General features: G+C 65.6%; 42 protein-coding genes (2 of these 42 running past the window's edge). 17 read left to right on the top strand and 25 right to left on the bottom strand.

Going from position 1 to position 57,671, the window contains the following annotated elements:
* A protein-coding gene (locus ACQP1G_RS01290; protein WP_433197540.1) for a hypothetical protein crosses the window boundary here: on the top strand, positions 1–373 show its 3' portion. 329 nt of this gene lie to the left of the window's left edge; the window shows 373 of its 702 coding nt (coding positions 330–702); its start codon lies off the left edge, out of view; the stop codon is at positions 371–373.
* A 299-nt stretch (positions 374–672) separates the two neighbouring features.
* Here ACQP1G_RS01290 and ACQP1G_RS01285 read toward each other — a convergent pair whose 3' ends face one another.
* Positions 673–1,689, bottom strand: a complete 1,017-nt coding sequence (locus tag ACQP1G_RS01285) for an alpha/beta hydrolase (protein WP_433197538.1) — start codon at positions 1,687–1,689, stop codon at positions 673–675.
* 227 nt (positions 1,690–1,916) lie between these two features.
* Between ACQP1G_RS01285 and rfbA the strand changes: the two genes are divergently transcribed.
* Both rfbA and ACQP1G_RS01275 read left to right on the top strand, forming a co-directional pair.
* Positions 1,917–2,789 carry a glucose-1-phosphate thymidylyltransferase RfbA gene (rfbA, locus tag ACQP1G_RS01280; RefSeq protein WP_433197536.1) on the top strand — a complete coding sequence of 291 codons (873 nt, stop codon included), beginning with the start codon at positions 1,917–1,919 and terminating at the stop codon, positions 2,787–2,789.
* On the top strand, positions 2,789–3,337 hold the full coding sequence (locus tag ACQP1G_RS01275) for a dTDP-4-dehydrorhamnose 3,5-epimerase family protein (protein ID WP_433197534.1): 549 nt from the start codon (positions 2,789–2,791) through the stop codon (positions 3,335–3,337). Before rfbA ends, ACQP1G_RS01275 begins: the two co-directional genes overlap by 1 nt.
* An 88-nt stretch (positions 3,338–3,425) precedes the next feature.
* Here the strand turns inward: ACQP1G_RS01275 and ACQP1G_RS01270 are convergent, their stop codons facing one another.
* Positions 3,426–4,883 carry an MFS transporter gene (locus ACQP1G_RS01270; RefSeq protein WP_433197532.1) on the bottom strand — a complete coding sequence of 486 codons (1,458 nt, stop codon included), beginning with the start codon at positions 4,881–4,883 and terminating at the stop codon, positions 3,426–3,428.
* A gap of 85 nt (positions 4,884–4,968) precedes the next feature.
* On the opposite strand from ACQP1G_RS01270, the gene ACQP1G_RS01265 reads away from it, so the two are divergent.
* A complete protein-coding gene (locus ACQP1G_RS01265; RefSeq protein ID WP_433197530.1) occupies positions 4,969–5,391 on the top strand; it encodes a MarR family winged helix-turn-helix transcriptional regulator in 423 nt (140 codons plus the stop codon).
* 9 nt (positions 5,392–5,400) lie between these two features.
* Here ACQP1G_RS01265 and ACQP1G_RS01260 read toward each other — a convergent pair whose 3' ends face one another.
* Positions 5,401–6,273 (bottom strand): helix-turn-helix domain-containing protein, encoded by an 873-nt coding sequence (locus tag ACQP1G_RS01260; protein WP_433197528.1) that lies wholly within the window; start codon positions 6,271–6,273, stop codon positions 5,401–5,403.
* Positions 6,274–6,493: 220 nt separating this feature from the next.
* On the bottom strand, positions 6,494–7,093 hold the full coding sequence (locus ACQP1G_RS01255; RefSeq protein WP_433197526.1) for a DUF4282 domain-containing protein: 600 nt from the start codon (positions 7,091–7,093) through the stop codon (positions 6,494–6,496).
* A gap of 184 nt (positions 7,094–7,277) precedes the next feature.
* Here ACQP1G_RS01255 and ACQP1G_RS01250 point away from each other — a divergent pair, with 184 nt between their 5' ends.
* The 3 genes from ACQP1G_RS01250 (at position 7,278) to ACQP1G_RS01240 (ending at position 11,029) form a co-directional block, all read left to right on the top strand.
* Positions 7,278–7,763, top strand: coding sequence for a hypothetical protein (locus ACQP1G_RS01250; RefSeq protein ID WP_433197524.1), 486 nt, complete (start codon positions 7,278–7,280; stop codon positions 7,761–7,763).
* A 241-nt stretch (positions 7,764–8,004) separates the two neighbouring features.
* Positions 8,005–10,194 carry a molybdopterin-dependent oxidoreductase gene (locus ACQP1G_RS01245; protein ID WP_433197522.1) on the top strand — a complete coding sequence of 730 codons (2,190 nt, stop codon included), beginning with the start codon at positions 8,005–8,007 and terminating at the stop codon, positions 10,192–10,194.
* Positions 10,195–10,408: 214 nt separating this feature from the next.
* The gene (locus ACQP1G_RS01240) at positions 10,409–11,029 is read left to right on the top strand and encodes a pyridoxamine 5'-phosphate oxidase family protein (RefSeq protein ID WP_433197520.1); all 621 of its coding nucleotides are present in this window, start codon (positions 10,409–10,411) and stop codon (positions 11,027–11,029) included.
* Between the two features lie 152 nt (positions 11,030–11,181).
* On the opposite strand, the gene ACQP1G_RS01235 is transcribed toward ACQP1G_RS01240, so the two are convergent.
* Positions 11,182–11,637 (bottom strand): GtrA family protein, encoded by a 456-nt coding sequence (locus ACQP1G_RS01235; RefSeq protein ID WP_433197518.1) that lies wholly within the window; start codon positions 11,635–11,637, stop codon positions 11,182–11,184.
* A 151-nt stretch (positions 11,638–11,788) separates the two neighbouring features.
* Here ACQP1G_RS01235 and ACQP1G_RS01230 point away from each other — a divergent pair, with 151 nt between their 5' ends.
* From ACQP1G_RS01230 to ACQP1G_RS01200, 7 genes are all read left to right on the top strand, one after another.
* A complete protein-coding gene (locus ACQP1G_RS01230; RefSeq protein ID WP_433197516.1) occupies positions 11,789–13,243 on the top strand; it encodes an FAD-binding protein in 1,455 nt (484 codons plus the stop codon).
* Positions 13,240–14,001 (top strand): decaprenylphospho-beta-D-erythro-pentofuranosid-2-ulose 2-reductase, encoded by a 762-nt coding sequence (locus ACQP1G_RS01225; RefSeq protein ID WP_433197514.1) that lies wholly within the window; start codon positions 13,240–13,242, stop codon positions 13,999–14,001. Before ACQP1G_RS01230 ends, ACQP1G_RS01225 begins: the two co-directional genes overlap by 4 nt.
* 673 nt (positions 14,002–14,674) lie before the next feature.
* On the top strand, positions 14,675–16,759 hold the full coding sequence (locus ACQP1G_RS01220; RefSeq protein ID WP_433209507.1) for a galactan 5-O-arabinofuranosyltransferase: 2,085 nt from the start codon (positions 14,675–14,677) through the stop codon (positions 16,757–16,759).
* A 314-nt stretch (positions 16,760–17,073) separates the two neighbouring features.
* Positions 17,074–18,927 carry a glycosyl transferase gene (locus tag ACQP1G_RS01215; protein WP_433209504.1) on the top strand — a complete coding sequence of 618 codons (1,854 nt, stop codon included), beginning with the start codon at positions 17,074–17,076 and terminating at the stop codon, positions 18,925–18,927.
* 405 nt (positions 18,928–19,332) lie between these two features.
* Positions 19,333–22,740, top strand: coding sequence for an arabinosyltransferase domain-containing protein (locus ACQP1G_RS01210; protein ID WP_433197512.1), 3,408 nt, complete (start codon positions 19,333–19,335; stop codon positions 22,738–22,740).
* A gap of 155 nt (positions 22,741–22,895) precedes the next feature.
* On the top strand, positions 22,896–23,153 hold the full coding sequence (locus tag ACQP1G_RS01205) for a winged helix-turn-helix transcriptional regulator (protein WP_433197510.1): 258 nt from the start codon (positions 22,896–22,898) through the stop codon (positions 23,151–23,153).
* A 132-nt stretch (positions 23,154–23,285) separates the two neighbouring features.
* Positions 23,286–23,447: a hypothetical protein gene (locus ACQP1G_RS01200; protein WP_433197508.1), complete on the top strand. Its 162-nt coding sequence runs from the start codon at positions 23,286–23,288 to the stop codon at positions 23,445–23,447.
* Positions 23,448–23,671: 224 nt separating this feature from the next.
* Here the strand turns inward: ACQP1G_RS01200 and ACQP1G_RS01195 are convergent, their stop codons facing one another.
* Positions 23,672–27,040 carry an arabinosyltransferase domain-containing protein gene (locus ACQP1G_RS01195; RefSeq protein WP_433197506.1) on the bottom strand — a complete coding sequence of 1,123 codons (3,369 nt, stop codon included), beginning with the start codon at positions 27,038–27,040 and terminating at the stop codon, positions 23,672–23,674.
* Positions 27,041–27,377: 337 nt separating this feature from the next.
* Between ACQP1G_RS01195 and ACQP1G_RS01190 the strand changes: the two genes are divergently transcribed.
* Complete coding sequence (locus ACQP1G_RS01190) at positions 27,378–27,875, top strand: peptidylprolyl isomerase (protein WP_433197504.1); 498 nt, start codon at positions 27,378–27,380, stop codon at positions 27,873–27,875.
* An 87-nt stretch (positions 27,876–27,962) separates the two neighbouring features.
* Here the strand turns inward: ACQP1G_RS01190 and ACQP1G_RS01185 are convergent, their stop codons facing one another.
* The 17 genes from ACQP1G_RS01185 to glf form a co-directional block, all read right to left on the bottom strand.
* Positions 27,963–29,507 (bottom strand): acyl-CoA carboxylase subunit beta, encoded by a 1,545-nt coding sequence (locus ACQP1G_RS01185; protein WP_433197502.1) that lies wholly within the window; start codon positions 29,505–29,507, stop codon positions 27,963–27,965.
* A gap of 25 nt (positions 29,508–29,532) precedes the next feature.
* Positions 29,533–34,902, bottom strand: a complete 5,370-nt coding sequence (gene pks13 / locus ACQP1G_RS01180; RefSeq protein ID WP_433197500.1) for a polyketide synthase Pks13 — start codon at positions 34,900–34,902, stop codon at positions 29,533–29,535.
* 172 nt (positions 34,903–35,074) lie between these two features.
* The gene (fadD32, locus tag ACQP1G_RS01175) at positions 35,075–36,991 is read right to left on the bottom strand and encodes a long-chain-fatty-acid--AMP ligase FadD32 (protein ID WP_433197498.1); all 1,917 of its coding nucleotides are present in this window, start codon (positions 36,989–36,991) and stop codon (positions 35,075–35,077) included.
* Between the two features lie 191 nt (positions 36,992–37,182).
* On the bottom strand, positions 37,183–38,226 hold the full coding sequence (locus tag ACQP1G_RS01170; RefSeq protein ID WP_433197496.1) for an LLM class F420-dependent oxidoreductase: 1,044 nt from the start codon (positions 38,224–38,226) through the stop codon (positions 37,183–37,185).
* A gap of 192 nt (positions 38,227–38,418) precedes the next feature.
* Positions 38,419–39,390 carry a cutinase family protein gene (locus tag ACQP1G_RS01165; RefSeq protein ID WP_433209501.1) on the bottom strand — a complete coding sequence of 324 codons (972 nt, stop codon included), beginning with the start codon at positions 39,388–39,390 and terminating at the stop codon, positions 38,419–38,421.
* 17 nt (positions 39,391–39,407) lie between these two features.
* Positions 39,408–39,938, bottom strand: a complete 531-nt coding sequence (locus ACQP1G_RS01160; RefSeq protein WP_433197494.1) for a DUF732 domain-containing protein — start codon at positions 39,936–39,938, stop codon at positions 39,408–39,410.
* A gap of 136 nt (positions 39,939–40,074) precedes the next feature.
* A complete protein-coding gene (locus tag ACQP1G_RS01155) occupies positions 40,075–41,952 on the bottom strand; it encodes an alpha/beta hydrolase-fold protein (protein WP_433197492.1) in 1,878 nt (625 codons plus the stop codon).
* Between the two features lie 170 nt (positions 41,953–42,122).
* A complete protein-coding gene (locus ACQP1G_RS01150; RefSeq protein WP_433197490.1) occupies positions 42,123–43,160 on the bottom strand; it encodes an alpha/beta hydrolase in 1,038 nt (345 codons plus the stop codon).
* Positions 43,161–43,493: 333 nt separating this feature from the next.
* Positions 43,494–43,733: a hypothetical protein gene (locus tag ACQP1G_RS01145; protein ID WP_433197488.1), complete on the bottom strand. Its 240-nt coding sequence runs from the start codon at positions 43,731–43,733 to the stop codon at positions 43,494–43,496.
* On the bottom strand, positions 43,711–43,989 hold the full coding sequence (locus ACQP1G_RS01140; protein WP_433197486.1) for an alpha/beta hydrolase-fold protein: 279 nt from the start codon (positions 43,987–43,989) through the stop codon (positions 43,711–43,713). The genes ACQP1G_RS01145 and ACQP1G_RS01140 overlap by 23 nt, the downstream gene beginning before the upstream one ends.
* An 867-nt stretch (positions 43,990–44,856) precedes the next feature.
* Positions 44,857–45,960 (bottom strand): alpha/beta hydrolase, encoded by a 1,104-nt coding sequence (locus ACQP1G_RS01135; protein ID WP_433197484.1) that lies wholly within the window; start codon positions 45,958–45,960, stop codon positions 44,857–44,859.
* Positions 45,961–46,262: 302 nt separating this feature from the next.
* Entirely contained in the window at positions 46,263–47,270 is a 1,008-nt protein-coding gene (locus tag ACQP1G_RS01130) for an alpha/beta hydrolase (RefSeq protein ID WP_433197482.1), read from the bottom strand.
* A 374-nt stretch (positions 47,271–47,644) separates the two neighbouring features.
* Positions 47,645–49,603, bottom strand: a complete 1,959-nt coding sequence (gene zomB / locus ACQP1G_RS01125) for a flagellar motor control protein ZomB (RefSeq protein WP_433209498.1) — start codon at positions 49,601–49,603, stop codon at positions 47,645–47,647.
* Positions 49,604–49,610: 7 nt separating this feature from the next.
* The gene (locus ACQP1G_RS01120) at positions 49,611–50,543 is read right to left on the bottom strand and encodes a decaprenyl-phosphate phosphoribosyltransferase (protein ID WP_433197480.1); all 933 of its coding nucleotides are present in this window, start codon (positions 50,541–50,543) and stop codon (positions 49,611–49,613) included.
* 1 nt (position 50,544) lies between these two features.
* Positions 50,545–51,099 (bottom strand): phosphatase PAP2 family protein, encoded by a 555-nt coding sequence (locus ACQP1G_RS01115; RefSeq protein WP_433209495.1) that lies wholly within the window; start codon positions 51,097–51,099, stop codon positions 50,545–50,547.
* 71 nt (positions 51,100–51,170) lie between these two features.
* Positions 51,171–53,135 carry a glycosyltransferase gene (locus ACQP1G_RS01110; protein WP_433197478.1) on the bottom strand — a complete coding sequence of 655 codons (1,965 nt, stop codon included), beginning with the start codon at positions 53,133–53,135 and terminating at the stop codon, positions 51,171–51,173.
* On the bottom strand, positions 53,132–54,364 hold the full coding sequence (gene glf / locus ACQP1G_RS01105) for a UDP-galactopyranose mutase (protein WP_433197476.1): 1,233 nt from the start codon (positions 54,362–54,364) through the stop codon (positions 53,132–53,134). Before glf ends, ACQP1G_RS01110 begins: the two co-directional genes overlap by 4 nt.
* Positions 54,365–54,621: 257 nt before the next feature.
* Between glf and ACQP1G_RS01100 the strand changes: the two genes are divergently transcribed.
* A complete protein-coding gene (locus ACQP1G_RS01100) occupies positions 54,622–55,842 on the top strand; it encodes a hypothetical protein (RefSeq protein WP_433197474.1) in 1,221 nt (406 codons plus the stop codon).
* Positions 55,843–55,971: 129 nt separating this feature from the next.
* Here the strand turns inward: ACQP1G_RS01100 and ACQP1G_RS01095 are convergent, their stop codons facing one another.
* On the bottom strand, positions 55,972–56,694 hold the full coding sequence (locus tag ACQP1G_RS01095) for an SDR family NAD(P)-dependent oxidoreductase (protein ID WP_433197472.1): 723 nt from the start codon (positions 56,692–56,694) through the stop codon (positions 55,972–55,974).
* Between the two features lie 104 nt (positions 56,695–56,798).
* Between ACQP1G_RS01095 and ACQP1G_RS01090 the strand changes: the two genes are divergently transcribed.
* The gene (locus ACQP1G_RS01090; protein ID WP_433197470.1) at positions 56,799–57,425 is read left to right on the top strand and encodes a TetR/AcrR family transcriptional regulator; all 627 of its coding nucleotides are present in this window, start codon (positions 56,799–56,801) and stop codon (positions 57,423–57,425) included.
* 144 nt (positions 57,426–57,569) lie between these two features.
* On the opposite strand, the gene ACQP1G_RS01085 is transcribed toward ACQP1G_RS01090, so the two are convergent.
* Positions 57,570–57,671, bottom strand: the 3' portion of a protein-coding gene (locus tag ACQP1G_RS01085) for a hypothetical protein (RefSeq protein WP_433197468.1). The gene runs 582 nt beyond the window's last position; only the last 102 of its 684 coding nucleotides appear in the window; the start codon falls outside the window, past its right edge; the stop codon is at positions 57,570–57,572.

Raw genomic sequence — 57,671 nt, 5'->3', positions numbered from 1 at the left:
GCCCGTCGCCCTGCCCTACGAGGACAAGGCGCCGTTCAAGAACGAGTACGACCGTGAGCTGGCCGCCTTCAACCGCATGAAGGACACCATCTCCATGGGCGCCACCATCGGCACCCTGGTCGGTGGCCTCGGCGGCGGCGCGGTCGGCTGCGTGCTCGGCGGTATCGCCGGCGCGACGGTCGCGTCGGCCGCCATCATCGGCCTCTTCGGCGCCTTCATCCCCGCGGCCGCCATCGGCTGCCTCGGCGGCATCGTCGCGGTCGGCGCGCTCGGTGTGCTCGCGGGCCAGATCCTCGTGACCGCCCCGGTCGCGATCGGTGCGGCGATCCAGTACTTCGCCACCACCAGCGCGCCGTTCGCCGCGCCGAAGTAAATCGGACGACGGCTCTATACAACTGAACTCGCACAACTGAAAACGAGCCAGAAACCCCGCCCGAGCCAAGCCATCGGGCGGGGTTTCTGTTGCCCGGCCGAGTTACGGCCACCCTGTCAAATAAATGAACAGAAGGTGAATAAGACTGAACTAAATGGCGGACGGAATTCACAGCGCAGGGAATTCTCCAGACGACAACAGGAATTCCCCGACTCGCGGCACAAGCAAAGAACCCCGTCTCCTGACCACCGAAAAAGCACAGTCAGGAGACGGGGTTCGACTCGTCCGGCCGATCCAGGTCAAGCCGTCCGAGCCTGTTGCGGCGGCTCGAGGCGGGCCCGCACGAACCGGGACACCCGGGCCAGCGCCATCCTGCTCTCGGGCAGATTGGGGGCAATGGCCATGAAGGCGTGCACCTGACCGCGCCAGATCTCCAGCGCGTTCGGCACACCGGCCTCGGTCAGCCTGCGGGCCATCAGCTCGCAGTCATACCGCAGCACCTCGTCCTCGGCGGCGATCAGCAGCACCGGCGGCAGGCTCGCCAACGCACCGTTGACCGGCGACACCAGCGGATCCAGCTTGCCGTCCAGTTCCGCGCCGATCCGCACGACCGCCTCCAGCGCGGACAGCGGAAGGTAGGGATCGCGCTCGACATTCACATAGTTCCGCTTGGCCGCGTAGTCCAGATCGAGCAGTGGGCTCAGCCCGACCAGCCCACCCGGGGACGGCAGACCGTTCTCGATCGCGCGCAAGGCGGTGGTGAAGGCCAGGAAGCCGCCCGCCGAATCGCCCGCGAAGATGATCCGGGACGGGTCGGCGCCGTGCCGCAGCAGCCAGCGGTACGCGGTCAGACAGTCGTCGATCGCCTCGGCGATACTGCGTCCCGGCAGTTGGCGGTAGTCGACATTGACCACGGGCAGCCCGGTGCGCCGGGCCAGACTGGCCGCGATGGGCCGATGGGTGCCGAGTCCACAGATGGCGAAGCCGCCACCGTGCATGTACAGCACCGCGCCGTGCCGCAGGGCACGGGAACCACCGGACGGACGCAGGATCTCCATCCGGAAACCGTTCAGCACCACCTGTTCCCGATCGACGCCACGCGGTATCGGCCGCAACCAGGCCAGCCCGTCGATCGCGGCCGCGCCGATGGGGATGGTCGTCCGGCTGACCGGAAACAGCCGCAGCACCGGCCGAACCGCACCGAGGCAGGTCGCCAGGAGCAATCGGGCCGGGGCGCTGGGGCCATCCGGATTCATCAACAGCCCGGGCTCATCGGCATCCGGTCCTTGTGGGCCGAACTCACTCACGCTGGTCACCGACATCGCGCACCTACCTCACCACTGGCGCGCCGAGCCCGACCGAACGGTTCTCCAGGCGAGAGTCGACGCTGACATCTCACACGCTGATGTTCAGAACACCATAACGTGATCTACGCAACATATATCGCCCATCGCGCCGGATCACGAAACGTTCGTGATCAATTTGTAGGCGAGTCGGAACCTCGCCGAAGCCGAGCTCGACGCGCCTGGCAGACTCGGGGACCATGCGTGGAATCATCTTGGCCGGTGGCACCGGATCCCGGTTGCACCCGATCACGCGCGGGGTGAGCAAGCAGCTGGTCCCGGTCTACGACAAACCGATGGTCTACTACCCGCTGTCCACCCTCATGCTGGCGGGCATCCGGGACATCCTGGTCATCACCACCCCGGAGGACGCGGACGCGTTCGCCCGCCTCCTCGGCGACGGCTCGCAATTCGGCATCGCGATCAGCTATGTGGTGCAACCGGAACCGGACGGACTCGCCAAGGCATTCGTCCTCGGCGCCGACCACATCGGTGGCGACAGCGCCGCACTGGTGCTCGGCGACAATATCTTCCACGGCCCCGGGCTCGGCACCAGCCTCGAGCGCTTCGCCGTGATCGACGGCGGCGCGGTCTTCGCGTACTGGGTCTCGGATCCGACCGCCTACGGCGTCGTCGAATTCACCGACGGACGAGCGGTTTCGATCGAGGAGAAGCCCAAGGTGCCGCGGTCGAACTACGCCATCCCCGGGCTGTACTTCTACGACAACGATGTCGTGGAGATCGCGCGCGGGCTGCGGCCGTCGGCCCGTGGCGAATACGAGATCACCGATATCAATCGCGCCTATCTGGAACAGGATCGGCTGCGCGTCGATGTGCTCGCCCGGGGTACCGCATGGCTGGACACCGGCACCTTCGACTCGCTGTTGGACGCCGCCAACTACGTACGCACCATCGAGCAGCGGCAGGGCCTGAAAATCGGTGTGCCGGAAGAGGTCGCGTGGCGGCAGGGCTTCATCGACGATGAACAGCTGTGCACGCTGGCCGAACCGCTGGTTCGCTCCGGATACGGAAGCTACCTGCTCGATTTGCTCGAGCGCGGACGGGATTGGTGATGGAGTTCCGTGAACTCGCCGTACCGGGCGCATGGGTGATGACACCGCGCCAACTGGGCGACGACCGTGGCATGTTCCTCGAATCGTTCAAGGCCTCGGAGTTCGAGAAGGTGACCGGTAGGCCGTTCGATCTGCGCCAGGTCAACTGCTCGGTGTCGGCGGCCGGGGTGCTGCGCGGCATCCACTACACCGCGGATCCGCCGGGGCAGGCGAAGTACGTGACCTGTGTGCGCGGTGCGTTTCTCGATGTGGTCGTCGATCTGCGGCCGGGCTCACCGACCTACGGACGCTGGGACAGCGTGGTGCTCGACGATGTCGACCGGCGCTCGATGTTCCTGTCCGAGGGGCTCGGCCATGCGATCCTGTCGCTGGCCGACAATTCGACCGTCACCTACCTGTGTTCGCTCGAGTACACGCCGGAATTCGACCGGGATATGGACGCTTTCGATCCTCGGCTGGGTATCGAATGGCCCGAGACCGGTCTCGACGGTCGGCCGCTGACCTATATCCGGTCCCCCAAAGACGCTGCCGCACCACCCTTCTCCTGAGCTGAGTGCCCGGAAAGGGGCGAACGCCACCGCTCCCGATGAGGGAGGGAAGCGGTGACGTTCGACTTACTGTCGGCCGGAAGGGGATTCAGCCGACGAGTTCCAACTCCGGCTCCTGTGCCCGCGCCTTCGCACGCTTGGGCAGGTAAGCGGTCAGGGCGATGAGTGCGCCGACGATGGCGACACCGGCGGCGAACTGCAGGCCGGGCCGGTAGTTGTCGAGCACCGCGGACGGGGTGCTCGCGGCCTGGTTGCCCGAGGAGATGATCGCGGTATTCACCGCGAGCACGATGGCCGCACCGACCTGCATGGAGGTCTGCAGCACACCGGCCGCCAGACCTTGCTCATCGTCATCAATGCCGTTGGTCGCCTGAATGTTGATGGCGGGGAAGCCGACCCAGCCGATGCCGATCAGCAGCACCGCGGGCAGGAGCATCGTCAGGTACGACGGCGCGGTATCCAGCCGCAGGAACAGCAGGTAGCCGATGGCCATGACGACCATGGTGACGGCGATGATCGGTCCGGTACCGAACCGGTCGACGAGCTTATCGGAGAAAAACGCCGAGGCGACGACCAGCAGACCGACCGGCAGCAACGACATGGCCAGCTTCAGCGGCGACCAGCCGAGCGAATCCTGCAGGTACAGGGTCACGATGAACTGCCAGCTGAAGTACGAACCCGCGACCGCGATGATCGCGAGGCTGGCACGGACCAGCGTCACCTTGCGCAAGATGCCCAGTCGCACCAGCGGGTATTTGACCTTCTTCTCCACCGCGACGAATCCGGCGAACAGCACGGCCGCGCCGATGAACGAACCGATGGTGCGCGCCGAGCCCCAGCCCGCCTCGGGCGCGGAGACCACGGTGTAGACCAGCAGCAGCATGCCGGCGGTGGACAGTAGCGCACCGAGGATGTCGTGTCCGCCCTCCTCGGCGGCCTCGTCCTTGGGCACCAGCACCCAGGCCGCGGCCAGCGCGGCGAGCGCGATCGGGACCGGAAGCAGGAAGGTCCAGCGCCAGCCGATGCCGGTCATCAGTCCGCCGAACAGCAGGCCCATGGAGTAACCGCCCGCACCGAAGACGGTGTAGATGGACAGCGCCTTATTGCGGGCCGGACCTTCGGCGAAGTTGGTGGTGATGATGGACAAACCGGTCGGGGCGGTGAACGCCGCGGCCAGGCCCTTGATGAAGCGGGTCAGGATGAGCAGTGGGCCGGAGGTGACCAGGCCGCCGGCCAGCGAGGCGACTGCGAAGACGGCGAGTGCGATCAGGAAGACCTTGCGCCGCCCGAGCAGGTCGGCGGTGCGTCCGCCGAGCAGCAGCAGGCCGCCGTAGCCGAGCACGTAGCCGCTGACCAGCCACTGCAGGGTGGAGGTCGACAGATCGAGTTCGGCGCCGATGGACGGCAGCGCGACGCCGATCATCGAGACGTCCAGACCATCGAGGAACAACACGATGCAGAGGGTGATCAGCATGCCCCAGAGACGGGTGGTCCATCTGGTCGGATCGGTCGCCGTCGCGGCCGAAAGGGTTGCTGCAGAAGTCATGGACGGAACATTACATGCGCCGACATTAGATGCCAACACATTTAATGCACTTGCATTGGCCGATCCGGGGCACTAGGATAGGGCCATGTCGAAGCCGTCGACAACAGAATTAATGGGGCGCGATGTGGCGCCCGCCGGGTTGGTCGCCGAGTGGCGTGAGCTGCTCGACCGGCACGCCGCCGTGAGCTGTGCGCTCGAGAAAGAGCTGCAGGGCAAGCACGACATCGGACTCAGCGAGTTCGAGACGCTGGACCGGCTGATCGACGCCGACTGCGGCAACTACCGGATGAGCGACCTCGCCAACGACATCTACCTGAGCCAGAGTGCACTCTCGCGCGCGGTGGCACGCCTCGAGCGCGATGGACTCGTCTCGCGCACCATGTGCTCCGACGACCGGCGTGCGATCTTCGTTTGTCTCACCGAGAAGGGGCGCGAGGTCTACGAATCAGCGCTGCCGACGCACCGTGAGGTGCTCGAGCGCACCTGGGGTAGTCGCCAGAAGTGCTGAGCGGCCAGCTCAGATACTATCGCGCGCTTCTTCGATGCCACGGCGTCCGTCCACCGCGACCGCCTTGATGCTCGCGAAAGCCTTACGGTATCGCTCGATTTCGGGTTCCTTGTCCAGGTATACCGGGCCGGTGAACGCCTCGACGTAGACCACCGGCGGCTCACGCAGCTCGCCCTGCGCCTCCGCGAATTCCAACAGCACGAACCGGCCGGAATCCATGCCGTCGTGATAGCCGGAATCCGAGGGCACCACCTGAATTCGCACATTCGGCAGATCGCACATGCGCCGCAGGTGGTTCAGCTGTTCGGCGGCCACCTCGTCACCGCCGACGCGCCGCCACAGCAGCGCCTCGCTGATCACCACATCCAACTGCAGCGGTGCATCCTTGCGGATGACCAACGCCTGCCTGGCCATGCGCAACCGCACCCGGCGATCGATCTCGGCCTCCGATGCCGCCGGACGCGCGGACTGCAATAGTGCCCTGGCATAGGCCTCGGTCTGCAACAGTCCGGGGACCAGGTCGTTCTCGTAGGTGGACAGCGCGCGAGCGGCCTCCTCCAACCCGATGTACACCTCGAAACCCTCGGCGATCACATCGCTGTACCCGGTCCACCAACCCCTGGCCTTGGTCTCCCTGGCGAGCGCGGTCAACGGTTGGACGAGATCGGTTGGTGCACCGTAGATCTTGCACATGGCCTCGACGTCCAGACTGCGCAGCGAGGTCTGGCCGGTCTCGATGCGCCAGATCTTGGCCTCGGACCACTCGAGCTGCTGGGCCGCCATCCTGGTGGTCATCCTGGCCCGGTTGCGCAGATCACGCAGGTGCCGTCCGAGCTGCCTGCGCGGCATGGTCGAACCGGTCGTGCCCTGCGGTAAAGCCATGCTTCCCCCTCGCGCCACGTGCCGAATCACCCGGTTGACCTCCCGTGTCCGCCGGTCCGGCGCTTCTCCTACCGCTATCCGCCATCGATATCCGGATATCCGAACAGCATTGTTTCACAGTAAATCCGACACAGGTCACGATGCCTGGCCCAGATACGCCAATGACGCACCAGCGCCGAAGAGGTTCCTGCTGGCGATGATCGGGCAATTAAGCCCGGTTCTACTTCCTTTCACCACGCCTGCGGAAGCGCCAGAACTGCACGGCGCGAACGTCTTCGGAGAGCTGGTTGACCGGCTCGGCGACATCGGCGAGCGCCTGGAACAGGTCGTCGGCGAGATCGGCGATGTGCTCCACCCTGGACGCCAGCTTGGACGCGTTCTCGAGGAATTCGAGCAGCAGGCGCACCACCGCCGCGATGGTCAGTCCGAGCGGCACCGCGATCAAACCGGCCAGCACTCCGAGAACCGCCGAGACCTGCCACATCAGCACCGTCAATGCGATCGGGATGCCGATCGCGAAGGCCAGGCCGAGCATGTAGGCAAGCGGCAGCAGCGTCCTGGTCGCGGGACGGTGGAACTGCACGTCGAGCAGGCCGCGGGCCGCATCGGCGCTCCAGGCCCGCGGACTTTCGAAGGGCTCGGCGGGTTCGGGCTCGTCGGTGCTGCGCGTGAATCGCTTCGACGCGTTCTCCTTCCAAGCGATCCAGCGCGATTCGGTTTCGAGCTCCACCGAATCCGGCGTCCCGCGGTTGGGGTTATCGGGCCCACCCGTCACCTGAGGGCCGCCCCCCACCGAATCGCTACGCGATGCTGCACTCATATGGCGATCCTTCCCCCAATTCGACAGCCCGCCAATAGGTGCCCGGTGATAGCCATCGCGCACTGGGTGAGACGAATCCGACAGTCACCAAGATCTTTTGTACAACCCGTAACGCCCACCCCACCCCGCCCCGATACCAACCACGTATGCAGGACCCAGATCTATCGGGGAATGGAGAAAGACAGTGCGCACCACGTTTCCGACTTCCGCATCGGCGGCAGAGATGACTGCCGCGGCGCAGGACTACATCCAGCGCGGGTGGACGATCGCTGAAACGGCCAACGGGATCTGCCTGATCACGGACGAGGACGTGTCGGGCATCGAGATCAGCGGTGAGCTGGCCGGCGAGGTTCGCCGGTACCTGCGCGCGAACGACCTTTCCGGTCCGGTGATCGAGATCCCTGGTGCCGAGCGTCGCGAGATCCACTTGGTCACCGGTCTGCGCAAGGCCGCGATGGCGCTGGAGGCACTGCGCGAGGCGGGCGCCACCGTCTACACCGACGGCGACGGCATCCCGTTGCCCCCCACCCAGCTCACCACCGGCGAAGCTTGCTGGGGCGTCACCCCGGGCGAGGCCCGCTGGATCCCGCCGGTAGTCGCGATCGGTGCGGCCGTTCGCTCGGCGCTTTCGCGGCGCAGCGAGAAGGCCGTCACCAGCGTCGCCTGCTGACGCTGGTCCGCCTCCCCGCATATTCGGGCCATACCCGTTGGGTGCCGCTCGGCCTGCGTACAGGTCGTGCGTCGAGTGCATGATCAGTCTTGGGCGTACCCGACGAGTTACCCATGTTCTCGCGAATCAGTCGTCACGTTGATGCCGTTCGACTGATTCCCGGAATACGCCAGTGCGGTCCACCCGTGACATATCGATCGTTCTTGTTTCACTTAGATCCACCGCAGGCCATGATGGGGGTATGGCCCAGATCACTGAAGACACCCGGACGCTGTTGCGGACCTGCCCGCTGTGCGAGGCGGTCTGCGGACTCGAGATCACCCTCGACGCACAGGATCGGGTGACCTCGGTTCGCGGGGACCGGGAGGATCCGTTCAGCAAGGGGTTCATCTGCCCCAAGGGGGCCAGCTTCGGACATCTGGATCAGGATCCGGATCGGCTGACCGAGCCGATGATTCGCGATCGGGCGACCGATACCTGGCGCACCGCATCCTGGGACGAGGCGTTCGATCTCATCGCGCAGCGGTTCCCGGCGATCGTGGCCGAGCACGGAAGTCAGTCGGCGGCACTGTATCTCGGCAATCCGAACGCGCATACCGTCGCGGGAACGCTGTATATGCCCGTGCTGATCCGGGCGCTGGGCACCAAGAATCTGTATTCGGCGAGCACCGCCGACCAGATGCCCAAGCAGGTGGCGAGCGGGTTGATGTTCGGTGATCCGCTGACCGTCCCGGTGCCGGATCTGGATCGCACCGACTATCTGCTCATGCTCGGCGCGAATCCACTGGAGTCGAACGGCTCGCTGTGTACCGCACCGGATTTCCCGGGCAGGTTGAAGGCGCTGCGCAAGCGCGGCGGCAAGTTCGTTGTGGTCGATCCCCGGCTGACCAGGACCGCGAAGCTCGCCGATGAACATCTGTTCATCCGGCCTGGTAGCGACGCGTATCTGTTGTTCGGGATCGTGCATACGCTGTTCGCGGAGAACCTGACCGATATCAAGGTCGAGGTGGCCGGACTGGACGAGGTACGTACAGCCGCGGCGGAATTCACTCCCGAGGTGGTCGCGCGGCGAACCGGTGTGCCCGCCGAGACGGTGCTGCGGCTCGCTCGCGAGCTCTCGGCCGCGCCGACCGCGGCGGTCTACGCGCGAATCGGTACCTGCACAGCCGAATTCGGGACGGTCACGCAGTGGCTGGTCGAGGTGATCAATGCGCTCACCGGCAATTTGGACGCTCCCGGCGGCGCGATGTTCGCACATGCCGCGGCCGGTGGCATCAATCGCACCAAGCCGTTCCGCACCGGTCGCTGGGCCAGCCGGGTGCGTGGGCTGCCGGAGGCGATGGGCGAACTTCCGGTGGCGACGCTGGCCGATGAAATCACCACGCCGGGCGCCGGACAGGTACGCGCACTCGTCACCGTCGCGGGGAACCCGGTGCTGTCGGCGCCGAGTGGGCCGCGGTTGGATGCGGCGTTCGCCCAACTGGAGTTCATGGTGAGCGTGGACCGGTACCTGAACGAGACCACACGCCACGCCGATGTGATCCTGCCGCCACCGCGGCCGGTGCAATCGCCACATTACGATTTCGCGCTGTTGCAGTTCGCCGTCCGCAATTACGCGCGGTACTCGCCGCCGTTGGTGCCGCTGGGTGAACGGCCATCGGAGGCCGCGGTTGTGGCGCGCCTCGGGGCCGCATTGACCGGCCAGCCGCATTCGGGCTCCGGCGGGCAAGACCCGTTGACAGCCGTGGACGAGTTGATCATCACGGGCACACTGCACAAAGCGGGCATAGCGGAGCGGCGGCCCGAACTCATCGGGGTCAGCAGCACCGAACAGCGCATCGATATGCTGTTGCGGCTCGGGCCGTACGGCGAGTGGAATGGCGGCACACTGAATCTGCAAGTGCTGCTGGACAATCCGCACGGAGTCGATTTCGGTCCGCTGCAGCCGCGACTGCCGGGGGTGCTGCGGACGGCGTCGAAGAAGGTCGAGTTGGCGCCGCAGCCGTTGCTGGACGATGTCGCACGGATGCGGGCCCGGCTCGCCGACGCCGCGCCGGAAGTGGTGTTGATCGGGCGGCGCCAACTGCGCTCCAACAATAGTTGGATGCACAATATCCCGACGCTGGTCAGCGGATCGAATACCTGCACGCTGCACATCAATCCAGCGGATGTGGCGCGGTTGGGGCTCGGCGATGCCGCCGTGGTGAAGTCTGCCGCGGGGACGCTGACCGTACCGCTGGAGCCGACCGAGGCGATCATGCCGGGCGTGGTGAGTCTGCCGCACGGGTGGGGCCATACCGATAGCGCACAGACCGTGGCCCGTGCCCATGCCGGGGTGAATGCCAATGTGCTGACCGATGATTCAGTGGTCGACGTGCCGTCCGGGAATGCGGTCTTCAATGGCGTTCCGGTGACTTTGACGCCTGCCTGAGTGCATCCGAACCCGACCGGCCGCGGATAAAATCCCGGCCGGTCGGATTTTAGCTAACTCGCGGAAACCCTTGCGCTAACTAAACATTCAGTGCATTCTCAACATGGATTTTGCTGCTTTGCCGGACTAAAATGGACGAGATTTCGGTTTAGTCGCGGGTTCAGTGCGGAGCCTGTCGAAGCGTGCCGGATTCCAGCTACCAGAGGGGGCACAGATGCCCGGTACGAGTTGTGGCAGTGACGGCGAGCACGAACTGCAGGACAGATACGGTACGCAGGACCGCGCCGAACGCTTCTATCAGGACCAAGTACGTGATCGGCTGAACCCGACGATGATCGAATTCATCGCCAGGATGGATATGGCCTTCATCGCCACCTCGGATAAGCACGGCGAATGCGACGCCACTTTCCGCGCCGGGCTGCCGGGCTTCCTGCACGTCATCGACGAACGCACGATTGCCTACCCCGAATACCGCGGCAACGGCGTCATGGCCAGCCTCGGCAACATCCTGGAGAACCCCCACGTAGGCATCCTGCTAATCGATTTCGTCCAAGATCTGATCGGACTGCACATCAATGGCTCGGCCCGGATCGTCGACGATCCCGCACTGCGCCGCACCGTGCCCGAACTCCCCGAGAACATCAAAGGCCGAGCCGCCGAGCACTGGGTGGTCGTCGATGTGGAGGAGGCCTACATCCACTGCCGCAAACACATTCCGCATCTGGTGCCCGCAGCGCGCGAGCAGCGGGAGTGGGGCACTGACAACGTCCGCGCCAAGGGCGGCGACTACTTCGGTGCCAAGGCAGCGGCGCAGGCGGACTTGGTGCCGCGGTGATCCGCTGACGCTGGGTGGCGGGCCGAGGCTGTGGCGGCCACGGCGGGTGTACACACCGTTGTGTGGCTGCGCGCCTGTTGTGTGGTTGCACACCCGTGACGGTGTCGGGGTGTGCGGGTGTCACGCGGGGTGTGTGTTGGGGTGCGGGGGCGTTAGCGGAGTTTGAAGATGACCAGGCGTTGGACGACGAAGTTGATGACAGTGGCGGTGCCCTGCGCGATGACGAAGGCCAGGGGCTGGCGCCACCAGTCGTCGGAGAGTGTGGCGTAGAGCACTTGGTTGATGCCGACCTGAACGGCGAAGGTGACGGCATAGAGGAGCACCACGGCGATGAAGCGGGCTCGGCTCGGCGGGGCCTGGAAGGTCCAGCGGCGATTGATCAGGTAGGCCGTTGTGGTGCCCGCGATGAAGCTGATCGACTTGGCGACGCTGACCGGCAGGCCGATCAGGTTCAGCAGGAAGCTGTAGATCCCATAGTCGACGACGGCCGACAGGCCGCCGGTGAGTGTGAAGCGAATGATCTGGGTCTTGAGGTCGACATCGGTTCCGCCCGGCTCGTCGACCAGAGGCAGTTCGGCCGGGAGCGGCAGGTGGGGTTCGGCTTGCACGCCGACGAGCGTAACGGTGTGACGCGGGACACGCGGACCGAGCGCCGATTGGACGTTTGTCCGGGGAGATGGAACCGATGTCGGACCTCACATACTGGGGAGTACGGCGACGCCGACCGGATATCCGCTCATGCATGTAGCCTCTATGCCGATGTCCACGAAAGCTCCGACCGCCACCACAACCGGTAACTCCGGCAATGTCGCCGACGGCACGTACACGCTGCCGACGCGGACCAAGACATTGACCGGGTGGGGTCGCACCGCACCAACATCTTCCGAAGTGCTCTCGACGAGCGATCCCGAACTGATCGCCAAGGCCGTCGCCATGGTCGCCGAGGACAACGACTCCAAGCCGGCCCACCTGCGCCGCGGCATCATCGCGCGCGGGTTGGGGCGGTCCTATGGCGATCACGCGCAGAACGCGGGCGGCCTCGTCGTCGATATGACGGCGCTGAACAGTATCCACCGGATCGACCGGGACACCCGGATCGTCGACGTGGACGGCGGTGTCAGCCTGGACCAGCTCATGAAGGCCGCGCTGCCGTTCGGGCTGTGGGTTCCGGTGCTGCCCGGCACCCGTCAGGTGACGATCGGCGGCGCCATCGCCTCCGATATCCACGGCAAGAACCATCACAGCGAGGGCAGCTTCGGCAACCACGTGCGCTCGATCGAGCTGCTCACCGCCGACGGGCAGGTGCAGCACGTCACGCCGAAGCGCAACGCCAAGCTGTTCTGGGCGACCGTCGGTGGTAACGGACTCACCGGCATCATCCTGCGCGCGACCATCGAGATGGCGCCCACCGAGACGGCGTACTTCCTCAACGACGGCGTGAAGACCACGACGCTCGATGAGACCATCGCCGCGCACAGCGACGGCAGCGAGGCGAACTACACGTATTCCTCCGCGTGGTTCGATGTGATCAGCCCGCTGCCCAAGCTCGGCCGGGCCACCATCACCCGTGGCCGCCTGGCCAAGGTCGACGAGCTGCCCAAGCGGTTGCGCAAGAAGCCGCTGAAATTCGATGCGCCGCAACTGATGACGGTTCCGGATATCTTCCCGAACTGGACCATGAACAAGCTGACGTTGCAGGCCATCGGCGAGGCGTACTACGCCATGGGCGGCAACTACACCGGCAAGGTGCAGAATCTCACGCAGTTCTACCACCCGCTCGACATGATCGCGGAGTGGAACCGTGGCTATGGTTCCAATGGATTCCTGCAGTACCAGTTCGTGGTGCCGACCGAGGCGGTCGAGGAATTCAAGCGGATCATCATCGATATCCAGGCCTCCGGGCACTACTCGGCGCTCAACGTTTTCAAGCTGTTCGGACCGGGTAACCCGGCACCGCTGAGCTTCCCGATGCCGGGCTGGAACATCTGCGTCGACTTCCCGATCAAGCCGGGGCTGAACGAGCTGGTGAGCGAGCTGGACCGCCGCGTCACGGAGTTCGGCGGGCGGCTGTACACCGCGAAGGATTCGCGCACCACCGCGGAGACCTTCCACCAGATGTACCCCCGGATCGACGAGTGGATCAAGATCCGCCGAAGTGTCGACCCCACAGGCGTTTTCATGTCCGATATGGCGAGAAGGCTGGAGCTCCAGTGATTAATGCCGTAGGCAATCCGCAGACCATCCTGCTGCTGGGTGGTACCTCGGAGATCGGCTTGGCGATCTGCGCCGAGTACCTGAGGAAGAGTTCGGCGCGCATCATCTTGGCCACACTGCCCAGTGATCCGCTGCGGGAGGACGCCGTCGCCCAGATGAAGGCGGCGGGCGCGACCCAGGTCGATGTCATCGACTTCGACGCGCTCGATACCGAGAGCCACCCGAAGGTGATCGAAGCGGCTTGGGACGGCGGCGATGTCGACGTCGCCATCGTCGCCTTCGCACTGGACGGCGATCCGGAAGAGCTGTGGCAGAACCAGCGCAAGGCCGTGCAGGTGGCCGCGATCAACTACACCGCGGCGGTTTCGGTCGGCGTGCTGGTCGGCGAGAAGATGAAGAAGCAGGGCTTCGGACGGATCATCGCCATGTCCTCGGTCGCCGGTGAGCGGGTACGCCGCTCGAACTTCGTCTACGGGTCGACCAAGGCCGGACTGGACGGGTTCTACCTCGGACTCGGCGAGGCACTGCGCCCGCACGGCCCGCGGGTGCTGGTGATCCGGCCGGGCATGGTGCGGACCAGGTTCTCAGCGCACGTCAAAGAGGCTCCGCTCACCGTCAATAAGGAAGATATTGCGGCACTGGCGGTTTCGGCGTCGCAACGGGGCAAGGAGCTGGTCTGGGCACCGGGCACCTTCCGCTTGGTGATGATGATCCTGCGCCATATCCCGCGCCCGATCTTCCGCAAGCTGCCCATCTGATCTCCCCGAGCCGCACCCGGTCGTCCGCGCATCCGTTGCGCGGGGCGGGTGCGGCTCGTTCGTATCCGCGCTGCGCGATGCATCCGACGCGACAGTCGGACGGCCGCGATGGGTCCGGTCGATACCATCGACCCGGCTCGGACTGGTCCGACCCATCCGCCACCCAGCATTCGGGTCTGCTCCTGCGGGGCAGGCGGACGGCGTGGCGGGCGCGGATCCGATCAGATCACGGTCGACCTGGATACGGAGGCTTGGTGCGAGTGAGCGAACGGACAACTCGCCGCCGGATATGCGGTGGTCAGCGCCGTGTGTGGCTTTGCGGGCGGGCGGGCGTCGTCATCGGCACGACAGGTCTCGCGGGCAGCACGCCGATTCCCGCGGACCACACGCGGGATCTCGCGGATCGCTCGACAAGGATCGCTGTCACACGCCATCGGGCCGCTCTTGATTCGGCGCATAGGGGTTGCGATACCTCGCCGGGCTTCGGCACCACCAGACCGACCGCGGGCTCGGCGCATCGCAGCGCAGCGGGCTCGGCGCATCGCAGCGCAGCGGGCTCGGCGCATCGCAGCGCAGCGGGCTCGGCGCAGCGCAGCGCAGCGGGCTCGGCGCATCGCATCGCAGCGGGCTCGGCGCATCGCATCGAAGATGGAGGACTCCGTTGAGCACCGTCATGGCAGAACGCTCCGGGGAGTCGGTGCCGACGCGCGGGCGTGGGGCTGTGTTGATCCGGCATATCGGCTCGGGGGTCGGCGAAGCGGTGCTGGCCGCGGCGGTGGCCGCGGCGGTGGCCGCCGTTGGGCTGGTTGCGTTTTCGATGGTGCAGTGGCCAGCATTCAACTCGTCCAATGTGACCCGTGCGCTGACCACGGTCGGGCAGGTCGGGGCTGCGGTGCTGCTGGGGGCGGCGATCTGGCTGATGCGCGCACGGCGGTGGCCCTGGGCGGCGAAAGCGCTGTCGTGGGTGGGGATTTCGACGTTCGTCACGGTGACGCTCGGGATGCCGCTGGCGGCGACCAAGCTGTATTTGCTCGGCGTCTCGGTGGATCAGGAGTTCCGTACCGAATACTTGACGCGGCTGACCGATAGCGCCGCACTGCACGATATGACCTACGCCGACCTGCCCCCCTTCTATCCCGCCGGATGGTTCTGGATCGGCGGTCGGGTGGCGACTGTGCTCGGAATGGACGGCTGGGAGGCGTTCAAACCGTATGCGATCGGGTCGCTCGCGGTGGTCGCGGTGATCGCATTCGTCCTGTGGTCCAGGCTGATACGCGCCGACTGGGCGATCGGGGTCAGCGCGGCGACGACGGCCGTGACGGTGGCGTATGCCTCGCCGGAGGCGTACAGCGCGGTCATCGTCTTGCTGCTGCCGCCCGCGTTGGTCCTCGCGTGGGGTGCGCTGTACCGGCCGCTCGAACTGTCGAGCGCCGCACTCGGCGCTGCGGCGTCGGGCAGCGCCGCCACCTCAGGTGATGCCGCTGTATCGGGTCGGGAAGGCACAGCGGGCAACGCCCCGACGGGCGGCGGTACGGAAACGGCCGGAGGTTGGGGGGCGGTGCTCGGCGCTGGTCTGTTCCTCGGGATGGCGGCCTCGTTCTACACGTTGTATTTCGCGGTGGCGGCCTTCGCGGTCGGGCTGATGGGTCTGGTCTCGGCGGGGCTCGCGGTGCGGGCGGCGAACCGGCGCCGGCGCGGCGCTGGCAAGGACGGATCGGGTTCGGTGTGGCGGGCGGCGGTGCCGCCGCTGGTGCGGCTGGTCGTAATCGGCGCGATCGCGGGTGTGGTGGCACTGATCGTGTGGCTGCCGTTCGTATTGAAGATGCTCGGCGGGACGATGCCGAGTTCGGGGACGGCGTTCCACTATCTGCCCGAGGGCGGAGCGGAGTTGCCGTTGCCGATGGCCGAGTTCTCGCTGTCGGGCGCCTTCTTTCTGATCGGGACCGCATGGCTGGTGGTGCGGGCCGGATCGTCGCGGCGGGCCCAGGCGATCGGGATCGGCGTGGTGGCGATCTACCTGTGGTGTCTGCTGTCGATGACGGCGACCGCGGCGGGTACGACATTGCTCTCGTTCCGGTTGACACCAGTGCTCGAGGTGCTGCTCGCGACGGCGGGTGCGTTCGGTTTCGTCGAGGGCGCACGGGCGGCCTACCAGGCGGTCAATGAGCCGGGGCGGTTCCGGCTCGTCGTGGTCGTGGTCGCCGTCGTCGGCGCACTCGCGTTCACGCAGGACATCCCGCGGGTGCTGAAGCCGGAGATCACCACCGCCTACTCCGATACCGATGGCAACGGCGAGCGCGCCGATAAGCGGGCGCCCGGCGCGGCGGCGTACTACCGCGCTATCGATGCGGCACTTCTCGAACAGACCGGCAGGTCGCGCTCGGATTCGGTCGTGCTCACCGCCGATACGAGTTTCCTTTCCTTCTATCCGTACTACGGTTTCCAGGCACTCACCTCGCACTACGCCAACCCGCTCGCCGATTTCGCGGGCCGCGCCGCGACCATCGAGGCATGGACCGAGCTGGACTCATCCGCCGCGCTGTTGGACGCGCTCGGCAAGAGTCCATGGCGCGCACCGGACGCCTTCCTCTTCCGCAGCAGCGGTGACGACTACACGCTGCGCCTGGCCAAGGACGTCTACCCCAACGACCCCAATGTGAAGCGCTACACCGTGAGTTTCCCCAAGAAGCTCTTCGCCGACCCGCACTTCACCACCACCGAAATCGGGCCTTTCACCTTGATCGTGGTCAACCGCTGATCGACGCGAGCCAGGTGTGACGCAAACCATGAGCCCGGCAATGACTGATCCAGCCAGGACATGGGTAATTGACCGGGTACCGGCCAACTCGACCAGCACCGCACGTCGGTCGCCGACGCCACCCGGCTCGAAGGCGCGGGGAAGCCGACAGGCGGCTCACAGCGTATTTGGGTACCGTGGACCGCTGATCTGACCAATTACGGGAGAAGTTTGTTTTGCGGGTCGAGGCACCACCAGCAATAGGCGTCGTTACCAGGGCATCGACACCGGCTGGCGGGGCCAGACCTGATCAGCGAACGGCGAAGCGGAGACGGATCCGGGTCGACCGGAGTGATCTGGTCGCCTCGGTGAGCTTTCTTGCATTGGCCGTCACGGTCCTCTCGGGACAGTGGCGCAATACCCACAGCGGGTATCTGATCAAGAGCGGTCAGGACCAGACCATGTGGGAGTGGTTCTTCGCGGTCACCGCGCATTCGGTGGCGCATCTGGAGAATCCGCTCGGCACGAATCTGCAGAACTTCCCGGCCGGAGTCAACATGATGGCCAATACGGCCATGTTCGGGGTCGGGGTGCCGTTGACGCCGGTCACGCTGTTGTTCGGGCCGACGGTCACCTTCGTGCTCGTCCTCACACTCGGACTCGCCTCCACCGCGTTCGCTTGGTACTGGCTGTTCTCCCGGGAATTGGTCGAGTCCCGACTCGCCGCCGCGATCGGCGGACTGTTCTGCGGATTCGCGCCCGCGATGATCTCGCATGCCAACGCGCACCCGAATTTCGTTCTGCTGGCGCTACTTCCGGTCATCGCCCTGCTGTTGATCCGGATCGCGCGACGAGCGACGGGTGTCGATACGAGTAAGGATGCAATCGGCGCAGCCCCGCCGCCCAACGCTCGCACGACTGCTGCTGCGACCACAAGCGAAGGCACAACCGCGATAGTGACGTTGCCGCCGGGCGCAGATACGGGCAAGCCGCGCAGACGAGTTCGAGATGCTGTCGCGCTCGGTCTACTGGTGGCGATGCAGATCGCACTCGGCGAAGAACCACTGCTGATCTTCGCGCTCGCCTTCGGGCTGTTCGCCGTCGTGTACTACCTGCACGCACCGCGCACCGGCTGGCGGGCGGTGCGCGCGGTGACGCCGACCGTCGCATTGGCAGCGGTGATCACCCTGATGCTCACCGAGATTCCGCTGTGGTGGCAGTTCTTCGGGCGGCAGAGTTATCGCTCGATCGATCACGGGCCGATGGGCAATGATCTGAAGGCGATCGTGCAATTCCCGTCCGAATCGCTGGGTGGGATATTCACGCCAGGACAGTACGTGGCCATCAACGACACCGAGCAGAACGCCTACTTCGGCTGGCCGCTGCTGCTGTTGCTGGTCGTGACGGTGGCGCTACTGTGGCGCGACCGGGTGGTCCGGGCTGCGGCGGTGGTGATCGGGGTCTTCGGGGTGCTGTCGCTGGGCGCGGTGGCCACGTTCGGCAAGCAGCCGACCGGGATCGAATTGCCATGGCAGTGGGCCGAAAAGATCCCGCTGCTCAATACGGTGCTCGAGACCAGGCTGACCATGGCGGCGGTGCCGGCCATCGCTGCGGTGCTGGCGCTGGCGACCCAGCGGGCGGTCACGTCGTGGCGGCAGTCACCGGTCGACTGGCGGCCGCTGGCCTGGTTCCCGGCGCTCGTGCTGGCTTTGGTTGCGCTGGCCCCGACGATCCTGCCGGTGATCGAGCGGGCACCGACACCGGAGTTCTTCGCCGACGGGACCGTCCGGCAGTACGTGAGTGGCGGATCGGTCGTCCTGGTGCCGCCACCGCGCCCCGCCGACGCGCAGGCCTTGCGCTGGCAGGCCGACGCGAATTTCGACTTCCCGCTCGCCGGAGGCTATTTCGTCGGCCCGACCGGCGCGGACAAGAAGGGCATCTACGGACCGGACTTCCGCCCGACCACCGCCCTACTGGTCCGCGCCCAGGACAGCGGCGCCGTACCGTCCATCGACGCCGAGACCCGCACACAGGCATCGGACGATCTGCGATTCTGGGAGGCCGACGTGGTCGTACTGCCCGCGACCAAGAACTCCGAGGTACTGCGCACCACCATGACGCAACTGCTGGGCGTCGCGCCGCGACAGGTCGACGACGTGTGGCTCTGGGACGTGCGCCCGCTGCGTTAGCGAAATCCGGCCTCGCACCACGGACGGGGCCGCTGCGCCGGGCACATCCCTGCACTCGCGATATCCGACCGCCGCACTATGTCCGGCCACTGTGCCCGGAACTCCGACTACCGCGCCGGAAACTCCGGCCACCAGGCTCGGAACGATCCGGCCGCTCCGCGAGGAACCGTCCCGCAACTGCGCTCACGCTGTACCCGGCACATCCGGCCCCCTGCACTCACGACTATGGTCCGGCCGCTGTGCCCGGAACTCCGACTACCGCGCCGGAAACTCCGGCCACCAGGCTCGGAACGATCCGGCGGCTACGCCGGGAACGTCCGGCGACTGTGCTCACGAGCACCGGCGCGAACCGTGGGTTATCTCGGTGGCAAGGATCACCTGCCCGGGTGGCTAGCATGGTCCCTCGTGCGACCGGACCGAACTTCTGCGGCGTTCACCCGCAACCGCTTGATCGCCCTCGTCTCCGGACTTCTCGGAGTCGTGCTGGCACTGCTGACACCGTTGCTGCCGGTGAAACAGGATCGGGCCGTGCTCGACTGGCCGCAGGCGGACAGCGCCAGCGTGGAAGCACCGCTGGTCTCGTATGTGCCGCTGCGGCTGAATGCGACGCTGCCGTGCTCGGTGGTCACCGCCGCCGGGTCGGGCACAGTGCTGTCGACCATTCCGGTCGCCTCGGGTCAGGCGAGCGCCAAGGGCCTGATCGTCTCGGTCACCGATGGCACGCTCTCGGTGCTGCAACGAGATGTTCCGCTGCTGTCGGCGCCGGTCGCGGAGATCGCCGAATGCGAGGCCGTCACCATCACCGCGACGGCGGCCGCGACCTCGGTCGAATTCGTCGGTGCGAAGCGTCAGGACGGTACGCCGTTCCGCAACACCATCACCCGTGATATCCGCCCGCAGGTGGTCGGCGTCTTCACCGACCTGGACACCGCGAAACTCGATGGCGCGAAGCTCCACGCCGATATCGACTCGCGCTTCTCCTCCACGCCGTCGGTGCTGAAGCTCGGGGCGATGCTCGCCGCGGCGGTCTGCACGATCATCGCGCTGATCGCACTGCATCTGCTCGACAATGCCGACGGTCGACGGGCCCGGCGCTTCCTGCCCGCGCACTGGTGGCGGTTCACCCTGGCCGACGCTGTGATGCTCGGCATCCTGGTGCTGTGGCACTTCATCGGCGCCAACACCTCCGACGACGGCTACATCCTGAATATGGCCCGTGTCTCTGAACATTCCGGGTACATGGCCAACTACTACCGGTGGTTCGCGGTGCCCGAGGCGCCGTTCGGCTGGTCCTACGAGGTGCTGGCCTGGATGACGAAGGTCTCCGACGCCAGCCCGTGGATGCGGCTGCCGACACTGGCCGCCGGGATCGTGTGCTGGATGGTGATCAGCCGAGAGGTGCTGCCGCGCTTGGGTGCTCGGGTGCGCAGGCACAAGGTGGCACTGTGGACGGCCGGTCTTGTCTTCCTCGCCTTCTGGCTGCCCTATGACAACGGGCTGCGGCCCGAACCGTTGATCGCCGCGGGTGCGCTGCTGACCTGGTGCTCGATCGAGCGGGCCATTGCGACCGGGCGGCTGCTGCCCGCCGCGGTCGGAGTGCTGATCGCCGCGTTCTCGCTGGCGGCCGGTCCGACCGGGCTCATCTGCGTGGCTGCGCTCATCGCGGGTTCACGGCCGGTGCTGCAGATCATCATTCGGCGGGCGCGCGATGCCGCGGGCACGCTGGCAGCACCCGATGCCGAGCGCGCTGGGAGCGAATCCCCCACACCGGATGCCGAGCGGATTTCCGCAGGCAACGCGAATTCGGTCGGGAGCGAAGGCGGATCGAGTGCCGAGCGACAGACGGCCGTCGCGCCCCAGCAGGACCGCAGTACGTCGCGTCTCGGCACTGTCTTCCGTTATGCGGCGCTGCTGGCGCCTGGGCTGGCCGCGGGAACTCTCGTGCTGGTTGTGGTTTTCGCCGATCAGACGCTGGCGACGGTGATGGAAGCGACCCGGGTGCGCACACTCGTCGGTCCGAATGTGGCCTGGTTCGATGAACGCACGCGCTGGGATTCGCTGTTGATGCTCTCGCCGGACGGATCGCTGGCGCGACGCTTCGGTGTGCTGATCATGCTGCTGTGCCTGCTGGTCTGTGTGCTGCAGGTGCTGCGGAAGGGGCGGATTCCTGGCACGTCACGTGGGCCGTCGGTGCGGATTCTCGGAATCGTATTCGCCTCGCTGCTGCTGATGATGTTCACGCCGACCAAGTGGACCCACCACTTCGGCGTCTATGCCGGACTGGCCGGGTCGTTGGCCGCGCTGGCGGCGGTTGCGGTCGGCACCAACGGGATTCGCTCGCCGCGCAACCGCGCACTGTTCGCGGCGGCGGTGCTGTTCCTACTGGCGATCACCTTCACCGGATCCAATGGCTGGTGGTACGTATCCAGTTACGGTGTGCCGTGGTGGGATAAGGCGCCGCTGATCGCGGGTAAGGGACTGTCCACGCTGTTCCTCGGGCTCAGCGGAGTTTCGCTGGTGGTCGCGGTGTGGCTGCATTATCGCGAGCCGTACCGTGCGAAGACCGATGCGCCGGGCCGCTTCGAGCGCTACGCCTCGGCGCCGTTGACGATCGCGGCGGCGCTGCTCGTACTGTTCGAGGTCGCCTCGCTGGCCAAGGCGGCGGTTGCGCAGTACCCGGCGTACTCGATCGCGAAGTCGAATTTCCAATCCCTGAGCGGCAATACCTGCGCTCTCGCCAACGAGGTGCTGGTGGAGACCGATACCGCCGACTCGCTACTGCTCCCCTACACCGGCTCCCCCGCCGATGGATTGGTTGCGGAATCAAAGGGATTCACCCCGAACGGGGTGGCCGCGGACCTCACCGCCGATGCCGAGGAGACGGTGACGGGCGGTGCGAATTCGGTCAATAAGGATTCGAAAAACAAGACCACCAAGACCACCGGTGCCGGTACCGGCGGCGGCACCAGTCAGCAGGCCGGAATCAACGGCAGCACCGTGGCATTGCCATTCGGACTGGATCCGGCGCGGACTCCGGTCATGGGTAGCTATCAGGACAGCGAGCAGCAGCAGGCCGGGCTCACCTCGCAGTGGTATCGGCTCGATCTGACCGACAGCATGCGCAACGACCCCGCCTATCAGGTGCTCGCCATTACCGCGGCGGGCCGGATCCGCTCGGTCGACGCCGACGGAGTGGTCAACTACGGGCAAGAACTGCACCTCGAGTACGGCGTCCGCGGACCGGACGGCGAAGTGAAGACCCTCGGTTCGGTCGATCCGCTCGATATCGGACCCGCCCCGTCCTGGCGCAATCTCCGTGTGCCACTGGATAAGTTGCCCACCGAGGTCGATGCGGTGCGGCTGGTCGCGGTCGACAACGACATCACCCAGAAGCAATGGCTGGCCGTCACCCCGCCCCGACTGCCGAAGCTGGCGACCCTGAATTCCGTTGTCGGCGAGACCGATCCGGTCCTGCTCGACTGGCATGTCGGCCTGGCCTTCCCCTGCCAGCGCCCATTCGACCACCACGACGGCGTCGCCGAGGTCCCCGACTGGCGCATCCTGCCCGACCGCGTCGGCTCCGACGCCTCCAACGCGTGGCAGGACGATATCGGCGGCGGCCCACTCGGCTGGACCGGTCTACTCCTGAAATCCCAAGCCATCCCCACTTACCTCGACCACAACTGGTCCCGCGACTGGGGCTCACTCGAAAAGTTCACCCCCTACGCCCCCACCGCCCGCCCCGCGACAATCGCCACCACCGTCGAATCCGTCAACGGCTGGCAGAAGTCCGACCCCATCCGGGCGCGGTGACCGACTCTGGGCTCGAACAGGCCTGCCAACAGCGTCGACCGGTTCCCTTGAAAGCATGACGGCAGCCTTCGACGACATGGATCTACCCCAGCTTGTCCGTCTGCTGACCGACGAAGAACAGCGGGACCTGCGGCCGGTCGGCGTGGACCAGGACGGTGGTTACCTCGGTGCCGCGCGACGGGATCGGGGTGGCGGGGACGCTGATGGCGGCGAAGCGGCCGGTGGCGCGGACTGCGGCGAGGGGTTTGCGGGCCGAGAGCGGCGGCGTCGAGGGCCGCGGCTACGTCGCCGGGCACGAGGGCTCGCACGGCATCCGTTTGGAACGCCGGATCACCGCCGAGGCGCCCGTCCGCGTCGATTACGAACTCACCGCGCTCGGTCACAGTCTGCTGCCTGTGATGCGCGCCATATAAACGTGGGCTGAACAGCGCATGGACGAAGTGCTCGCGGCCCGTGCACGTTACGATCGTGAACCAGCGTGACCATACCGTTAATGTTGACCCCGAAAGCCTTCCCAGCGGTGAATCGGACCGTAATCTTTATCCATGACCGCGGCCTTCGATGATATGGATCTGCGCGACCTCGTCGGACTGCTCACCGAAGATGAACAACGGGAGCTACGACCGGCGGTGCTACGCGTGTTATCCCGCCAACCCTCCCAAGAACTGCTCCGCCGTGAACTCGGGCTTCGCATGGCGAAGGTCTGAACCCGCCGGATCACCAACCACACCACCACTTGGCCGTCGCAGCGGCGCGTATCGCCGATGCGGCGGCCTTTCGCTGTCGAGAACGCATCAATGCGCCAGAGCACACACGCGCCTGTGTAACCCCACCCACGCAATCGCTGGTGTGGTCGCGAACATGCGGGTGTGATACGGATCTCCGTTGATACGAGAACGGGCCCGCCGAGTCGGCGGGCCCGTTTCGCGGTCTAGAACACTCGCAGCTGTCCGGGCGACCAGAATCCGGAGCGGTTGGCCTTACCGGTGTCCAGCTCGGCCGGAACGGCATTCGGGTAGTACTGGTCGTACCGCTCCAGCGAACCCCAGTCCCGCGCCCAGTCGTTCTTCATATACGTCGGAACAGTGCTCGACTTCGCCAGCATCTGGGAGAAGCCGAGGAGGCCACCGAATTCCTCGGCCTGCCAGGTGTTGGTCGAGCTGATGGCCAGCGGCCGGTCCGGCAGGATCCGGTAACCGGGCACCTCGGCCACCCCGTTCTTGTGGTCCAGCGGCCGCTGGCACGGGAACTGCAGTCCGACCGCCCAGTCCAGCAGCACCGGCTGCTCGGAGCCGATAAAGCTGTTGAGCGACGCCAACTTCGGCATCCGCGGCGGGGTGAACGCCAGCCACTGATCGCCGATCAGAATCGGGTCATTGGCGACGATGCGCACCGCGTCGGCATCGGGCGCGATCTCGTCGAGCGGGATGCGCAGATTGCGCCACGACGGGAACGGGCCGATATCGCGCGGCAGGTAGGTGCCGAGCATCTGCACACTGCCGTCGGGCAGATGCTTGCCGTAGTCGACGGTCAACGACTGGCCGTACTTGGTATCGCCGGTGTCGTCGACGGACAGGATGCGGCCCGCGGCCGATATGACGACCAGCGGATGATCATCCGAGCGCGGCGCCAGCTGGTACCAGCTGGACACCAGATGCGCGGGCTGCTGCACGCCCTGCTGGTAGCTGCCCATCACCGGCGTGCTGGCCGGATCGAGACCGAAGGGCAGGGTGGCCCGGCTGCCATTGACACCGATCGCACCGTAACCGCCGTCGGTGCCCGCGTTCTGTCCGTCCGCACCCACCGGGCCGACCGACTGGGTGGAGGTGTTGCCAGTGCCCGGCTTCACCTCGATGGTGTCGGCGCTGAGCTTCTCGGGCACACCATTCGGGTCGAAGCCGACCGGATCGGCCCCAGCCAGCGGATCACCGTTCTTCGGCGGATTCGCCGGATCGCTGATCGGGGTCAGCATGCCATTGCCCTTGTTCACATCCGGTTCCACCAGGATGTCATTGGCCAGACCACACGAATTCCCGCCGAGCGCATCGAAATTCGAGCGTGCGAGCGAATATGCCGGATACTGCGCAACGGCGCCCTTCACCAGCGAGAACACCTCGAGCAACACCATCATCGCGGCGACCACGGTCAGCGGGATGGCGGCGAACTTGCGAATCCGCTTACCGCGCACCGACTTCGCCGAGGGTTGCGGCTTGGTGTAATCCTCGCGCAGCGCGGACCAGGCGACCAGCGCCAGCGCCAGACCGAACAGCACCAGCATCAACGTATTCGACTGGTGACCGTGCAGCGAGATTCGCTTGTCGAACCACGGCACGCCGAAGCTGGACACGTACCAGTAGCCGTTGATGCCGGAGAACGCGATCGCCAGCACGAACAGCAGTCCGGCGAGGAAGATCGCCCGATTCTTCCTGGCCCGCAACGCACTCGCCGAGACCGCGACCGCGGTGACCGCGGCCAGCGATCCGGCGATGCCCGCGTACGCGCCGAAGTGGTGGGTCCACTTCGTCGGGTTGAACATCATGAAGAAGATGGTGCCGAAGACCACACCCATCAGCCGCCAGGTCGGACCGCTGGCGATACCGGGAACCTGCCGGCGCCGCAACAACACCAGCATGGTGGTGAACAGGCACAGCAACATGATCAGGAAGGCGAACCGGCGCGACAGCGAACCGTCGACGGTCTCCACGAACAGGTAGTAGTAGCGCAGGTAATCCTCGTACCAGGCCAGGTTCGGCCCGGTCACCTGCCGCACCCGGTTGGCCTCCTGGATACCGGCGAAGGTCTGATCGGTGTAGACCACGATCAGCACCAGCAGACCCGCTGCTGCGATCGGCGCGAGCAGCGGCAGTGTCGAACCCCACTTGCCGACGCCCTGCGCGGCGAACTGCCGATGCCGCCGCACCACGATCCGCACCAGCGGCCGAATACCGGCGAGCAGTGCCGCCACACACATCAGACCGGTCGGTGCCGCCGCCAATGTGAACGCGGCAACCAGGATCGCCATCGCGGCGGGCAACAACCGACCCGTCGCGATGGCCCGCTCGATCGACACCCAGGTCAGCAGCGCGCCGAGCGCGACGACCGGCTCCGAGCGCAGGCCGTTGTCGAACGGCAGCCAGAAGGCCAGGAAGACCAGTCCACCGGTCCACAGCGCCACCTTGCTACTGCGCACGCCGCGCCCGAGCCGAGGCGCCACCTCGCGGCTGATCACCATCCAGCACAGGATTGCGCAGAACAGCGCGGGCAACCGGACCCACGGGCTCGCGGTGGAGATCTCCGAGAAGGCCTGGATGACGTAGTAGTACCAGCCGAACGGCGCCTCGGGGACGCCGTACCAGCGGAAGTAGTTGGCCATATAACCCGCGTGCGGCGCCACCCGGACCATGCTCAGGATGTAGCCGTCGTCGGAGGTATTGGCACCGACGAAATGCCACACCAGCAGCGTGCCGATGACCGCACCGTCGGCCCAGGTCGGCTTCAGCCAGTTGGCGGGCAGGAACCGGCGATGCCCGCGCCCGTCACTGCCGTCCAGTTTGGCCAGCGCGCCGAGCGCGATCAGGGTGCACAGCACCGCCGCGATCATCGCGATCAACTTGACCGGAGTCGGGCTGGAGGAGAACCGCGTGTCCACCGTCATATGCATCGACAGCCCGGTGGGCGCCGCGCCCTTCAGATCGGTGAAGACGCCGACCACCTGGGGCCGCAGATCACCGTTCAGCTGCCCCTCGACCGGCACCGCGACCTTTTGCGTGGTCCCGGGCGCCCCACCCTCGATCGGCCGCTCGATCTGCGTGGTCAGGCCGTCGAACGACGCCTTGGTCCGATTGATATCGGAACTGATGGTGATCGAGGTGCACCCGCCCAGCTGTGCCCGATCGGCCGAGGCCACCACAGCATTGCGGTCGATCACGTCCACCGTGGTGTCGGAGACCCGCACGAACATCGCTTCGAGCGAGGCCCGGTCGCCCTGCGGCGGCGCGGTGGCCAGCAGCATCCCGCCGTAGCTCGGCAGCTGATCGACCGCCGCGCACGGAATGCTGGCGTCGAGGTCGATCGGCACCTGCGACATGAGCGGCGCCTGCACGCTATTGATGGCGCCGCCTTGCGGCCAGTTCAGCGTCGCGGTGGTCTGGCTGACCGGTAAGAACGGAGCTGCCAGCGCGAACAACGCGCCGAGCACACCGGCGATCAGCGCGACAATGCGCGCGGTACGGAAGTCACTCGGTGCGACTTCCGGCGCGGCGGGCGGTTTTGTCAAGACAGCGGTAGCGGCGTCGGGCACGGTTCGCAATGGTATCCGCACGTGTGTCGCCACGGGCGCTGGCTGCGCACAAGTTGCTCGTGTCCATGGCCGCACCCCCGTCACGGCGTGTTCGCGGCCTCTTGGTGGCCTGCGTCCGAGCGGCCGAGACTCGCACCTGCGTCGCGTGCACTTCGACCACTCGGACGTATGCCGGGTGGCTAACGCCACATGCTCGATCTCGCGTCGCTCGAAACCCGGTATCTGCATCCGGACAACTTCCAGCGAACAGTCGCCGGTCGCGAAAACGCCGAGGGGTGGCGGCGGTTCGTGACCCGAACTGCTGACCGGTAGCCAGCGGGATGGAAAGGTGGGGGGTATGACAAAGGTGAATCTCGAAACCAACTACGGACCGATCGTGCTGGAGCTCGACGACGCGAAGGCACCGGGCACCGTCGCGAACTTCGTGGATTACGTGAACGCGGGCCACTACAACGGCACCATCTTCCACCGCGTGATTCCGGGTTTCATGATCCAGGGCGGCGGCTTCACCCCCGAGATGCAGCAGAAGGGCACCCAGGCCCCGATTCAGAACGAGGCCAACAACGGCCTGAAGAACAACAAGTACACCGTCGCGATGGCCCGCACCAACGACCCGCACTCGGCCACCGCGCAGTTCTTCATCAATGTCTCCGATAACGACTTCCTGAACCACTCGGCGCCGACCCCGCAGGGTTGGGGCTACACGGTCTTCGGCCAGGTCGCCGAGGGCACCGAGGTGGTCGACAAGATCGCCGCGGTCTCCACCGGCTCGGCGGGCATGCACCAGGATGTGCCGCGCGACGCCGTCATCATCGAGTCGGCGGCCACCGCCTGACTTCCGCTGCCACGGAACAGAAATCGGGCCGCTCCCCATTCGGGGAGCGGCCCGATTCCGTCTTCGGACTTCAGGTGCGGCTGTTCGTCAGAGCGGGAGGAGGTGGTGTTTACGCGGGTTGCGAGCGAGCCTTTTATCGCGCAGCAGGTGCAGGGCGCGCCGTAGTTCCAGGCGGGTGGCCGACGGTTCGATGACGGCGTCGATGTAGCCACGCTCAGCGGCAACCCACGGCGTGGCCACGGTCGCGTTGTAGAAGCCGATCATCTGCTGACGCACCGCGGCGCGCTGCTCTTCCGGGGCCGCCTCGATCTGCTTGCGGCCGATGAGGCTGACCGCGCTCTCCGCGCCCATCACCGCGATCCGTGCGGTCGGCCAGGCCAGATTCACGTCCGCACCAAGCTGTTTCGAGCCCATCACGGCGTATCCACCGCCGTAGGACTTGCGGATCACCACAGTCACCTTGGGCACGGTGGCCTCCACATAGGAGAACAGGAAGCGGCCGCCGCGCTTGATGACGCCGATCTTCTCCTGTTCTACGCCGGGTAGGAATCCCGGTGTGTCCACCACGAATACGAGCGGAATCTCGAACGCGTCGCACATACGCACAAAGTGCGCCGCCTTATCGGAAGCCCTGGCGTCGAGCGCACCGGCGTACACCATCGGCTGATTCGCGACCACGCCGACGCTGCGCCCGTCGACCCGTGCGAATCCGGTGATGACATTGCGCCCGGCCGCGGCGCCGATCTCGTGGAAATCACCGTCGTCGAAGATGCGCAACAGGATGTCGTACATGTCGTAGGCGGAGTTATCCGAGTCCGGCACAATCGAATTCAGTTCCAGATCCGATTCGGTGATCTCCGGCTCCAGACCGGGATTCACGACCGGGGGTCGCTCCTGGCAACTGGTCGGCAGAAACCCCAGATACGACCGCACCCATTCGAATGCGGTGGCCTCATCCTTGGCCACATGATGGATATTGCCGTACTGCGCTTGACTGTGCGCGCCGCCGAGTTCCTCGAGACTCACGTCCTCGCCGGTGACCTCACGGATCACAGCGGGCCCGGTGACGAACATGTACGCCTCTTCGGTCGCCACCACCACATCGGTATTGATGGGCGCGTAAACCGCACCGCCAGCGCACTTGCCGAGAATCAACGACACCTGCGGCACCATCCCCGACAGCGGCTCGGCGCGAGTCCCGAGCTCGGCATACCAGGCCAACGAGGTCACGGCCTCCTGCACGCGCGCACCGCCGGAATCGTTGATGCCCACCATCGGGCAGCCGACCTTCGCGGCGTACTCCATGATGTTGGCAACCTTGCGGCCGAACATCTCACCAACTGAACCGCCATAAACGGTCTGGTCGTGTGAGAACACCGCGACCGGACGCCCCTCGACCAGACCGTGCCCGGTGATCACGCCATCGCCGTACAGCGCGGACGGATCACCCGGCTTACGCACCAGTGCACCGATTTCCACGAAGGTACCCGGATCGAGCAGCATATTGATCCGTTCGCGGGCGCTGGGAATGCCCTTTTTGACCCGCTTCGCCACCCCTGCTTCGCCCGCCGGTTCCTGCGCTAGTTCCAGTCTTTTGCGCAGGTCGGCGAGCTTCTCGGCAGTAGTGCTCACTTGGCCCCTCTCATCAGGTACACCCCTAGGGGGCAATCACAGCAAGTTTCGCGGTGAGGTCGGCTCCGATCTTTCCGATCCGCGGCTCGTCAACGATCTGGAGGTGGTCACCCGGGATATGAATAACCTCTAGGTTGGGAATGTATTCATCCCAACCACCATTGGGTCGACGATGCGCGTAGCGAGGCTCCAACTCGATCATGCCGTCGTGATAGCGATCCGCGAGGTACAGCACCACATTGCCGTCGTATTGCGTCGGTGTGGTCTTCGACAGGTGCCGCCCTTCGATCCATGAGGTGCGCTGGTGTTCGAGCACACCACCCGGAATCTTGGTTCCGCTGATCTTGATCAGATCGCTGATCATCTTGAACTGTTCCTCATCGGAGGCCGCGGCCAGCGTCTCCAACTGTTCGCGATCCAGCTCACCTTCCACGCCGTAGGTCTTCTTCGCGAATACCTGGTAGCGCTCGATCCGGCGCAACCGCTCCTCGGGGCTGTTGTCTTCACCCTCGGTCGGGATGGCCAGGTCGATCAGGCCGACGACGCGCACATCGGCGCCCTCGGCCCGCAGCAGCTGGGCGACCTGCAGCGCGAACACCGCGCCGAGCGACCAGCCGTACAGCACGTAGGGGCCATTGCCCTGGATCTTGCGGAGTTCGGGCAGGTACTGGCGCGCCCGCTCGACGATATCGCCCTCGACGCGCTCGAATCCGTACATCGGGGTGTCGGCCGGAAGCCGCTTCAGCAGCGGTTCGTAGACCAGCGTGTTGCCGCCCGACGGGTGGAATACGAAGACCGGCACGGCATTCGAGCCGTCCGGGCGCGCCCGCAGCGGACGCACGAAGCCATCCACATCGGCACCGCTGTCCTGCAGATCACGCACGATATCGGAGAGCTGCTCGATGGTCTCGCAGTCCAGCACATCGTCGACGGTGACCTCGGCCTTGACCCGCTCGGTCAGTCGGGTCGCCAACTTCTCGGCGACCTCCTCCTCCAGGATCGGCAGGGTATTGAAGATGCCGCCCGCCGACTTGCCGGTGACGATCGCCCAGGTGGCGAAGGTCAACCGCTCGGCGCCATCGCGCGGCGGCACATCGTACTCATCGACCGCGGGCTGACCACCGAAGATCGCGGCAGCAGGAGCCGCGGCGACAACCGCCTCGGCCGCACTTTCGACGGTGGTGTCCTCGGCGTCGAGCGCCCGCTCGATCGAAGCTTCGTTCGCCTCGGCGGCGGCCACCTGCTCCGGCGACGCGGGCGTGGGAACAGCGGTGCCAGCAGCGGCACCGGTGATGCCCGCGGCCGTCTCGGCCTCCGCGACAACAGCCTCGGCCTCCGCCTCCACCGAGGTGTTCTCGCCGTTCAGCGAAACCCCTTCGGCTTCGGCGGCTTTCGCTACCGCGGCGGCGGGATCATCACCCGCCGCAACGGCCGCGCGAGCCGCGGCGATGAATCCGCCGTCGACCGCGACCTCCTCGCCAGCGGCCTGCTTATCCGCCATCGCCTGCACCTCGTCGCGGTGCTCGATGGCGTAGTGCAGCACCTTGCCTACCTCGTTCAGGTTGGCGTCGCGCACGGCCTGGACCTGCAGCTGCGGAATATCGAATTCGTATTCGACCCGGTTCTTGATGCGCATGGCCATCAACGAGTCGAGGCCGAGTTCCATCAGCGGGATCTCCATCGGCAGATCCTCGACCGCATAACCCATCGACTCGGCGACGATCAGCGCCAGCCGCTCCTCCAGGGTCTGCGTGCCTTCCGGATCCCAACGCTCACCGAAGGTTTCGACGACCTCGATATCCGCGGCATCGGTGGTCGCGACCTCGGTGCTCGAAACCGCCGCAGCGACAACGGGTTCGGGCAGCGGCGCACCCGAAACGACGACGGCCTCGAACACGAGCTGGAAGCTCGCACCGGCGCGGGCATGCACCTGCACCGACGCACCACCGAGATGCGGCGTCAGCGTGGTGGTCAGCGTTCCGGTGGTCGGCAGCACCGAATGCGGGATCGACGCGCCGAGCGAGACATCGCTGAGCACCTGTGCCGCAGCAGTTTTCACCAGCACCGCGAGATCGGTAACGGCCGAGGCCTGGACCTCCCACACGTACCGCCCGTCGGGCAGCGCGACATGCGCACCCGGCACACGAGCGTTACCGCTGCCGCTGGCCATCTTCGCCTTGGGCCAGTACTGCTTGCGCAGGAATGCGGTACGCGGAATATCGGCGTACTCGCCAGCAGGCAGCAGCGACGACAGATCGACACGGTGCCCGTGCACGTAGAGCTGGCCCAGTGCGGCGATGACGCCCGCCGACTCGTCTTCCTTGCGCTTGAGTGTCGGAATGAGTTGCGCGTCGTGCACGCCCGCCGCGAATGTCGTCCCCAGGACCTGCATCAGCGCAACGGAATTCGGCGCCAGCTCCAGGAAGGTGGTGTGCCCGGTATCCACTGCGAGCTTCACCGCATTGGTGAAGTACACCGCGTGGCGCATGTTCTTGACCCAGTAGTCCTCGTCGTGCACCGGATCACTGCCGGGACGGTAGAACTCTTCCTTATTGACGGTCGAGTACAGCCCCGCCTTCAACTTGGTCGGCTCGATACCGGCCAACTCGGCCGCCAACTCACCCAGCAGCGGATCCATCTGCGAGGTGTGCCCGGCACCGCGGGTCTGCAGTACGCGAGCGAACTTGCCCGCCTCTTCGACCTTCGCGACAATCGCCGCTACCTGATCCTGCGGGCCGCCGATCACCGTATTGGTCGGCGCCGCGTACACCGCGCACTCCACATCCGGATAGTCGACCAGCATCGCCTCGATATCGGCGGCACTCAGCTCGACCAGCGCCATATTGCGCACATCGTCATCGCTGATCATCGCCTCGCCCTCGCCCATCAGGCGCGAGCGGGCGCAGATCACGCGCACCGCATCCTCGAGCACGAGACCACCGGAGATGTAGGCCCCCGCCACCTCACCCATCGAATGGCCGACCACCGCATCGGGTTGGGCGCCGTGCGCACGCAACAGCGCGGCCAGACCGATCTGAATGGTGAAGATACCGACCTGCGAGGTGCCGACGTTGTAATCCTGTGCATCGTCCAGGATCATCTCGCGCACCGAATATCCGGCCTCGTCCTGCACCAACTCGTCGACCTCGTCGACGGCCTTGCGGAAGATCGAATTCTCCAGGTAGAGCTGCTTACCCATCTTGCGGTGCTGCGCACCGAATCCGGACAGCACCCAGATCGGGCCATTGGCGGCGGGGGCGTCCGCGGTGAACACACCGGCGCCCGGCTTACCCGCAGCAATGGCACGCAGACCAGCGACGGCCTCCTCACGGGTCTTGGCCAACACCACGCCGCGCGAGCGCGCGTGACTGCGCTTGGCCGTCGACCGGGCCACATCCGCCAGCGGAACATCGCGACCCGCATCGGATTCCAGCCAGTCGGCCAGATCCGCGGCGGCGCGGCGGCGCCGCGAGGGCAGGTAGGCCGAAACGGCGATGATCACCGGCAGCGGCTCTGCCCGCTCGGTCGACCATTCGGGTTCGGGCGCTACAGCTGCTGCGACCTCGACGATCTCGGCGGCTTCCTCGATCACATCGGTCGACTCTTCATCGACATCCGCGGCCACCGGCTCGGCGGCAGCGACCGGAGCCGCGGCGGCTGGCACGTACTCCTGCAGCACGAGGTGCGCATTGGTACCACCGAAACCGAAGCCGGAAACGCCGACCGTCGCGGTGCCGCTGTAGCGGGGGAACTCCGTCGGCTCGGCGACGACCTGCAAATGCGCCTGGTCGAACGGAATGTACGGACTCGGACCGACGTAATTGATGCTCGGCGGCAGCACATTGTGCTGGAACGCCATGACCACCTTGGCCAGGCTGGCCGCGCCCGCACCGGACTCCAGGTGACCGAAGTTGGATTTGGCCGAACCGAGCAGCGCGGGCTTATCGTCATCGCGACCACGGCCCACTACCCGGCCGAGCGCATCGGCCTCGATCGGGTCACCGATCGGGGTGCCGGTGCCATGCGCCTCGATGTAGTCGACCGTCGACGGTGCGATGCCCGCATCCCGATAGGCCCGGCGCAGCACATCGGCCTGCGCATCCGGATTCGGCGCGAGCAGACCATTGGACCGGCCGTCATTGTTGACCGCGGAACCCTTGATCACCGCGTAGATCTTGTCGCCGTCACGCTCGGCGTCCGCGAGGCGCTTGAGTACGACCAGACCACCGCCCTCGGAGCGGATCATACCGTCGGCATCGGACGAGAACGCCTTGATCCGACCGTTTTTGGCGACACCGCCATTGCGGTCGAAGCCGAGCGTCGCCATCGGCGAGAGCAGCATATTCACGCCACCGGCAAGCGCCAGATTCGAATCGCCGTCGCGCAGCGAGCGCACCGCTTGGTGCACGGCAACCATCGTGGACGAGCAGGCGGTGTCGATCGCGACCGACGGACCGCGGAAGTCGAAGAAGTAGGAGACCCGGTTGGGGATGATGCTGGAAACGCTGCCCATGATGGCGTACGCCTCGGCCGAGGCGGGCACATTCGGATCCGGCGTGCCGAGCCCGAGTGCGGCGATCAACTGGAATTCGTTGCTGGACGAACCGATGAACACACCGACCGGCGCACCCTTGAGCTCACTCGCCGGAATCCTGGCGTGCTCCAACGCTTCCCAGGTCAACTCCATCGCCAGGCGCTGCTGCGGGTCGACCCGTTCGACCTCGATCGGCGACATCGCGAAGAACTCCGCGTCGAAGCCCTTGACGACCTCTTGGTCGAGGTAGCCGCCCAGGGTGTTGCCCTCGGCAACCGCCTCGGCAACCGCGGGTTCACTGGTGAACTCGTCCCACCGGCCCTCGGGCCGCTCCCGGATCGCGTCACCGCGGTTGATCAGGAATTCCCAGGTCGACTCGGGCGTATCGCCCGCACCGGGCAGTCGCGTCGACAGGCCGACGATTGCGATATCGTGCGCCGCACCCGGCTGGTACCCGGCCGTATAGAACGAGTCGTCACCCGACTCCTCCGGCAACTCGGGCTCACCATTGATGACGACTTCGGCCAGCGATGCGATGGTCGGATGCTGGTAGACGATCGTCGCCGTCAGCACCACACCGGTCAACTCTTCGATATCGCCGCCGAGGGCGAGGGCATCGCGGGAGGCCAGACCGAACTCCTCCATCGGCCGGTCCACCGTGATCTGCTCGATCGGTTGTCCGGTCGCGTCGGAGACCCAGCGCCGCAGCCACTCCCGTAGCTCCGTGACGGACATATCGGTCGTCGCGGCCGGTTTCGCGCCGGATTGCGCAGCCTCTCCGGCGTCGGCGGTATCGATCGCGTCCGTCTCGGCGAGCACGATCTCGGTGGTCTGGGTGGGCGTGCCCTCGTTGTCAGCCATCAATTCCTCAAGCTACCTGTCTGCGTACCGGGCGCGCCGTGAATTGACGCCTGGCGTGGGAAGGGCCCGCCGCGCGTCGACGATCGGGCCGATCCTGCTGAAACGACCTGCGAGCAGCCACTGCTGATCGTTTCGAGCGATCAGCAATCGCTACGGCGCCAGCCTCGGACAATTACTCTTCCGGTGCATCGGGGAAGGCCTGCTGGGTGTAACCGCCCCGCAGCGTTCCCTCCAGATAAGCAGTCTTGCAGGCGCGTCGAGCGATCTTGCCGCTGGAGGTCCGTGGAATCGACCCGGCGGGTACCAAGAGCACGTCGCGCACCGTCACACCGTGGCGCTGGGATACCGCCGCGCGGGCCGCGTCGGCGATCGGTAGCGGATCGGCCTTACCGGCGCCCGGCCCGCGCTCGGCCACGATGACGAGCTGTTCGGAAGCGTCGTCGGCATCGAAGCTGAGGCCCGAATGGCTGCCCTGTTCGAATACCTCGGCGGGCAGCTGGTTCGCCGGCACCGAGAACGCGGCGACGAAGCCCGGCCGCAGCGCCTTCGAAGCCTCCTGCGCGGAGAATTCGAGATCCTGCGGGTAGTGATTGCGGCCGTCGACGATCACGAGGTCCTTCACCCGCCCCGTGATGTACAGCTCGCCTTCGAAGTAGACGCCGTAGTCGCCGGTGCGCATCCAGTTCGCCTCGGGTGCGGTGCCCTCGGCGCGGCTGCCCTCGGTGAGGCGATCGGCGACCCTGTTGTGGAAGGTCGCGGCGGTCTCGTCCGGACGACCCCAGTAGCCGATGCCCATATTGTTGCCGTGCAGCCAGATCTCACCGACCTGACCGTCGGCCAACTCGTGCCCGCCGCCGTCGGAATCGACGGTTTCCGGATCGACGATGGCCGCCCACTGCGACAGCGCCACATAACCGCAGGAGACCTGCGCGATGGCGTTCTCGGCGCCCTGCTCGACCTTGACCATGCGACCGGCGTTGAGCTCGTTGCGGTCGACGTAGACGACCTTGGCTTCGTCCTCGGCCTTGGTCGCGGAGACGAACAGCGTCGCCTCGGCCATGCCGTAGCAGGGCTTGATCGCGGTCTTGGGCAGGCCGTACGGGGCGAACGCGTCGTTGAACTTCTTCATCGACGAGGTGGTCACCGGCTCACTGCCGTTGATCAGCCCGATCACATTCGACAGGTCCAGCGATTCGCCGTTCTTGGGCAGACCACGCGCGGCGGCATGTTCGAATGCGAAGTTCGGTGCGGCGGCGAAGGTTCCGGCGCCGTCGTTGGCGGCGGCCAGTTCCTTGATCCAGCGGTACGGGCGGCGCACGAACGCGCTCGGCGACATGATGGTGATGTACTTGCCGCCCACCGCGGGCAGGATCACCGTCAGCAGACCCATATCGTGGAACAGCGGCAGCCAGGTGACACCGCGCGAGTTCCAGTCCAGGTTGATCGCGTCGACCATCTGCAGCAGATTGGTGCCGACCGCCCGGTGGGTGATCTCGACACCGGCCGGGACACGAGTGGAGCCCGAGGTGTACTGCAGGTAGGCGATGTCATCGACGGCGACATCGGGACGCACCCAGCTCTCGCCGACGGCGTCCGGAATCGCGTCGACCGCGATGATGCGCGGACGCTGCGCGGCGGGCAGCGAGCGGAAGAACTGGCGCACACCGGCCGCGGAGGAGCTTGCGGTCAGAATGGCCGCGGGTTCGCAGTCGCCGAGCACCGCGTGCAGGCGGTCGGTGTGGCCCGGCTCGTCCGGGTCGAAGAGCGGAACCGAGATGGTGCCCGCGTAGATCGCGGCGAAGAAGGAGATCACGTAATCCAGGCCCTGCGGGGCGAGGATCGCGACCCGGTCGCCCGGGTTGGTCACCTGCTGCAGTCGAGCGGCCACCGCGCGCAGCCGAACACCGAACTCACGCCACGTCAGCTCCTGCGCCTCACCATCACGCTCACGCGAGTAATCGATGTAGCGGTACGCGAGGGTGTTCGCGTCGTTGCGTGTGTGCTTCTCGACGTGATCTACCAGGGTGTGGTCATCGGGAATACGGATGTTCCCGGTCTCATCCAGGTAATCGTCGAAAGTCTCTTCCATTCCTTCATCTCCTCCGAGGCACACGCAGCAAGACGGCGACATCGCCGCTGTTACCTGTGAGGCCCCGACTCGCTATCGCCGCGGGTGCTCTACATGCGAGAGCCAGCCTGCAGATTTTATTGCGGTCTGCGCGGTAGACCGCTATCGGCTAGATGTTCTCAAACCAGAGTCATGTTACAGAGAAGGCCGGGTCACTCCCCCCGCAGCAGCGGAATAACGGGAGCGAACGCGTCCATCTGGGTGGGAAACACACCGACATAGGACATCGATGTGAGTTGCCGCACCTGACGGATCTGTTCGGCGATCTCCTCGAATGTGCCGATCGCCACATAGGGCGAGGCGAGGATGTCCTCGACCGACAGCTTGACGTCCACCTCGAGGTCCGGGTGCAGGCCGCGGTCGATGGCGGACAGGGCCATCTCGGCGGTCTTCTCCCGATCGTCGGTAATGACGATCGCGGTGATGGCCCAGTTCAGCTCGATATCGGCGAAACGATCACCCGCCGCTTCCTTGATCAGGTTCACCTTCTCGATGGTCTTCTCCAAGGTGATGCCGGAGAGCAGACCCTTGCCGTTCTTGGTGGTGACCGGAACGACCGAGATGATGTCGGCGTGCTTGGCGGCCAGGCGCAGCATCTTCGGTCCGCCACCGCCGGTACAGATCGGCGGACGCGGCCCCTGGCGCGGCCGTGGCGTGCCCTTGACGCCGTGCACCTGGTAGTACTTGCCCTCGAAGGTGCATTCCTGGCCACGCAGCAGCACATCGAGGATGCTCAGCGTTTCGTCCAGCTTCGCGAGCCGGACGCCCGGCGCCTCGTACGGCAGGCCGGCGGCGACGAATTCGTCCTGCTTCCAACCCGCGCCGATGCCGACCTCGAGGCGGCCCTTGGACAGCACATCGATGGTGGCGAGGTCCTTGGCCAGCACCACAGGGTGCCGGAAACCGTTGGCCAGCACCGAGGTGCCCAGCCGGATCCGCTCGGTGGCCTGGGTCAGCGCGCCGAGCGCGGCGATCGGGCCGATCTGGTCACCCAGGTGATCCGGCACGACGAAGGTGTCGAAGCCGTACTCCTCGGCCTGCTGCGCCGTCTGGATGAACTTGCGGGCCCCGCCTTCTTGCTTATTTCCCTCGCCCGCCGCCGCGAAGCGGAAGGATCGCAGAGGAGTGCCCAGCGCGGTCAACTCAGCATCCGCTTGACGGCTCGCCGTGGTGGCCGGTGCGGCGGCTTCTGTCATGAACTCATGCTCCTGGCTGTAAGGAAAATGTAGGCGCGACGCCGGGCCACACGTGCCCACGCTTTTATGGGCACGGTTCAGCCCGCGTCGCGATCATCAGGCGCACTTTACAGCGTGCGACGGAACTCCAGTGCGGTTGTCACAGCACCGCGCGCTCGAACACAGGTCGAAGCGCGCGTTTGCTGTGTCATCTCACGAATGTGCGGGATGCGGGGCCCCTTCGATCAACCCATCGGCCCAGCTCACCGTCCACTGCGTGGCGGTCGTGCCATCGCCGTCGACCACGTAGCCGTTGTACAGACTGTGCACCGGGTTGCCCACCGCGCGCATCAGGGTCATCACACTGCCCACGATGTTCAGGGGGCTCAACGCATCACGTGGTGAATCGCAGATCATGTCGCCCGGCGCGCAGATGGTGTAAGTGCGGTCGGCGAGCGAACCGAACCCACCCGAGCGCACACCGGTCATCGTGATCCCCGGAACCTTCAATCCGTTGAGCGCGACTTCCGCGCCGACTCCCGTCGGAGCGGTGCCGATCTGGATGGCCTGGCCGGATCCGTTGTCACCGGTGCGGCGGCCATCGGCGATCAGCGTCACACCGAGCACCTTGTCCGCGGGTACCGGTCCCTTGCCGGCGGCGATCTGACTGGCGATATCGCCCGCGATCACCGCGCCCTGGGAGAATCCGGCGAGCACATAGGTGGTCAGCGGACAGTCGCGAGACCTGCTCGCCATCATGTCGACCATGCGCTGGGAACCCTCGGAGCGGCTGTTGTTATAGGACTGCTGGCCGTCCGGCGGGATCGCGATCGGATTGGAGAACTGCGCGACGTACGGGACGGTGTAGACATCGAGCCGCCCGGCCGGGAACTGCTGCGCTACCGGCCCGGAAACGTTGAGCATCAACGAGATCGGATTCGCCGTCGGATTGTGCGGATCGTCGTTGCTATTCGATTCCCAGGTGCCAGGTACCGAGATCATCTGCACATCGGGACACCAGGCCGGTTGCGAGGTCGGCGGTAGCGGCGGCGGCTTCGGGCCCGGCTTCGGCGGGCGCAGACGGCCCGCCAGCACGAACCACAGCACCACCGCGATGATGACGACGAGCACGACGAGCCCGATGAAAATCAGACATCCCGCCGGTTTACCGGGCCGACGGGACATCGAACCGCGACGCGCACTCACTGGCAGTACGTCGCCTTAGCCGTATCGATGTAGATCCTTCCGGCCTTCTCCACCGGCATCTTCGCCGGATCGAAGGACGGGTCCGATCCGGCCATCGCGGTGACGAAGGTCATCAGGTCCTGGTCGGACGCATTCGCCGCGACGCCCTGGCAGACGTAGGTGCCGATGCTCAGCGCGATATCCGGCGACGAGGTGGCGACGCCAGCGGCCTTCAGCGCGTCCAGGAACTTCTTGTCCTTATCGGTGAGCTTGGAGGTGTCCTCGGTCGGGACGGCGTTGGTCGGGACCGGCTGCGGGCGCTCGGGCGTCGCCGTATCGGCGGTCGTCTGCGCGGGCTCGGGAGCCTGCGACTGCTGTCCGGTCGCACCGGTGCTGGCCGATGCGGTGGTCGACGGCGCTGCCGTCGTGCTGTGTGCCAGCGTCGGCGTGTTCGACGCCGTCGAATCGTTATTGCCGCAAGCGGCGAGCAAGCCGGTAGCGGCGATCCCCACGACTACGCCGATAACCTTTCCACGGGTCCGATGCATGAATTCGTGTCCTCGATCTGTTCGCTAAAGGGTCGGGTCGCCACCCAGGCTAGAGGAAAGCCAGCACTGGCGACTGCTCGCAGGTCGCTAGTAAGGGTCGGCGGTCACAGTTGATCAGTAAACAGACCGGTCGGAACTAAATGCCGTGGACTTCGGGTTTGCCATCGCGCACGGTGATGAATCCGGTCTGGAAATTCTGCTGATAGCCCCCCGGAATGGCGAACTCGTCACTGGTCGGATACCCGAGCCTGCCGTTCTCATAGCCGACCACCGACCACATATCCATGATCGGACCCGAACGCACCGGCCACGCGCCCGAGAGCGGACTCCAGTAGATATTTCCGGCCTCGAACTTGCTGTAACGGCCGAAATCCTTCGATGGGGTCTCATCCGAGGTAGGGAAGCCGAGTTGGCTGTTCTCGTAACCCAATTCGGCATACTTGCCCAGGATCATCCCCTGCATCTGGTGCGCGCCGGTCTTGCCGCTGTAGTAGAACAGGCCGTTCTCGAAGGACTGGACCACACCGTCCCTATTGGGGGTCTTGGCCTCCGGCGCCGTGGGATATCCGGCCGGACCGCTCTCGAAGCCCTGCCTACCCCAGTCGTCGAGAATCGCGCCGTGCACCACCTGGGCGCCGGTCCGCGGGGTCCAGTAGAGCATCCCGTTCTGGAAGGTCTGCATGCGTCCGCGGCCGTCCGGCAGCCCGCGCTCATCGCCGGTCGGCAGTCCCAGCGAACCGCCCGGCCCCAGCGCCGCCTGGTAGCCGCCGCCGATCATGCCCGCGACCGGATGTGCGCCGTCGGACTGCGAATAGAAGACCCGGCCACCTTTGAAGTCCTGTGCGATGCCGCCCGCCACCGGATACTCCCCGGTCACACACTCCCCGAGCCAGCCGCTGTCGCCCGCGAGCGCGCCGATCGCGCCAGCTGTCCGACACGCCTGTTTATTCGGATCGACACCGAGCGCCGCCGCGGCCTGCGGCCAGGACTGGCGCATCTCGAAATCCCAGTACGGCCACGAATGAGTGCCGGACGCACGGTAATTCACCTGGGCTGGGATGGATAGCTTGCCCAGTTTGGCCACGAAGTTCTGTGAGGTCAGCCGGGACAAGATCTCCAACCCCATACCCGCGTAATTGGTGCTGACCCCCGGAATGCCGCTGGCCTGGTCGAACTGACCGATCGAGCCATTGCCGCTGGAGATGTAGAGGCTGACGCCCTTGAGCTTGTCCGCCAGCGCGTAGGGGTCGTGACCGTCCCATTCCGGGCCGCCCGGCGGACCCCACATGGCGGTCGAGTCGAATCCGCCCGCATCGCGCAGGGCGAACTGGATCGCCTGCGGCATACCGAGCGTCGTCGTGGTCAGCACACCCGAGTGCGATGCCGCGTATTTCACGAAGTTCGGATTGCGCCCGGCCAGGAACATCGCGGCCGTGCCGCCCATCGAAATACCCTCCACACCACGGACATCCGTGGTCCGCCACTGACTCTCCAACAGCGGCGGAAGTTCCTTGGTCAGGAAGGTCTCCCACTTGTAGTTGTGGCCGTTGTTCGGCTGTAGCCAGTCGGAGTAGAAGCTGGACTGACCGCCGACCGGCAGCACCACCGTGACGTTCTTATCGGCGAAGAAATCCACCGCACCCGCCTCGTGGGTCCAGCCGTTCTCGTCATCGGTGGCACGTAGACCGTCCAGCATGAACAAGGCCGGGAATCTGGCCTCGGGGTGGGTATTCCAATCCCGCGCCAGCAACAGCTGCACCTGGACGGGCGCGGCCATCGACGGCGAATTGATCCACAGCGCGACCCGCCGATCGGTGAGCCATACCACCCGCTGCACCGTCGGGCCCGCGGCCGGAGCGACGGCGGGCTGCGCGTTTGCGGGTGCGGTAATCGGGGAAAGACCTGAGGCGAGCGGAATCACAACGGCAATGGCGAGCAGCGCGACCCGACCACGGGCCACACGTCCGCTACGCCGCCCGCGTTGCCCCCATCTGCCGCATTCAGCTCCTGCCACAAGAGTTTCCTACCCTCGCTACCTCCCAGTTCCCGGGAGGACACGCGGACAGCCAACCGCACTGTCTGATTCAGCGACCCCGAAAAAGCAACAGGGAGCCGGAAACAGCAAACGGCGCCGTCTGCTTCCGGTCGAAGCAAACGGCGCCGTTCGGCGTCTATACCGCTAGATCACCAGCCGCCGGTGGCGTCGAGGATGCCGTTGCGGGAGTTGAACAGCTCACCTTCCCAGTACTTCCACGAGTGCGTACCCGCGGCCGGGAAGTCGAACTGCGCCGGAATACCGAGCGAGCCCAGGCGGGCCTGGAACGCGCGGGTGTTCACCAGCGAGAGCGCTTCCAGCGCCATACCGTTGGCGGTGTTGAAGTAGCCGACAGCGGAATTCGGTCGGTCGAACTGACCCGGCAGACCGCTGGCCGCCGAGATGTACATCGGCAGACCCTTCAGCTGCGGGGCGAATACGAACGGGTCCATCCGCAGCCACTGCGAGCTCCACGGCGCGGCCATCGAGTCGACGTTGAAGCGGCCCGCGTCCAGCATCGCGATGCGGATCGCCTCACGCATACCCGGCGCGGAGATGTTCAGGTAGCCCGAGTAGGAGGCGGCGTACTTGAACTGGTCGCGGTGGTAGGCGGCCAGCGCCAGCGCGGCCGAGCCGCCCATCGACAGACCCACGATCGCGTTGTTGGTCCGGGACACACCGTAGCCCGCGAGGAAGTCCGGCAGTTCCTTGGACAGGAAGGTTTCCCACTTGTATGTGGTCTTCTGTCCGTTGGTGTTGCTCGGGCTGTACCAGTCGGCGTAGAAGCTCGACTGCCCGCCGACCGGCATGATCAGCGAGATGTTGTCGTTCTTGAACTGATCGAGGGCGTTCGTCTCGAACGACCAGGCATTGCGGTCGTCGCGCGCGCGCAGACCGTCGAGCAGGTAGACCGCCGCGTCGCCGCCGCGTGCTGCCCACTGCACCTGGACCTTGATCGGGCCCATCACCGACGGGACCATCAGGTCCTCGAAGCCGCCCGACGGCGTCCGCATTGCGGGGCCGTGGACCGGTGCGGCCATGGCGACGGTCGGGCCCGTCACGCCTGCGGCGATCGGCAGCGCTAACGCAGCGGCACCGACACCCAGAATTCGACTACGCCAACCGCGAGGATTGCCTCGCCGTCCCGACTTGGTTCTCTTCGGCGCGGCCGCCCTGCCGAAACGCATGAATCCTGCTCTCTTTCTGCTGTCGTGGTGCCACCCGTAGCCCGCGAGGGCCGGGCAACACCCGTGCTGCCAACGAGACGCGCGTCACATGCGAACCGGTACCCGACATTCCGGCACAAGAAACGGCGCTACAACGATCTGGTCACACACTTGCGCTCGCTGGAGGTTATTCGACGTGCGAAGTCTTAGCAAGACCGGGGTAATCGAGTGGCCGAATTCCGCCCGTTCACAAGCTGTGATCGTGCGGTGACCTTAGCGCGTTCGGCCGGAGATGTCGTGTCGGAACGGGAATTTCGAACAAAGATTAGGGGCCACTAGGGGCACTCGAATCGATCACCCGAGGTTCGCACTCAGATCCGACAGCATCTCGAATACCTGGTCGGCCCAGTAGGGCCGGTTGTGCACGCCGACCGCCGTGTAGTCGAAGACCGCGTTGCTAGGGCCGAGCGAGTCCAGCCGAGCCCGGAAGGCACGGGTATCGGCCAGCGCGATCGTCTCCAGCGCCAGCGCATTGCCCAGATCGTAGGCGTTGATCGGGTAGTTGATCACATCACGCGCGGCCGTGGTGGCCACTGCCCGAGGAGATCCACAGCCGAGTTCCGTTCGCGCGCAGCAGCGGTGCGATCACGAACGGGTCGTTGCGCAGCCAGCGCGAATCCCACGGCGGACCCCACATGGCGTCGATGTTGAATCCGCCGGCGTCGAGCAGCGCCAGCCGCAGCCCCTCGCGCATACCGGGCGCGGAGATATTCAGATAGCCCGAATACGAACCGGCATAGCGGAATTGGTCCGGGTGATGGGCCGCGAGCGTAAGCGCCCGCGCTGCCACCGATCGACAGTTCGAAGACGCCGTTGCCGTACGGATCGAAGCCGAGCCGGTCGCGCAATGCCCAGCGCAAATTCTGGGTCAGGAACGTCTCCCAGGCGGACGCGGTCCGCTGACCGTTGGTATTGCTCGGTGCGATCCCCTCCGAATAGAAGCTCGATTCCCACCGATCGGCATGACCACGTTGATATCCCATTGCGACAGCACCCGGTAGATCTCGGTGTCGACCTCCCAGCCGCTGAGGTCGTTGCGGGCGCGTAGGCCGCCGAGGGCGTAGACGCGCGATGGGCGTTGCCGTCGTTCGCGCGGAAGATGCGGGTCTTGATCGGGCCCATGCTGGAGTCGACCCACAAGACGTGTCCGGCCGGGTTGAACGCGGCTGTGGCCGGTGCGCCGAGACCCGCGGCGGCGACGGCGACGGCGAACGGCAGCGTCAACGCGAGGGCCACACCAGCCACCGACTGCCTAGCCAACGCTGCCGCAGACACTGGTTACCGACCCGCATATTCCGCCAGATCGCATCGATTCGACCGTTCGCCCGCGCGATCACCGTTGATCGCCGCTGTTGAGCCTGCGGATCGACACTCGGCACCGATACGTCCCTCGCACCGAAGATCTCGGCGTTATCGCTCCTCTATAGGCAGATATTCGAGACGCACCGGGACACAAGCGGCCGCGATGACGGATCGTGATGAAATTCGCAGAATTACCCGCGCGGGCTCACCCTACGGACGTCCTCCGCATATCCGGCACCGAAACTCTTTCGCCAGCGACCATCCAGCCAACAGTCGGCAAATATCTCGATACGGACGAAACAAACAAAGCCGCCCAGCGCATACGCACCAGGCGGCTTGTTCCTCACAACGCAACTCAGCCGATGTTGGCGGACAGGTCCGGAATCATCCGATAGGCCTCATCCTGCCAATTGGTCCACGCATGTAAACCGGCGGGCGGGAACGAATACACCACGTTCTGCGCCCCCAGCGACATCATGCGGACCTGGAATGCCCTCGTATTCGCCAAGGCGAGCGCCTCCAGCGGCGAGCCCTTGATGAGACGATCCGCGGCAACCGGGAATGGGATATTCAGATCCTCGGCCATCGGCAGCCCACTACCGGCGGCGACCCAGACCCGGGTGCCGTTCCCGATCAAGCGCGGCGCGAAGACGAACGGATCCATCCGCAGCCACTGTGGACCCCATGGCGGCGCCATCGAGTCCACGTTATAGCCACCCGCGTCGAGCATCGCCGTCCGAATTGCCTCCCGCATGCCCGGCGCCGAAATGTTGAGGTAGCCCGAGAACGAACCGGCAAAGCTGAACTGATCCGGGTGATAGGCCGCCAGCGTCAGCGCGGCACTGCCACCCATCGACAGACCGAACACACCATTGCGAGTCGACCTGAAGCCCAAACGATCCCGCAGTGCCGATCGCAGTTGCTGGGTCAGGAACGTTTCCCAGTCGTAGCGATAGCTCTTGCCCGGCCCTGCCATGAAGGCCTCCGTCGCACCGGATCCGGTGGACGAACCTGCCGAACCCGGTGTGATGCCGAAGAAGTTACTCGGCGCGTTCCAGTCGGCGTAGAAACTCGACATGCCGCCGACCGGCAGCACCACATTGATATTCCAGCTCGCGAGGATCTCGGGGACGTTGGTCTCGATCTCCCAGCCATTGAGGTTCTCCGGTGCCCGCTGGCCGTCGAGCACATAGACCACGCGGTTCAAATTGCCGTCCGCCGCGCGCAACACGCGGGACTTGATCGGGCCCATCACCGGGGAATCGACCCAGAAGTCGAAGGCCGCGGGATTGAAGCCCGCCGATGCGGTGGCACCGCTGCCCGCGATGGAGATCCCGAGCGGTAAGAGCATGGCCGTCGCCACGCCGAGCACCCATTTCTGCGCCCAGGAACCACTGGCCGCCCGGGTGGAGGCACTGGCTGAGCTTCGCGGCCTACGTTTCCAGCGCACACTTCGCATTCGACTCGACCTTTCGTCCGGACGGCCAGTCAGCAAATTTTGTGCAATCTCGACTGGTCTCCTCATCGGGCATAAAAGCGGATGATCCTACTCAAAATGGATATTCCACCTGTATGCATGCTCTCCGTATATCAATCGTCAAACGAATGCCTCTATGTTGCTGGAGAGTGGACGACCGTACAACCACCAAAGGCATCCCGCAGCTGATTCGTTGTCAACCAGGGTTACGGACTGATATCGAGCAAACGAAAAACCGCCCGGTGTGCGAACACACCGGGCGGTTTCGAGCAGGTCGAGCTAGATCAACCGATATTCGCGGAGAGGTCCGGAATCATGCGGTAGACCTCGGACTCCCAGTTGTGCCAGTTGTGGATGCCGACCGACGGGAAGCTGTAGGTGACATTCTGGGCACCCAGCGTCGCCATCCTGACCTGGAAGGCCCGGGTGTTGACCAGTGCGAGCGCCTCGAGCGGCGTGCCCTGGATGACGTCGATCGGCGAGTTCACGTCGCCCGGACCGGGCAGCGCACTACCGGCGGCGACCCAGAGCTTGGTGTTGTTCTGGATCAGTCGCGGCGCGAAGACGAACGGGTCCATGCGCAGCCACTGCGGGCCCCACGGCGGCGCCATCGCATCGATGTTGTAGCCGCCCGCACTGATCATGGCGAGGCGCAGCGCCTCGCGCATACCCGGCGCGGAGATGTTCAGGTAGCCGGAATACGAACCGGCATAGACGAACTGGTCCGGATGGTAGGCCGCCAGCGTCAGCGCGGCGCTGCCGCCCATGGACAGACCGAACACACCATTGCGGTTCGGGCTGAAGCCGAGACGGTCACGCAGCGCGTTGCGCAGGTCGCTGGTGAGGAAGGTCTCCCACTTGTAGGTGTTCGACTTGCCGAGGGTCTCGTTCCACCCCGAGGAGCCCGTCATCGCGGAACCGGACGAGGAGCCGTTGGCCGAACCCGACGAACCGGTGCTCAGGCCGAGGAAGTTACCGGGCCCGTTCCAGTCGGCGTAGAAGCTCGAGGGTCCGCCGACCGGCATAACGACGTTGATATTCCACTTGGTGAGCTCACGGGCAACCTCGGTCTCGGCCTCCCAGCCGTTCAGGTCACCGCGGGCCCGCATGCCGTCCAGCGCGTACACCACGCGCCCGGTGTTGCCATCCGCCGCGCGGAAGATCCGCGACTTGATCGGCCCCATGCTGGAGTCCACCCAGAAATCGAAAGCGTCCGGGTTGAACGCCGCCGACGCGGAACCCGCCGGACCTGCTACTGACACCCCGAGCGGCAGCAAGATAGCCAGCGACATCAGCACCGACCGCTTGAACCACGAACCGGCTCCGCGGGTTCTCAGACGTCCATTCTGCGTCTTTCGCCCGATCACGCCTCGCATCTAGTTTCGGCCTTTCGTTATGCGGCCGTGTCTCGACCGCTTCTCTACGTTGACCGCTCAGGTGCGCCCATGTCGAATCGGACACCCCAGCGGGCGTACTCACGTACCCTATCGCTTCATCGATGTGCTGGCGTTATCAAAAAGAGATAAAGCGATATGCGACACGTTTATTGTCGCAGGTCAATGGGACAACTGGGCTCGAGGAGGTCCATGAGCCCAGTGTGACTGGAGATGCTAGCCCGCGAACCCCGGATACGTGCTGGCTGCCCCTTCGAGCGACCTGCAAGTCGCTAGCGTTGCGGCTGCGGATACGGGTCGACAAGTCCACACCGCTCGATCTCGTACTTCGGCACACGATCGATCCGGTACTTCGCGAACCGCAACGCATTGCGCAGGTTGTGCTCGAAACGTTCGAAGGTGAGCGGATCCCGGTAGGAGATCATCAGCGCCACGGTATCCGGGCACGTCATCGCGGTACGGGCCTGGGTGACCCACTTCTCGTCCATGTACCAGGGCATCCACGGATGCCGATCGACCATGCCGGTATCCACCACGACCCAATCCGGATACAGGCTCTTGTCGTGCCCGATCCGGCCGTCGGTGAGCCGGTCGGTATGCGCAGCCAGCGGATAGGCCAGGCCCATCTGATCGATGACGCGCACGTCCAGCGGGACGTTCATGCTGGTCATGCCGAGGTTCAGGAAGTAGACGGTATGTCCGGCGCCGCCATCGGGAATCGGCTGCGGCGGGGGCGCGATGTACCAGAACATGAACGACGGCGAGTTGATCAGCAGGCCGCCGTCGGGGGTCTCGGCGATGTTGTTCACCATGGCCCGGATGCGCGGATAGTCCAGGTAGTCCTCGGCCAGGATCGGGTGGTCGTGGCCGGTATTGAGGACGTAGTAGACGCGTTCGTCGACGATGCCGGACGCGCTGATCTTGGTACCGGTCTTGATTGCCGTGGTGTTGGCCGCGAACAGCGCCCAGCCAGCAGTGCCGAGCATTGCGAACAGAATCACCGCGAAGGACCAGTCCCGGGCCGTCGCCGCGCGCAGACCGCCTTGGCGGTCGAAGGAGGCGAGCGGCAACCGGACCGGCACCACGGCGACCGGCAGCAGCAGGCAGAACAGCTGCGGCAACAGCATTCGGCCGTGCATGAAGTCGCCGCCGACGCGCAGAGCGTAGACGGTGAGCACGAATCCGCTGCCGAGCATGAGGGTGACGACCGCGCTCGGCGTGCGCAGCCATTCGCGCACGCGGCGCACCGTCCAGCGGCGCTGCTCGTCCGAAGCGGGCTCGTCCGCGGTTTCGGTGCGGGTCGAACGGGCCGCGACCACACCGGCGACCAGCAGCACGAGCAGCGGCACCCACAGGTAGTACGGCCCGACGAGATCCCAGAGGTATTTGAAGCCCTGACCCCACTTGGCGCCGCCCGCGTCCTTGGCGACCGCGGTATTCGGGTAGGGCAGGCCGTAGTAGCCCATCCGCCAGACCTGGTAGCACATCGGCACCAGTCCGGCGGCAGCAACGATCGAGCCGCGCAACACGATCGGGTGCACCCGGGACTTCGGCATCGGGGCCAGGAAGATCATCATCAACGCCAGCCCGCCGACCAGGGTCATCTCCGGACGGATCAGCGGAGCGAGTCCGGCCAGAAACACCAGACCGAACAGCGCGGGCAGTTTCACCCGCTCGATCTGGGTCCAGCGGATCAGCTGCCACCACAGCAGGCCGAGCCAGCAGATGACCAGACCACTCTCCAGTCCGGAAGTGGCGTAATCGCGCGCCGGTGGCACCGCGATGTAGACGAGCACGCCCGCTGGCAGCAGGAGTGCGGTCTTGGTGCCGCCCCACAGTCGGGCGGCACCGAGCATGGCGAACACGATCGCCAGCATCGAGACGGTCAGCGCGACGCCGAGTACGACGTACTCGAGCCGAGCCCTGGTGAGCCAGCTGAAGAACCACACCAGATAGGTCCATGCGGTACTGGTGTTGGTTTCGACGCGCTCGCCCTCATTGAAGACCGGCCCATTGCCCGCCAACAGATTCCGCACCGTGCGCAGCACGATGAGGCCGTCGTCGGCGATCCAACGCCGCTGCCAGGCGCCGACCGTGAAGAGCACGACGGTGAGCGCGATCCCACCGACGAAGGTGGCTCGGGATAGCCGCACGGACCGCAAGCCGGAACGAGCCGACCTCTCGGTCGGCTCCTCCGTTGCTAGTTCTGTTCGCTCCACTCCCTCTACCAACAGTTCGTCAGGTGAGATAGACAGCGACACCTACCGCTCCGATCCAGGCGATTGCGAGGAACTGGAGGATGCGATCCCCCAGTGCGATCTCTTCGGGTTCACCGGCCTCGCCACCATCGACGTCGACCGCGTAACGCAGGATTGCGATCGTAAACGGAATCATCGAAATGGCAAACCAATTGGTGTGTTTCAGATTGTCCTGTTGGAACGCCCACAGGCCGTAGAACACCACCACTGCCGTCGCGGCGAGGGTCCAGATGAAGCGCAGGTAGGTCGGTGTGTAGTACTCGAGCGACTTGCGGATCTTGGCGCCGGTGTTCAACGCGATCTGCAGTTCCGCGTAGCGCTTGCCCGCGGCCATGAACAGCGAGCCGAACGCCATGATCAGCAGGAACCATTGCGACAGGTCGATATTCGCGGCAGCGCCACCGGCGACGGCGCGCAGCAGGAAGCCCGAGGACACGATGCAGATGTCCAGCACTGCCTGGTGCTTGAGGCCGAAGCAGTAAGCCAGCTGGATGCCGATGTAGACGGTCATCACCACGGCCAGATGCCACGAGGCGAGGAACGATCCGGCGATCGATGCCAGCAGCAACACCACCGACAGCGTGTAGGCCAGATTCACCGGGACGATGCCCGCGGCGATCGGGCGGAACCGCTTGGTCGGATGCGCCCGGTCGGCCTCCACATCGAGCGCGTCGTTGACCAGGTAGATACCCGAGGCCGCCATGCAGAAGACCACGAAGGCGATGCCGACATGGCCGAGCACGCTCAGCTCGCTCGCGGTATCCGGACCCGCGGCCAGCGGCGCGGCGAGCACCAGCACGTTCTTGACCCACTGGCGCGGCCGGACCGCCTTGAACAGCCCACCGGCCAGTGTCTTGGGTGGGCCCTTGACGACAGCTTCGGCTAGGTCGGTGCTGGTCGGCTCTTCACTCATGTCAACCAAGGTCTTTTCTTGTGCGGTCACTATCGAGTCTCTTTTCGGCGGCAAGCACAACAGCGGCGGACGCGGCGCCGAGCGCGGAACCGGCGAGCACGTCGGAGGGATAGTGCACCCCGAGCACAACCCGGGAGAGCAACATCGGTGGGACGAGCACCGCAGGCAAGGGTAGCCCGGTCAGTCTTCCGAGCAACACCGCCGCCGCCGTGGTGGAGGTGGCATGTGAGGACGGGAAGCTCAGTTTGCTCGGCGTCGAGACGTTGACCTGCACCGATGGATCGTTCGGGCGGGGCCGCCGGACAATGCGCTTGATCACGATCGATGCGGCGTGCGCGCCGACCGCGCCGACCGCGACCCCGGCCCACTGCCGACGCCGCGGCTTGTCGACGAGCCAGCCCGCCGCGGCGATGCCGACCCAGCCGAGCGCATGCTCACCGAAGTGCGACATGCCACGGGCCGCCTTGATCACCTCAGGCTTGCCGCCGATGGCGGCCTGGACCGCGTTGATGATCTTGACCTCGGGGGGCTGCTGCCCCGACGGGACCGCGGACACCGGACCGCCGTGGCCATTCGCACTTGGCGTGTGCACCGCGGTGTTGTCGTCCGCGGCTGGTGCTTCCAAACTCACTGCTCATCCTTCGTATCGAAACCGCTGGGTCGCTCCGCGGGCTCCGCTCCAACCCCGAAAACGTGCTCCCACGCCGCCGTGCTCGTCAGCGTCGGGTGGGCGGCGCGGTAACGCTGCTGCATTTCCGGGAAACGGGCGGCCAGTTCCTTGCGCAGCCGCATGGCCTCCTTGAACAGCCCGAGCGCCTGGCGCGGATCGCGCTTGCGGTAGACGACGCCGCGACCGTCCGCTGTGGTGACGGTGACGCCATCGACCTGCGAGAGCAGGAACCAACGGGCGTCCAGCGTCGGCACATTTAGCTGCGGATGCTCGTGGTGTTCGGCATGCGCCGGGCGGAAGTTGTGTACGACGCCCTTGGCCAGGCGGACGACCTTGGCGATCGGATTCGCGGGTTCACCGACCGCGCCGACACCGATATGGCTGGCCAGCGGCAGTTCGGTCGAGGACGGCAGGATGACCGCATCCGGGTACTGCTTACGCATTTCGTGCACGACGCCGAGCGCGCTGGGCAACAGCTGGAACAGCCGCTCCGGGCCGGCGAGGAAGTCCTTGATCGCCAGATTCTGGATGGCGACCGTTGAATACTCCAGGCAGAGTAGGTGTTTCAGGGTTGCCTTGACCGTGTTGACGACCATGCCGCGCCCGTTGCCCGGCATATGCAGCGATGCGACAACGAGGCGGTTGCGCAGGTGGAAGTACGCCTGCCAGTCGATCGCGTCGTCCTTATCGCTCCACGCCATATGCCAGACCGCGGCGCCGGGCAGCGTGACGGTCGAGTAGCCGTGATCGCGTGCGCGCAAACCGTATTCGACGTCGTCCCACTTCAGGAACAGCGGCAGCGGCTGACCGATCTCCTCGGCGACCCGACGAGGGATCACGCAGGTCCACCAGCCGTTGAAATCGACGTCGATGCGCCGATGCAGCAGCTTGGAGTTGTCGCGGTCCTTGAGCGGGTACTTCGAGAAGTCGTGGTCGTATTCGACATTCGGCGCGGAGGTCCACATGAAGATGCCGCGATCCACGACTTCACCCATGCTGTGCAGGTGTGAGCGTTCCTGCAGGTTGAGCATCTGGCCGCCGACCAGCATTGGCGACTTGGCGAAGCGGGCGAAGGCCAGTGCACGCAGGATCGAATCGGGTTCGATCTCGATATCGTCGTCCATGTAGACGATGTACTCGGCGTCGGTGGTCTTCAGCGCCTCGTACATGACCCGGCTGTAGCCACCCGAGCCACCGAGGTTGGGTTGGTTGCGGATGGCGAGCCGGTCGCCGAGCACCGCGGCGGCCTCGGTGAAGCCGGGCTCGTCGACCACCTTGCGGTTGCCCTGGTCGGCGACGATGACCGCGGCGATCTTATCCAGCACCAGTGGATCCGAACCGAGCGCGGCCAGCGTCTTCACCAGATCGGTCGGCCGGTTGAAGGTCGGCATGCCGACCGCGATGGTGCCGGCACCGGGCGCCTCGACCGGTGCGTACCAACCGCCCGCCAGCAAGGTGACGGCGGTGTCGGTGGTGATGTCGAACCAGATCCAGCCGCCGTCCTCGAACGGGCCGAGGTCGGTCTCGAATTCCAGGTGCACCGATTCGGTGCCGGGCGCGACCGCGAACTCCTTGCCCTGCACGTGGATTCGCGAGCCGTCCGCCTTGGACCGGTAGACGTCGACGCGACCGTGTCCGGCCAACTCGAGCCGAAGCACCACCGAGGACAGGATGCTCCAGCGCCGCCAGTAACTCGCGGGCAGTGCGTTGAAGTAGGTGCAGAACGACACCTCCGACTCCGCGCCGATCGACAGTGAGGTGCGGGTGGTGGCGTGCGCGCGTCGAGCGTTGGTCGGCGACTCCTCGACGTAGAGGGTGCGCACGTCCAGCGGTTCACCCGGCCGGGGCAGGATGATGCGCTGCAGCAGCGACTTCGCGCGGGTTTCGGTGGTCATGTCTTCCAACATCGATTGGGAGGTCATTCGTTGCTTTCATCCGAAAGAGGCTCGCCCGCCTCCAGGTGCGGCCGGAGGACATTGTCGAACATGCTGAGCGCGCTGCCGATGGCCATATGCATATCGAGGTACTGGTAGGTACCGAGGCGACCACCGAAAAGCACCTTCGCCGCGGCGGTTTCCTGCTTCGCGAGGCTGCGGTAGGCCTGCAGTTTCGCGCGGTCCTCCGGGGTGTTGATCGGATAGTAGGGCTCGTCACCGGTCTGCGCGAAGCGGGAGTACTCGCGCATGATGACGGTCTTGTCGTTCGGGTAGCTGTCGCGCTCCGGATGGAAGTGCCGCGGTTCGATGATGCGGGTGTAGGGCACATCGGAGTCGTTGTAGTTCATTACCGAGGTGCCCTGGTAGTCGCCGGTCTCGAGCACTTCGGTCTCGAAATCGATGGTGCGCCAGCCGAGTTCGCCCTCGCTGTAGTCGAAGTAGCGATCCACCGGGCCGGTGTAGACGACGGGTGCGTCCGGGTTCTCGGCGCGGATCTGCTCGCGCACGTCGAACCAGTCGGTGTCCAGTCGGACCTCGATCAGCTCCGAGGCGGCCATATTCTCCAGCCACTTCGTGTAGCCCGCTGTGGGCAGACCCTCGTAGGTGTCGTTGAAGTAGCGGTTGTCGAAGGTGTAGCGCACCGGCAGTCGGGTGATATTGCCCGCGGGCAGTTCCTTCGGATCGGTCTGCCACTGCTTGGCGGTGTAATCGCGGACGAACGCCTCGTACAGCGGACGGCCGATCAGCGAGATCGCCTTCTCCTCGAGGTTCTGCGCGTCCTTGGTCTCGACCTCCGATGCCTGTTCGGCGATCAGCTTGCGCGCCTCCTCGGGGGTGAAGTAGCGGCCGAAGAACTGGGAGATCAAACCGAGGCCCATCGGGAACTGGTAGGCCTGCCCCTTGTGCATCGCGAAGACCCGATGCTGATAGCCGGTGAATTCGGTGAACTGGGTCACGTAGTCCCAGACCCGCTTGTTCGAGGTGTGGAACAGGTGCGCCCCGTACTTGTGCACCTCGATCCCGGTCTGCGGCTCCGGCTCCGAATAGGCATTGCCGCCGAGGTGGTAGCGACGATCGATTACCAGCACCCGTTTGCCGAGCAGATTGGCGGTGCGTTCGGCGACGGTCAGCCCGAAGAATCCGGAGCCGACGACGATCAGATCGAACTGTGAGGCGGAGTTTGCGGAGTTACCCGGGGACGATGCGACGGTCACGGGAGCCCAGCGTATCGGAAGTCCGCGCGAGGTCCGGGTGGAGTCACGAGGTAGGCCGCAGTCGAGCGGATGCCACCCGAATTTCTCCTGAAGTTTGCCGAAACGGATATGCGGCGGCAACACAGCGACTATTACATATGCACGCGAACTGATCGCACGTCCAGTTCGTGGCCTCGCGTTGGTTCGTCGAATGCACCAACGCTGGCCTTTTCGAGCGACCTACAAGCAGTCGCTAGCGGCCCGACCTGGAAGACCTGATGATGCGGAATCTCCGTGCCCCATTGGTGGGCGTCCTCACGTTATTCGCCGTACTCGGTGCCGCGGTAGTCGTCCCGGCCCCCACGCGGGCGGCCGAGTTCGATTCGCTGGCGACGACAGCCGTCGAGGATGCGGGCGGCATATGCGTCACCGGTGCGCCGACCTTCGACGACATCGTCACCGCCACCGCCACCGCGCTGCGGACGGCCGTTCCCGGCGAGCAACTCGCTGCCTTCGACCGTCAGGTCGCCGATTTCCGCAGCACCGTCGCCGCGGTGCGGGTGCACCGGGACGGGCTGCCGGTCGCGCCGTCGACGGTGAACGAGCGCACCGAATTCCTGGACGATCCGATCGTCACCTACCTGGTCAACGGCCTGGACGCGGTACGCACCGGGCGACTCGACAGCACCATGTCGGTATCGCGGCTGACGGTCAACGATGTGATCGAGGTCTTCATCCTCGCGACCCGCATCGTGAAGATCCCGGCGCAGTTCGCGGCCAGTCTGGTGCCCACCGTCGGATTCTTCTTCAAGCCGATCGTCGGTGCGGTGTTCAGCGGCGTCAAGTCGCTGGCGCGCACCGTGCAGGACTTCCTGGCCGCGAACTGCGCCGCGCCGAACGCGTATCCGAAACTGGTGCTCGACGAATCCCGCTACACCGAACATGTCGAATTGCCGACGCCGCTGGTCGATCTCGCCAACACGCTGGTGCGGGCGAACGGAACATGTACGCCCGTTGCCGAATTGACTATGCGGACACTGGTCGAACGCACCAGAGCCTTCCTCGAACAAGCCGATCTGCCGCTGGACCGGGCCGGTCTGAACGCGGGAGCCGAGTCCCTGCAGGGCTTTCTGCGCGATAACCGCGTCGCCGAACTGGCGCTGATGCGCCGCACCGAGGAGTTGGGTCCGCTCGTCGACGCACTCGACTACGGTCCAGTGACCTTCCTGTCCAATCTCGGATTCGCCCTCTACGAAGGTAAGGCACTCGACACCGTCGCACTGGCCGATATCAAGGTAGAGAACGCCTTAGACCTGGCCACCCTGACCTTGGATGTGACCAGCCTGCTACTCACCGTCGCCAACCTGGCGGCCGGATGGACCGGCGTCACCGACACCATCCTCACCCCCCTGTCGATCGCACAAACACTGGCCTTCGCGCCAACCACATACGGCGCGCCGATCCTGAAGGGCGTCATCCAGTCCATGTGCGCCGCGTAACGAGCTGCATCCACCGGGCACCCTGTCTCACAGCCGGGCACATCGGGCAGGGGGTGCCCGGCTAGGCCACGGGGTGCCCGGTTCACATGGCAGGCCGATGCGCAGGGCGTCGGCGGCCGGGGCGAGGGCTCATTCGGGGAAGCCGATGTTCGACTCGACGGTGTTGCGGGTGGTGTACATGCGCCAGTAGTGGTCGCCCAGTTCGTCATTGGGCATGCGGACGATCTGCAAACCCGCTGGAATGGCTTCGGGGTGCTCGTCGATGATGCGCTCGGCCTTGCTGTTGGCGATCAGGACGCCGATGTTGAGCAGGCCCACGTAGATGCCGGTGTGCTGGAGTTCGACGGCGAGTTGGCGAACGTAGTTGCGTTGGGCGCCGAGGGCGACACCGACATTCGAAAGGTACGGGAGCGGGTTCTTATCGGAGACGCCCGAGGAGAAGAGCAGCGCTCCTTCGCCGCGCTCGAGCATTGCGGGGGCAACGGCACGGGTCATCCGGATCGGTGAGTAGACCTTCACCTCCAGCGGGATTCGGAGTGTGTCGGGATCGACATCCAGGGTCGATGGAATGCGGTCCGCCATTTCCATGGCGGCGCCGTGCATGGCGACGTCGATGTGGCCGAACTTGTTCGTGATGCCCTCGACCGCGCTCAGCAGCTGCTTCTCGTCGGTGAGATCCGCGGGGAAGGCGGCGGCCTCGATGCCCTCGGCGGTCAAGTCCTCGACATGCTCCTGCGCCTTATCCGGGTTCCGGCCGATGACCGCCACCCGGAACCCTTCGCGCCCGAACCGCCGCCCGGTACCCATGCCGAGCCCGGGCCCGAATCCGAATATCGCGATCGTCTTGGTCATACATCCTCGCTAAGTTGAGCAATGGTTCAAGTTAGCTTCGACGGTAGCATTAAGTTGAACCAAGGCTCAAGATAAATACGTCCTCGGATTTGTAGGATCGGCGAATGCCCGTGGACAAGCCGCTACGCAGCGACGCCCAACGCAACCGGGACGCGCTCGTATCCGCTGCCCGTGAGGTCTTCGAGGAACGCGGTCTCGACGCACCGCTGAAGGAGATCGCCGCCCGTGCCGGGGTCGCCATCGGCACCCTCTACAACCGCTTCCCCACCCGCGACGATCTCATCGCCGCCGCCGTCGAAGACCGCATCGAATCCGGTGCCCGCATCGCCCAGGAGGCGCTCGAAATCCATGACCCCTGGGAATCTTTCGTCTACCTGGTCGAAAAGGTCTGCGAACTCCAGGCCGCCGACCGCCTACTCAGCGATCTCGCCCTGCGCGGCGCCCCCAGCCCAGCCATCGCGCGCGCCCAGGAATACGGCCACGGCCTGATGCGCCGAATCGTCACCCGAGCCCAAGAATCCGGCGCCCTGCGCTCCGACTGGGTCCTCGAGGACATCGCCTTCATCACCTGGTCCCACACCCGCATCATCGAGGCCACCGCCAAAATCGCCCCCGAAGCCTGGCGCCGCCACCTCGCATTACTTCTCGACGGCCTCCGAGCCACCGCCGCCCACCCCCTCCCCGTACCCCCCATCACCGAACACCAACTGATGCAAGCGCTTCGGGGTTAGCCGACAACCGCACCCGGCCCGCAGACAGTCGCAGCCCACGTCAACAGCTGCAGCCCATATACGGCGCGCAGCCTTCGACATACCGCAGCCGGCTTCAGGGCAACTGTCTCGCCCAGTGAGGCCGGGACGACCTGTGGACCAAGGTCATTGGTATGGATAGGGCGGCTGACCGACAGGAGGCTGCTGCGGGTATTGCCCCGGCTGAAAGCCGGGCTGCTGATACAGATCCGGTACCGGCTGGCCGTA

This window comes from Nocardia sp. CA-107356 (assembly GCF_050946365.1).
In the GTDB taxonomy this organism is placed as follows: Bacteria; Actinomycetota; Actinomycetes; order Mycobacteriales; family Mycobacteriaceae; genus Nocardia.
The sequence above is the reverse complement of the archived record's forward strand: the minus strand, read 5'-3'. Positions and strand labels throughout refer to the sequence as shown.

Excerpts from the sequence above, each read along its gene's own strand:
- ACQP1G_RS01255 (WP_433197526.1), bottom strand. The coding sequence starts at position 7,093 with ATGAGTGCAGCATCGCGTAGCGATTCGGTGGGGGGCGGCCCTCAGGTG.
- ACQP1G_RS01265 (WP_433197530.1), top strand. The coding sequence starts at position 4,969 with ATGTCGAAGCCGTCGACAACAGAATTAATGGGGCGCGATGTGGCGCCC.
- ACQP1G_RS01170 (WP_433197496.1), bottom strand. The coding sequence starts at position 38,226 with ATGACAGAAGCCGCCGCACCGGCCACCACGGCGAGCCGTCAAGCGGAT.
- ACQP1G_RS01090 (WP_433197470.1), top strand. The coding sequence starts at position 56,799 with ATGCCCGTGGACAAGCCGCTACGCAGCGACGCCCAACGCAACCGGGAC.
- ACQP1G_RS01120 (WP_433197480.1), bottom strand. The coding sequence starts at position 50,543 with ATGAGTGAAGAGCCGACCAGCACCGACCTAGCCGAAGCTGTCGTCAAG.
- ACQP1G_RS01220 (WP_433209507.1), top strand. The coding sequence starts at position 14,675 with ATGGCAGAACGCTCCGGGGAGTCGGTGCCGACGCGCGGGCGTGGGGCT.
- pks13 (WP_433197500.1), bottom strand. The coding sequence starts at position 34,902 with ATGGCTGACAACGAGGGCACGCCCACCCAGACCACCGAGATCGTGCTC.
- ACQP1G_RS01245 (WP_433197522.1), top strand. The coding sequence starts at position 8,005 with ATGGCCCAGATCACTGAAGACACCCGGACGCTGTTGCGGACCTGCCCG.
- ACQP1G_RS01190 (WP_433197504.1), top strand. The coding sequence starts at position 27,378 with ATGACAAAGGTGAATCTCGAAACCAACTACGGACCGATCGTGCTGGAG.
- ACQP1G_RS01240 (WP_433197520.1), top strand. The coding sequence starts at position 10,409 with ATGCCCGGTACGAGTTGTGGCAGTGACGGCGAGCACGAACTGCAGGAC.
- ACQP1G_RS01100 (WP_433197474.1), top strand. The coding sequence starts at position 54,622 with ATGATGCGGAATCTCCGTGCCCCATTGGTGGGCGTCCTCACGTTATTC.
- ACQP1G_RS01230 (WP_433197516.1), top strand. The coding sequence starts at position 11,789 with ATGTCCACGAAAGCTCCGACCGCCACCACAACCGGTAACTCCGGCAAT.
- ACQP1G_RS01095 (WP_433197472.1), bottom strand. The coding sequence starts at position 56,694 with ATGACCAAGACGATCGCGATATTCGGATTCGGGCCCGGGCTCGGCATG.
- rfbA (WP_433197536.1), top strand. The coding sequence starts at position 1,917 with ATGCGTGGAATCATCTTGGCCGGTGGCACCGGATCCCGGTTGCACCCG.
- ACQP1G_RS01130 (WP_433197482.1), bottom strand. The coding sequence starts at position 47,270 with ATGTCGCTGGCTATCTTGCTGCCGCTCGGGGTGTCAGTAGCAGGTCCG.
- ACQP1G_RS01150 (WP_433197490.1), bottom strand. The coding sequence starts at position 43,160 with ATGCGTTTCGGCAGGGCGGCCGCGCCGAAGAGAACCAAGTCGGGACGG.
- ACQP1G_RS01165 (WP_433209501.1), bottom strand. The coding sequence starts at position 39,390 with ATGTCCCGTCGGCCCGGTAAACCGGCGGGATGTCTGATTTTCATCGGG.
- ACQP1G_RS01260 (WP_433197528.1), bottom strand. The coding sequence starts at position 6,273 with ATGGCTTTACCGCAGGGCACGACCGGTTCGACCATGCCGCGCAGGCAG.
- ACQP1G_RS01110 (WP_433197478.1), bottom strand. The coding sequence starts at position 53,135 with ATGACCTCCCAATCGATGTTGGAAGACATGACCACCGAAACCCGCGCG.
- ACQP1G_RS01160 (WP_433197494.1), bottom strand. The coding sequence starts at position 39,938 with ATGCATCGGACCCGTGGAAAGGTTATCGGCGTAGTCGTGGGGATCGCC.
- ACQP1G_RS01270 (WP_433197532.1), bottom strand. The coding sequence starts at position 4,883 with ATGACTTCTGCAGCAACCCTTTCGGCCGCGACGGCGACCGATCCGACC.
- ACQP1G_RS01200 (WP_433197508.1), top strand. The coding sequence starts at position 23,286 with ATGACCGCGGCCTTCGATGATATGGATCTGCGCGACCTCGTCGGACTG.
- fadD32 (WP_433197498.1), bottom strand. The coding sequence starts at position 36,991 with ATGGAAGAGACTTTCGACGATTACCTGGATGAGACCGGGAACATCCGT.
- ACQP1G_RS01135 (WP_433197484.1), bottom strand. The coding sequence starts at position 45,960 with ATGCGAAGTGTGCGCTGGAAACGTAGGCCGCGAAGCTCAGCCAGTGCC.
- ACQP1G_RS01275 (WP_433197534.1), top strand. The coding sequence starts at position 2,789 with ATGGAGTTCCGTGAACTCGCCGTACCGGGCGCATGGGTGATGACACCG.